Annotated in this window: 57 protein-coding genes (1 of these 57 running past the window's edge); 20 read left to right on the top strand and 37 right to left on the bottom strand. The window is 34.5% G+C overall.

Annotated elements, in window-relative coordinates:
- The 7 genes from C1X07_RS19565 to rpsO all read right to left on the bottom strand — a co-directional run.
- Positions 1 to 90 carry the 5' end (the start) of a YpdA family putative bacillithiol disulfide reductase gene (locus C1X07_RS19565; RefSeq protein WP_103071728.1) on the bottom strand. Its footprint begins 882 nt before the window's first position, so only the first 90 of its 972 coding nucleotides appear in the window; its start codon is at positions 88 to 90; the stop codon falls past the left edge of the window.
- Positions 91 to 209: 119 nt separating this feature from the next.
- Complete coding sequence (locus tag C1X07_RS25490; RefSeq protein WP_394335675.1) at positions 210 to 341, bottom strand: T9SS type A sorting domain-containing protein; 132 nt, start codon at positions 339 to 341, stop codon at positions 210 to 212.
- Between the two features lie 252 nt (positions 342 to 593).
- The gene (rpe, locus tag C1X07_RS19555; RefSeq protein ID WP_103071726.1) at positions 594 to 1256 is read right to left on the bottom strand and encodes a ribulose-phosphate 3-epimerase; all 663 of its coding nucleotides are present in this window, start codon (positions 1254 to 1256) and stop codon (positions 594 to 596) included.
- Positions 1257 to 1306: 50 nt separating this feature from the next.
- Positions 1307 to 1714 (bottom strand): BLUF domain-containing protein, encoded by a 408-nt coding sequence (locus C1X07_RS19550; protein WP_103071725.1) that lies wholly within the window; start codon positions 1712 to 1714, stop codon positions 1307 to 1309.
- Between the two features lie 472 nt (positions 1715 to 2186).
- The gene (locus tag C1X07_RS19545; RefSeq protein WP_024772554.1) at positions 2187 to 3050 is read right to left on the bottom strand and encodes a sigma-70 family RNA polymerase sigma factor; all 864 of its coding nucleotides are present in this window, start codon (positions 3048 to 3050) and stop codon (positions 2187 to 2189) included.
- A gap of 378 nt (positions 3051 to 3428) precedes the next feature.
- Positions 3429 to 5615 (bottom strand): polyribonucleotide nucleotidyltransferase, encoded by a 2187-nt coding sequence (locus C1X07_RS19540; RefSeq protein WP_103071724.1) that lies wholly within the window; start codon positions 5613 to 5615, stop codon positions 3429 to 3431.
- Positions 5616 to 5834: 219 nt separating this feature from the next.
- Positions 5835 to 6104, bottom strand: a complete 270-nt coding sequence (gene rpsO, locus C1X07_RS19535; protein WP_103071839.1) for a 30S ribosomal protein S15 — start codon at positions 6102 to 6104, stop codon at positions 5835 to 5837.
- 166 nt (positions 6105 to 6270) lie between these two features.
- Here rpsO and C1X07_RS19530 point away from each other — a divergent pair, with 166 nt between their 5' ends.
- Positions 6271 to 7095 (top strand): hypothetical protein, encoded by an 825-nt coding sequence (locus C1X07_RS19530; protein WP_103071723.1) that lies wholly within the window; start codon positions 6271 to 6273, stop codon positions 7093 to 7095.
- 75 nt (positions 7096 to 7170) lie between these two features.
- On the opposite strand, the gene accD is transcribed toward C1X07_RS19530, so the two are convergent.
- From accD to tamL, 3 genes are all read right to left on the bottom strand, one after another.
- Positions 7171 to 8028, bottom strand: a complete 858-nt coding sequence (gene accD / locus C1X07_RS19525) for an acetyl-CoA carboxylase, carboxyltransferase subunit beta (protein ID WP_103071722.1) — start codon at positions 8026 to 8028, stop codon at positions 7171 to 7173.
- Between the two features lie 65 nt (positions 8029 to 8093).
- A complete protein-coding gene (fbaA, locus tag C1X07_RS19520; protein WP_103071721.1) occupies positions 8094 to 9161 on the bottom strand; it encodes a class II fructose-bisphosphate aldolase in 1068 nt (355 codons plus the stop codon).
- A gap of 191 nt (positions 9162 to 9352) precedes the next feature.
- The gene (gene tamL / locus C1X07_RS19515; RefSeq protein ID WP_103071720.1) at positions 9353 to 11905 is read right to left on the bottom strand and encodes a translocation and assembly module lipoprotein TamL; all 2553 of its coding nucleotides are present in this window, start codon (positions 11903 to 11905) and stop codon (positions 9353 to 9355) included.
- A gap of 37 nt (positions 11906 to 11942) precedes the next feature.
- Between tamL and C1X07_RS19510 the strand changes: the two genes are divergently transcribed.
- On the top strand, positions 11943 to 12674 hold the full coding sequence (locus C1X07_RS19510) for a TrmH family RNA methyltransferase (RefSeq protein WP_103071719.1): 732 nt from the start codon (positions 11943 to 11945) through the stop codon (positions 12672 to 12674).
- Positions 12675 to 12678: 4 nt separating this feature from the next.
- On the opposite strand, the gene porT is transcribed toward C1X07_RS19510, so the two are convergent.
- Positions 12679 to 13386 (bottom strand): type IX secretion/gliding motility protein PorT/SprT, encoded by a 708-nt coding sequence (porT, locus tag C1X07_RS19505; protein ID WP_103071718.1) that lies wholly within the window; start codon positions 13384 to 13386, stop codon positions 12679 to 12681.
- Between the two features lies 1 nt (position 13387).
- The gene (ubiE, locus tag C1X07_RS19500; protein WP_103071717.1) at positions 13388 to 14116 is read right to left on the bottom strand and encodes a bifunctional demethylmenaquinone methyltransferase/2-methoxy-6-polyprenyl-1,4-benzoquinol methylase UbiE; all 729 of its coding nucleotides are present in this window, start codon (positions 14114 to 14116) and stop codon (positions 13388 to 13390) included.
- 372 nt (positions 14117 to 14488) lie between these two features.
- Between ubiE and trkA the strand changes: the two genes are divergently transcribed.
- Both trkA and C1X07_RS19490 read left to right on the top strand, forming a co-directional pair.
- Entirely contained in the window at positions 14489 to 15838 is a 1350-nt protein-coding gene (gene trkA, locus C1X07_RS19495; protein ID WP_103071716.1) for a Trk system potassium transporter TrkA, read from the top strand.
- Between the two features lies 1 nt (position 15839).
- Positions 15840 to 17336, top strand: coding sequence for a TrkH family potassium uptake protein (locus C1X07_RS19490; RefSeq protein WP_103071715.1), 1497 nt, complete (start codon positions 15840 to 15842; stop codon positions 17334 to 17336).
- A 7-nt stretch (positions 17337 to 17343) separates the two neighbouring features.
- Here C1X07_RS19490 and C1X07_RS19485 read toward each other — a convergent pair whose 3' ends face one another.
- The 3 genes from C1X07_RS19485 to C1X07_RS19475 all read right to left on the bottom strand — a co-directional run bounded on the left by C1X07_RS19485 (position 17344) and on the right by C1X07_RS19475 (position 20187).
- Entirely contained in the window at positions 17344 to 17634 is a 291-nt protein-coding gene (locus C1X07_RS19485; RefSeq protein ID WP_103071714.1) for a hypothetical protein, read from the bottom strand.
- Positions 17635 to 17853: 219 nt separating this feature from the next.
- Positions 17854 to 19041, bottom strand: coding sequence for a pyridoxal phosphate-dependent aminotransferase (locus C1X07_RS19480; protein WP_103071838.1), 1188 nt, complete (start codon positions 19039 to 19041; stop codon positions 17854 to 17856).
- A gap of 42 nt (positions 19042 to 19083) precedes the next feature.
- Positions 19084 to 20187: a fatty acid desaturase family protein gene (locus C1X07_RS19475; protein ID WP_103071713.1), complete on the bottom strand. Its 1104-nt coding sequence runs from the start codon at positions 20185 to 20187 to the stop codon at positions 19084 to 19086.
- 141 nt (positions 20188 to 20328) lie between these two features.
- Between C1X07_RS19475 and rsmG the strand changes: the two genes are divergently transcribed.
- Positions 20329 to 20958, top strand: a complete 630-nt coding sequence (gene rsmG / locus C1X07_RS19470) for a 16S rRNA (guanine(527)-N(7))-methyltransferase RsmG (RefSeq protein ID WP_103071712.1) — start codon at positions 20329 to 20331, stop codon at positions 20956 to 20958.
- 69 nt (positions 20959 to 21027) lie between these two features.
- Here rsmG and C1X07_RS19465 read toward each other — a convergent pair whose 3' ends face one another.
- Complete coding sequence (locus tag C1X07_RS19465) at positions 21028 to 22101, bottom strand: alkene reductase (RefSeq protein ID WP_103071711.1); 1074 nt, start codon at positions 22099 to 22101, stop codon at positions 21028 to 21030.
- A gap of 137 nt (positions 22102 to 22238) precedes the next feature.
- Between C1X07_RS19465 and C1X07_RS19460 the strand changes: the two genes are divergently transcribed.
- Entirely contained in the window at positions 22239 to 22604 is a 366-nt protein-coding gene (locus C1X07_RS19460; protein ID WP_103071837.1) for a winged helix-turn-helix transcriptional regulator, read from the top strand.
- A gap of 101 nt (positions 22605 to 22705) precedes the next feature.
- Here C1X07_RS19460 and C1X07_RS19455 read toward each other — a convergent pair whose 3' ends face one another.
- The 3 genes from C1X07_RS19455 to pruA all read right to left on the bottom strand — a co-directional run bounded on the left by C1X07_RS19455 (position 22706) and on the right by pruA (position 26079).
- Positions 22706 to 23164, bottom strand: coding sequence for a GNAT family N-acetyltransferase (locus C1X07_RS19455; protein WP_103071710.1), 459 nt, complete (start codon positions 23162 to 23164; stop codon positions 22706 to 22708).
- Between the two features lie 56 nt (positions 23165 to 23220).
- Positions 23221 to 24330 (bottom strand): FAD-dependent monooxygenase, encoded by a 1110-nt coding sequence (locus C1X07_RS19450; RefSeq protein WP_103071709.1) that lies wholly within the window; start codon positions 24328 to 24330, stop codon positions 23221 to 23223.
- A gap of 120 nt (positions 24331 to 24450) precedes the next feature.
- Positions 24451 to 26079 carry an L-glutamate gamma-semialdehyde dehydrogenase gene (gene pruA, locus C1X07_RS19445; RefSeq protein ID WP_103071708.1) on the bottom strand — a complete coding sequence of 543 codons (1629 nt, stop codon included), beginning with the start codon at positions 26077 to 26079 and terminating at the stop codon, positions 24451 to 24453.
- A gap of 289 nt (positions 26080 to 26368) precedes the next feature.
- On the opposite strand from pruA, the gene C1X07_RS19440 reads away from it, so the two are divergent.
- Both C1X07_RS19440 and C1X07_RS19435 read left to right on the top strand, forming a co-directional pair.
- Complete coding sequence (locus C1X07_RS19440) at positions 26369 to 27085, top strand: NRDE family protein (RefSeq protein WP_103071707.1); 717 nt, start codon at positions 26369 to 26371, stop codon at positions 27083 to 27085.
- Between the two features lie 26 nt (positions 27086 to 27111).
- Positions 27112 to 28101 carry a DUF6695 family protein gene (locus C1X07_RS19435; RefSeq protein WP_103071706.1) on the top strand — a complete coding sequence of 330 codons (990 nt, stop codon included), beginning with the start codon at positions 27112 to 27114 and terminating at the stop codon, positions 28099 to 28101.
- Here C1X07_RS19435 and apaG read toward each other — a convergent pair.
- From apaG to C1X07_RS19420, 3 genes are all read right to left on the bottom strand, one after another.
- Entirely contained in the window at positions 28098 to 28484 is a 387-nt protein-coding gene (apaG, locus tag C1X07_RS19430) for a Co2+/Mg2+ efflux protein ApaG (protein ID WP_025664977.1), read from the bottom strand. The genes C1X07_RS19435 and apaG overlap by 4 nt on opposite strands.
- Position 28485: 1 nt before the next feature.
- The gene (locus C1X07_RS19425; protein WP_103071705.1) at positions 28486 to 29640 is read right to left on the bottom strand and encodes a DUF3667 domain-containing protein; all 1155 of its coding nucleotides are present in this window, start codon (positions 29638 to 29640) and stop codon (positions 28486 to 28488) included.
- An 80-nt stretch (positions 29641 to 29720) separates the two neighbouring features.
- Positions 29721 to 30977: a type IX secretion system plug protein gene (locus C1X07_RS19420; RefSeq protein WP_103071704.1), complete on the bottom strand. Its 1257-nt coding sequence runs from the start codon at positions 30975 to 30977 to the stop codon at positions 29721 to 29723.
- A 265-nt stretch (positions 30978 to 31242) separates the two neighbouring features.
- On the opposite strand from C1X07_RS19420, the gene C1X07_RS19415 reads away from it, so the two are divergent.
- The 10 genes from C1X07_RS19415 (at position 31243) to C1X07_RS19370 (ending at position 40542) form a co-directional block, all read left to right on the top strand.
- The gene (locus C1X07_RS19415) at positions 31243 to 32598 is read left to right on the top strand and encodes a Na(+)-translocating NADH-quinone reductase subunit A (RefSeq protein ID WP_103071703.1); all 1356 of its coding nucleotides are present in this window, start codon (positions 31243 to 31245) and stop codon (positions 32596 to 32598) included.
- Positions 32599 to 32602: 4 nt separating this feature from the next.
- A complete protein-coding gene (locus C1X07_RS19410) occupies positions 32603 to 33829 on the top strand; it encodes an NADH:ubiquinone reductase (Na(+)-transporting) subunit B (RefSeq protein ID WP_103071702.1) in 1227 nt (408 codons plus the stop codon).
- Positions 33830 to 33832: 3 nt separating this feature from the next.
- A complete protein-coding gene (locus tag C1X07_RS19405; RefSeq protein WP_103071701.1) occupies positions 33833 to 34588 on the top strand; it encodes a Na(+)-translocating NADH-quinone reductase subunit C in 756 nt (251 codons plus the stop codon).
- Positions 34589 to 34591: 3 nt separating this feature from the next.
- The gene (locus C1X07_RS19400; RefSeq protein ID WP_103071700.1) at positions 34592 to 35284 is read left to right on the top strand and encodes an NADH:ubiquinone reductase (Na(+)-transporting) subunit D; all 693 of its coding nucleotides are present in this window, start codon (positions 34592 to 34594) and stop codon (positions 35282 to 35284) included.
- A gap of 78 nt (positions 35285 to 35362) precedes the next feature.
- Positions 35363 to 36079: an NADH:ubiquinone reductase (Na(+)-transporting) subunit E gene (nqrE, locus tag C1X07_RS19395; RefSeq protein WP_103071699.1), complete on the top strand. Its 717-nt coding sequence runs from the start codon at positions 35363 to 35365 to the stop codon at positions 36077 to 36079.
- Between the two features lies 1 nt (position 36080).
- Positions 36081 to 37388 carry an NADH:ubiquinone reductase (Na(+)-transporting) subunit F gene (nqrF, locus tag C1X07_RS19390; protein WP_103071698.1) on the top strand — a complete coding sequence of 436 codons (1308 nt, stop codon included), beginning with the start codon at positions 36081 to 36083 and terminating at the stop codon, positions 37386 to 37388.
- 117 nt (positions 37389 to 37505) lie between these two features.
- Positions 37506 to 38216, top strand: coding sequence for an NADase-type glycan-binding domain-containing protein (locus C1X07_RS19385; RefSeq protein WP_103071697.1), 711 nt, complete (start codon positions 37506 to 37508; stop codon positions 38214 to 38216).
- Between the two features lie 91 nt (positions 38217 to 38307).
- Positions 38308 to 39111: a DUF4846 domain-containing protein gene (locus C1X07_RS19380; RefSeq protein WP_241507294.1), complete on the top strand. Its 804-nt coding sequence runs from the start codon at positions 38308 to 38310 to the stop codon at positions 39109 to 39111.
- Between the two features lie 51 nt (positions 39112 to 39162).
- The gene (locus C1X07_RS19375) at positions 39163 to 39540 is read left to right on the top strand and encodes a Na(+)-translocating NADH-quinone reductase subunit F (protein ID WP_103071695.1); all 378 of its coding nucleotides are present in this window, start codon (positions 39163 to 39165) and stop codon (positions 39538 to 39540) included.
- 6 nt (positions 39541 to 39546) lie between these two features.
- The gene (locus C1X07_RS19370; RefSeq protein ID WP_103071694.1) at positions 39547 to 40542 is read left to right on the top strand and encodes an FAD:protein FMN transferase; all 996 of its coding nucleotides are present in this window, start codon (positions 39547 to 39549) and stop codon (positions 40540 to 40542) included.
- 24 nt (positions 40543 to 40566) lie between these two features.
- On the opposite strand, the gene C1X07_RS19365 is transcribed toward C1X07_RS19370, so the two are convergent.
- From C1X07_RS19365 to gpmI, 6 genes are all read right to left on the bottom strand, one after another.
- On the bottom strand, positions 40567 to 40761 hold the full coding sequence (locus C1X07_RS19365) for a hypothetical protein (RefSeq protein WP_128755329.1): 195 nt from the start codon (positions 40759 to 40761) through the stop codon (positions 40567 to 40569).
- A gap of 223 nt (positions 40762 to 40984) precedes the next feature.
- Complete coding sequence (locus C1X07_RS19360; protein ID WP_103071692.1) at positions 40985 to 41752, bottom strand: class I SAM-dependent methyltransferase; 768 nt, start codon at positions 41750 to 41752, stop codon at positions 40985 to 40987.
- A gap of 50 nt (positions 41753 to 41802) precedes the next feature.
- Entirely contained in the window at positions 41803 to 42621 is an 819-nt protein-coding gene (map, locus tag C1X07_RS19355; RefSeq protein WP_103071691.1) for a type I methionyl aminopeptidase, read from the bottom strand.
- Between the two features lie 116 nt (positions 42622 to 42737).
- Positions 42738 to 43202: a RidA family protein gene (locus C1X07_RS19350; protein ID WP_241507293.1), complete on the bottom strand. Its 465-nt coding sequence runs from the start codon at positions 43200 to 43202 to the stop codon at positions 42738 to 42740.
- A 3-nt stretch (positions 43203 to 43205) separates the two neighbouring features.
- Positions 43206 to 43754 (bottom strand): thioredoxin family protein, encoded by a 549-nt coding sequence (locus tag C1X07_RS19345; RefSeq protein WP_103071690.1) that lies wholly within the window; start codon positions 43752 to 43754, stop codon positions 43206 to 43208.
- Positions 43755 to 43814: 60 nt separating this feature from the next.
- Positions 43815 to 45338 carry a 2,3-bisphosphoglycerate-independent phosphoglycerate mutase gene (gene gpmI, locus C1X07_RS19340; protein WP_103071689.1) on the bottom strand — a complete coding sequence of 508 codons (1524 nt, stop codon included), beginning with the start codon at positions 45336 to 45338 and terminating at the stop codon, positions 43815 to 43817.
- A 312-nt stretch (positions 45339 to 45650) separates the two neighbouring features.
- Here gpmI and C1X07_RS19335 point away from each other — a divergent pair, with 312 nt between their 5' ends.
- Together C1X07_RS19335 and C1X07_RS19330 are read left to right on the top strand one after the other, a co-directional pair.
- Entirely contained in the window at positions 45651 to 46034 is a 384-nt protein-coding gene (locus tag C1X07_RS19335; RefSeq protein ID WP_103071688.1) for an ankyrin repeat domain-containing protein, read from the top strand.
- 211 nt (positions 46035 to 46245) lie between these two features.
- Complete coding sequence (locus tag C1X07_RS19330) at positions 46246 to 46629, top strand: ankyrin repeat domain-containing protein (protein ID WP_103071687.1); 384 nt, start codon at positions 46246 to 46248, stop codon at positions 46627 to 46629.
- A gap of 58 nt (positions 46630 to 46687) precedes the next feature.
- Here the strand turns inward: C1X07_RS19330 and C1X07_RS19325 are convergent, their stop codons facing one another.
- The 9 genes from C1X07_RS19325 to C1X07_RS19280 form a co-directional block, all read right to left on the bottom strand.
- Entirely contained in the window at positions 46688 to 47455 is a 768-nt protein-coding gene (locus C1X07_RS19325; RefSeq protein ID WP_103071686.1) for a M48 family metalloprotease, read from the bottom strand.
- Positions 47456 to 47729: 274 nt separating this feature from the next.
- Complete coding sequence (locus C1X07_RS19320; RefSeq protein ID WP_164914204.1) at positions 47730 to 48227, bottom strand: CAP domain-containing protein; 498 nt, start codon at positions 48225 to 48227, stop codon at positions 47730 to 47732.
- Positions 48228 to 48279: 52 nt separating this feature from the next.
- The gene (locus C1X07_RS19315; protein ID WP_103071684.1) at positions 48280 to 49005 is read right to left on the bottom strand and encodes a M15 family metallopeptidase; all 726 of its coding nucleotides are present in this window, start codon (positions 49003 to 49005) and stop codon (positions 48280 to 48282) included.
- Positions 49006 to 49049: 44 nt separating this feature from the next.
- A complete protein-coding gene (locus tag C1X07_RS19310; RefSeq protein ID WP_103071683.1) occupies positions 49050 to 49598 on the bottom strand; it encodes a ClpP family protease in 549 nt (182 codons plus the stop codon).
- 358 nt (positions 49599 to 49956) lie between these two features.
- Complete coding sequence (locus tag C1X07_RS19305; RefSeq protein ID WP_103071682.1) at positions 49957 to 51498, bottom strand: hypothetical protein; 1542 nt, start codon at positions 51496 to 51498, stop codon at positions 49957 to 49959.
- Between the two features lie 179 nt (positions 51499 to 51677).
- The gene (locus C1X07_RS19300; protein ID WP_103071681.1) at positions 51678 to 52823 is read right to left on the bottom strand and encodes a gliding motility-associated C-terminal domain-containing protein; all 1146 of its coding nucleotides are present in this window, start codon (positions 52821 to 52823) and stop codon (positions 51678 to 51680) included.
- Between the two features lie 718 nt (positions 52824 to 53541).
- The gene (locus C1X07_RS19290; protein WP_103071679.1) at positions 53542 to 55683 is read right to left on the bottom strand and encodes a DUF7933 domain-containing protein; all 2142 of its coding nucleotides are present in this window, start codon (positions 55681 to 55683) and stop codon (positions 53542 to 53544) included.
- Between the two features lie 19 nt (positions 55684 to 55702).
- Positions 55703 to 56359 (bottom strand): hypothetical protein, encoded by a 657-nt coding sequence (locus C1X07_RS19285; protein ID WP_241507292.1) that lies wholly within the window; start codon positions 56357 to 56359, stop codon positions 55703 to 55705.
- A 46-nt stretch (positions 56360 to 56405) separates the two neighbouring features.
- A partial coding sequence (locus C1X07_RS19280; RefSeq protein ID WP_206604256.1) for a hypothetical protein occupies positions 56406 to 57671 on the bottom strand: 1266 nt, incomplete at its 5' end.

The raw sequence follows: 57671 nt of genomic DNA, 5'->3' as shown, positions 1-57671 counted from the left end.
ACAATAGTCTATTCCTTTTTTTTGGGCTTCTAAGCCACAGGCAATACCAATAGGTCCCCCTCCTATAATAATTAAATCTATATGTTTCATTAAGAGATGATGTTGGAAAGATTTTATTGTTATCGTAAAACTACTAATTTTTGAGTAGCTAATACAATAAAAAGGCAGGCTTCTCTTTTCGAAGCCTGCTTTTTTAACGAAAAAACAGTTTATTTTATGATTATCTTTTTTGTAATAGTTTGTTGGTTAAATGTAACATCTAAAAAAAAATGTCCAGAAAGTAAATCGCTGGTGTTTATAGTCATTTTTTGATCAACATCATAAGTATTTTCTGAAACGATTAAGCCAGAAGAGAAGTATTATAATTTTAATAGAAGGAGGTGAAGTATTGATTTTTATCTTTATTGAGTTTTTGGTTGGATTAGGATAAATGAAAACCCTAGTATGTGTAAAGCAACAGGAAGGTTGTTGGACCTTCCTGTTTTATGAATACTTAAGATAATGCTTAAAAAGAATCCGAGTGAATTTATGATAAGGAAGATTGATGTCCATGTATCAAATGACGGTATAGGATTCTGTTCCATTTTTATGATCTAAGTTGTTATGATTTCTTTCAACTCTTTTATAGTCTGAGTAGGGTTTTCGCTCTTAAAAACAAAACTTCCAGCAACTAATACATCAGCTCCGGCATCTATGAGTTGTTTTGCATTCTTACTAGTTACACCTCCGTCAATTTCTATGATAGTGCTTGCATTCTTTTTAAGAATGATTTCACGAAGTTGTTTAACTTTGTTATATGTGTTTTCTATAAATGATTGCCCGCCAAATCCAGGATTAACGCTCATAATACATACCAGATCGATATCATTAATAACATCTTCTAGTAAGCTTACACTTGTGTGTGGATTTATGGCAACACCAGCTTTCATTCCTTCTGCTTTTATAGCTTGTAAAGTTCTATGGAGATGCGTGCAAGCCTCATAATGAACTGTGAGTATATTGCTTCCAAGGTCAGCAAAGGTTTTGATGTATCGATCAGGATCTACAATCATTAAGTGTACATCGATAGTTTTGGTAGCGTGTTTTGCGATATCTCTTAAAACAGGCATGCCAAAAGAAATATTAGGCACAAAGACACCATCCATGATGTCGATATGAAACCAATCTGCCTCACTTTTATTAATCATTTCTACATCACGTTGTAAATTAGCGAAATCCGCTGCTAATACTGAAGGGGCAATACGTTTTGAAGCCATAAAATTGTGTTATTTATGGCAAAAATACTATTTAAGTTTTAAATAGCGTTCTATGTGAGCTTCATAAATTTTTGGGTTAAATAAGAGATACTCTTAAAATGTTCTGGGTTGTTTGTTTTTTCTTTATACAAAAATCTATGTAGTTTGTTTTGATCATGCTGATCAGATATAACAATAAATGAAGAATGATATTCACTAAAAGCAGATTGCATTATTTCTTTATCTAGCATTTTAATTATATTATGATGTCTTGAGTCTTTTTTTATCCTTTCGAACATCATTTTAACAATTTCTTTTTCACCTTCAAGAATTTGGAAAAAATTTCCATCAGAATATATTAGTAGCCCCATAATGCCTATGACATTATTGTTATATTTGATAAAATCCATCAGCTTAATCAAATCAGAATTTGATGTGTTTGGGTTTGCAGTACTTACATAACTTATTACGTATCTCATAATAATTAGGTTAAAGAGCTTACTTAAAGATACAAATCTTGAGGTGGATAAACTAGGGTGTAAAGCTTTATGTTGTAGCGATTTATAGTGATAATGCCTTAAAAATTGATATTTTACGGGTTGCCGTAAATTTTGTTATGGGTTCCCGTAAAGAAAACCAGAAAATGGTGTTCCATTTTTATTTTATTTATAATTTTATCGTTGATTTTTAAGAGGTTATAATTTGTTGCTCTATTTTTTGTTTGATATGTTTAGACTAAAAACGTGGTTATTATATAGTCAATTGTCAGTAATTAGCGTTTTAGGAATATTTACCAATAAGAGGGACTTGATTTTTTGTAAAGTGTTTTTTTTAAATATGTAAAATACCATGTATAAATGAAAAAACCTCCGGTAATCAGCCGGAGGTCATTCATCAATCAAAAAACGAACAGTTATGTTATAAAACTGTTTGTAACCGCAATTTAGGAATTTATCCTAAATAAGTCTTTAATATTTTACTTCTAGATGTATGTTTCAATCTTCGAATTGCTTTTTCTTTAATTTGACGCACACGTTCGCGAGTTAAGTCAAAAGTTTCACCAATTTCCTCAAGTGTCATTGGGTGCTGATCTCCCAGACCAAAATACAATCGTATTACATCTGCCTCTCTAGGAGTAAGAGTTTCTAATGCACGTTCTATTTCTGTACGTAGAGATTCATGTAATAAGGTTCTATCTGGATTTGGAGATTCTCCAGAATTTAATACATCATAAAGGTTAGAATCTTCTCCTTCAACTAATGGTGCATCCATACTTACGTGACGCCCAGAGTTTTTCATAGATTCCTTAACATCATTAATCGTCATATCAAGTTCTTTTGCAATTTCTTCAGCACTTGGTGGGCGCTCATGTGATTGCTCTAAGAATGCATATGTCTTATTGATTTTATTAATCGAACCAATTTTGTTTAATGGTAAACGTACAATACGAGATTGTTCTGCTAGTGCTTGTAGGATGGATTGACGAATCCACCATACTGCATAGGATATAAATTTAAACCCACGAGTTTCGTCAAAACGTTTAGCAGCTTTAATTAGTCCAAGGTTACCTTCGTTAATTAAATCTGGAAGGGTAAGTCCTTGATTTTGATATTGTTTAGCAACAGATACTACGAATCTAAGGTTTGCCTTGGTTAATTTTTCAAGGGCTCTTTCATCACCAGCTTTTATTCTTTGAGCTAATTCCACTTCTTCATCAGCAGTAATAAGGTCTACTTTTCCTATTTCTTGCAAATACTTATCTAGCGATGCAGTTTCACGATTCGTTACCTGCTTCGTAATTTTAAGTTGTCTCATCTATTTTTCTCCTTGAAATTTAATTTGTGAATATTTAGGGCTTTTACCTATATATACGTAATATGTTATAAAAATGTTACAAAAATGTTTATTTATTTTGAAAAATACTTTTTTTGAGTACCGGTTTTTATATGGTTGATAGAGAGATTAATGGTTTTTTATAGATGTTATTTTGATTTTGGGAAGGAAGGTGTGAAGTTAATATTGCGGCAGAGAGTAATTGGTTTTTATAACTAAGAAGCAAAATAATAAAGTGGTTAAAAGGAGGTATAGTAGATGTAGGAATGAGCAGATATCTACTTAGTGTTGTAGAGTTAAAAATAAAAAAACACCATCAATATTTTATTGATGGTGTTTTCTTTTATTACTATAGAAAAATTAATTCTCTTTTTTGTCTCTGTGAGGTTTTCTATTGCCTTTTGATTTGTCTCCTTCTGGTCTAGGAGGTCTAGGTAATAATGCTTTTCTCGACACTTTTTCTTTGCGTGTTCTAGAGTCAATTCCAAAGTACTTCACGTCAAAAATATCACCCATATTAACAACATCACTAACATTTTCGGTTCGTTCCCATGCTAATTCCGAAACATGAAGCAAAACTTCATTACCAGGAGCTTCCATATATTCTACTACAGCACCAAAATCTAACATTTTGATTACTTTAACTTCGTATACACTACCAACAGCCGGTTTAAAGGTAATAGAGTCAATTTTAGCTAATACAGCGTCAATTCCTTCCTGGTTTGTACCAAGAATTTCTACATTTCCTTCTTCAGTAACAGGGTCTTCGTTAATTACAATAGTAGTACCAGTTTCTTTTTGCAATTCCTGAATCACCTTACCGCCAGGACCAATTAAAGCACCTATGTATTCTCCAGGTATTACGCGAGTCACCATTTTTGGAGCATGCGCTTTTACATCTACGTTAGGAGTAGATATGGTATCAGTTAGTTTTTCTAGAATATGTAAACGTCCGTCAGCAGCTTGTTTTAGTGCATTTACCAAAATCTCGTAAGAAAGCCCCTTTACTTTAATATCCATTTGGCAAGCGGTAATACCATCTGCCGTTCCTGTTACTTTAAAGTCCATATCTCCTAGATGATCCTCATCACCCAAAATATCAGATAAAACTGCATATTTACCCGTTTCACTATCAGAAATAAGTCCCATAGCAATACCAGAAACTGGCTTTTTAAGTTGCACACCGGCATCCATTAAGGCCATCGTTCCCGAACATACGGTTGCCATAGAAGAAGAACCGTTAGATTCTAGTACTTCTGATACCACACGCACGGTATAAGGACAATCTTCTGGGATCATTCCTTTTAAAGCTCGTTGAGCTAAATTTCCATGTCCTATTTCTCTACGAGAAGTTCCTCTAATAGGTCTTGCTTCACCGGTTGAGAAAGGAGGGAAGTTATAATGTAGATAGAATGTCTCTTCTCCTTCGTAAGATGGCATATCGATTTGATTAGCTTCTCTAGATGTTCCCAAAGTAACGGTAGCTAACGCTTGTGTCTCTCCTCTAGTAAATATAGAAGAACCATGTGTAGAAGGTAAATAATCTACTTCACACCAGATAGGTCTTATTTCAGTTGTTTTTCTTCCATCCAGACGAAGACCTTCGTTTAATGTTAAGTCGCGAACAGCTGCTTTTTCTGCTTTAGCGTAATACTTAGAAACTAAATCTCCAAAGTCCTCTAACTCTTCTTCAGAGTATGTAGCTACTATTTCTTCTTTTATTTCAGCAAATGCAGCACCTCTTTCTTTTTTAGAAGATCCACCCTTTGCCACAGCATATACTTTATCATATGCCATATCATGAATTTTCTTTGCCAGCTCTTCATCTTCTCTTTCTGGATCATATTCACGAGTTTCTTTTTTACCAAAGGCTTCTGCTAGTTTGATCTGAGCAGCACATTGAACTTTTATCGCTTCATGAGCAAATTTAATGGCTTCTACCATTTCTTCTTCAGAAATCTCGTCCATTTCTCCTTCTACCATCATTACAGAGTCTGCAGAAGCTCCAATCATCATGTCGATGTCTGATTCTTCTAATTGTGCTCTTGTTGGGTTGATGATAAATTCACCATTTACACGACCTACACGAGCCTCTGAAATAGCACATTCAAAAGGGAAGTCAGATAGCTGAATAGCTGCCGATGCTGCTAATCCCGCCATTGCATCTGGCATAACATTATCGTCATGAGACATTAATTGAATCATTACCTGAGTTTCTGCGTGGTAATCTTTTGGGAATAGTGGACGTAATACACGATCTACTAATCTCATTGTTAAGACCTCACCATCACTTGGTCTAGCTTCTCTTTTGAAGAAACCACCAGGATAACGACCAGATGCTGCAAATTTCTCTCTATAATCTACCGTTAATGGTAAGAAATCGACATCACTTTGTTTGTAATTAGAAACAACTGTACATAGTAACATACATTTGCCTGATTGCACAACAACAGAACCATGGGCCTGTTTTGCTAATTTTCCGGTTTCGATAGAGATTTCTCTACCATCCCCTAGGTCAATGACCTCTTTATAAACTTTTGGAATCATATTTTTTTTTGATTCTAACCTTTTGGCTTTACGAATAAATATAAAGCGACAGGTTTAATTAAACATTGGTTTCCGTCTAACTCGGACGGACAAGGTTGTGTTGTTGTAGTATAATTGCTCGACCAATGAAAAACTAAGGCATGCATTCATCCCTTTTACTGGTAATGAATGTTTTTTAATTTTAATTATATAAAAAAAGAGGCACAAGGCCTCTCTTTCTTATTTTCTTAATCCTAATTCTTTTACAATTGCACGATATCTCATGATATCCTTTTTTACAAGGTAATCTAATAGGTCTCTACGCTTACCTACTAGCTTTACCAAAGAACGCTCAGTGTTGTAGTCTTTACGATTCTTTTTTAAATGTTCGGTTAGGTGAGTTATTCTGTGAGTGAATAATGCAATTTGACCTTCTGCAGAACCACTGTCATTTTTTCCTTTACCGTGTTTTGCAAAAATTTCTTCTTTAACTTCTTTCGTTAAATACATTCCAATATTATTTAAATGATTTTTATGTATCGATAACGCTTTGTTATCAGCGTGCAAATATAGCACTTTTTAACTAAGAATTACCTTTTGAATAAAAAAAACACGGTGAAACTAAACGTTTTGGAAAAGATGGAGTCTTACTTGTGGTAACATAAAAATTAATATTATGAAAAGTAGCTTGTTGAAGTTTAGTTTATCTCTGTTTTTTTCTGTGATTCTAATAGGGTGTGATAATGAAGATTCTGAAAATCAATTAATAGAATTGGATAATACAGAAGAAGTAGAACTTGATGCTAAGGTGGATAATGCAACCGAGGTGATTAGTGATACCTTTTTACAGGTTTATGAGTATGAAGAAAGTCTAATCAAAGGCCCAATCCATCCATTTTTACCGGATTGCGTGACTGTAACCATTGAATTAAGCGATACTTCTAAAGAGATTATTGTAGATTTTGGTTCTGAAGGGTGTGAAGTACGAGGTCATATTGTAAATGGAAAGGTTATGATGTCATATGTCGCAGATGTAGACGCGATGACTTTAGTTATTAATTATGAGCTTGAAGACTTTTTTATAGATGATATTCAATTTTCGGGTTCAAAAACAATAACTAGGCAAAAATCTAATGATAATGGTAATCCTGAATATGCAATGAATCTTGATTTGACAATAACTTTTACAGATGGCACACAAGCAACGAGAATAGGAACAAAAACTCGAGAATGGATTGAAGGATCATTTAATGGTAATTGGGGAGATAATGTTTTCTTAATTACAGGTGCATGGGAGACTAGTTTTAAGAATGGAAATGTACATAGCACTACTATTATAACGCCAGTTCGACGTGAAGCTAGCTGTAAATTCTTAGTTAGTGGTGTTGTCGAATTGGTAAGAACTAGGTATAGTGGCTCTTTGGATTATGGAGGTGGAGAGTGTGATAATAAAGCTGTATTTACAAATACAGATGGAGAAGAAAAAGAAATATACCTGTAAATTATTATGTCCGATATATAAAAAGAGTCTTTACGATGGTAAAGACTCTTTTTATATATTGTTTTAAATGGTGCTTTACTTCGCTAAAGGACGATTTAGAATCAAGTTTAAGTATAAATTTACTTTTTGTTTTAATTCATGTCTTGGAGTAATGAAGTCAAGAAATCCATGTTCTTCTAAAAATTCGGCTGTTTGAAAGCCTTCTGGGAGCTCTTTACCTGTAGTGTCTCTAACTACACGAGGTCCGGCAAAACCTATTAAAGCTCCTGGTTCCGCAATATTAATATCACCCAACATAGCAAAAGAAGCTGTGGTACCACCCGTAGTAGGATCGGTACATAATGATATATATGGAAGTCCCGCATCTGCTAATTGTGCTAATCTTGCAGACGTTTTTGCTAATTGCATTAATGATAACGCAGCTTCCATCATACGAGCACCTCCAGATTTAGAAATAATCATAAGTGGTATTTTGTGCTTTAAGGAGTAATCTGCTGCTCTGGCAATTTTCTCACCAACAACACTACCCATAGAACCTCCAATAAAAGAAAAATCCATACAGGCGATAACTAATTCGTTTCCAGAAGATTTTCCTACGGCTGTTCGTACAGCATCTTTTAGATTTGTTTTGTCTTGTGCTTCTTTAAGACGATCTACATATTTCTTTTTGTCTTCAAATTTAAGAGGATCTTTAGAAGAAAGACCTTTGTCAAGTTCTTTGTATTTGTTGTCATCGAATAAGATCTCAAAATATTCTTTACTACCTATTCTTACGTGATATCCATCTTCTGGACTTACGTAGAAGTTTTTTTCAAGTTGCTCTGCATCTACAATTTTTCCTGTAGGAGATTTGTACCAAAGCCCTTTGGGGACATCTTTTTTGTCTTCGGTAGCTGTTTGTATACCTTTCTGTGTTCTCTTAAACCAAGCCATAAAGTTATATTAAATTAAAAAAAGCTGAAACTTGTTGAACAGGTTTCAGCTTTGGTTTTCAGTATCTATAATGTATTTACATTATTTAAATCCTCGAATGCCTTTTTAAGACGGTTTTTAAAGGTGATTTCTCCTTCTCGTAACCATTTTCTTGGATCGTAATATTTTTTATTTGGTTCTTCAGCTCCATCAGGGTTACCTATTTGAGTTTTTAGGTATTCAACCTTGTTTACCATATAGTCACGAATACCTTCGTTAAAAGCAAACTGGAGATCAGTATCAATATTCATTTTTATAACACCATACCCAATAGCTTCTCTAATTTCTTCTAGAGTAGAACCGCTACCTCCATGAAATACAAAATCAATGTGGTTATGTTCGACTTTATATTTTTCAGAAATAAATTCTTGAGAATTCTTAAGAATTTTTGGTGTTAATTTTACATTACCTGGTTTGTATACCCCATGTACATTACCAAAAGCTGCTGCTACAGTAAATTTGTCACTTACTTTGCTCAATTCTTCATAGGCATATGCAACTTCTTCTGGCTGGGTGTATAGTTTAGAATCATCTACATCACTATTGTCAACACCGTCTTCTTCTCCGCCAGTGATTCCAAGCTCAATTTCTAAAGTCATGCCCATTTTGCTCATACGGGACAGGTAATTTGCACAAATCTCAATGTTTTCTTCGATTGGCTCTTCAGACAAATCAATCATATGAGAACTGTACAATGGTTTTCCTGTTTCTTTATAAAATGCTTCTCCGGCATCTAATAATCCGTCTATCCAAGGAAGTAATTTTTTTGCGCAGTGGTCAGTATGCAAAATTACTGGAACTCCATAGGCTTCAGCCATTAAATGTACGTGTCGGGCACCAGCAGTAGCTCCTGCTATTGCGGCTTTTTGATCTTCATTAGAAAGACCTTTTCCTGCATTAAACTGTGCTCCCCCGTTAGAGAATTGAATAATTACAGGAGAGTTTAACTCAGCGGCGGTTTCTAAAACTGCATTAATCGAATTGGAACCAATTACATTAACTGCAGGTAATGCAAAAGCTTTTTCTTTTGCATATTTGAAAATTGCTTGCACCTCGTCTCCTGTAGCAACTCCCGGTTTGATGTTGTGACTCATAATTTAGTTTTGGTTTATAAGGCTACAAAAGTAGTAAAATTATACGGAAACCGATACGATATAAATAATCATTAGCGTATATAACGTTATAGTCGTTTTAGTAGATAGGTATTACTTACGAGCTTTAAAAACAGGAAACGAGATATTTATGTTTTTAAAATCAGAAGTAGTTTTAAGGCAAACAAGATTCATTAAAAAGGATAATTAATTCCAAAATTATATACAGCCTCAGAGAAGTTATATCCTTTAAACCATCTTTTGTCATCATCACTAGCAGGATTAAAAGTTTTAAAACCAATATCAAGCCTTAGGACAAAAAAGTTAAAATCGTATCTAAGACCTAAGCCAGTTCCTACTGCTATTTCTTGAATATCATCTAGTTTAGAGAAAATGGCATCCTCATCTTCTACATTGTCCAAAACATTCCAAATATTTCCTGCATCAATAAATAGTGCGCCATTAAGGGATCCAAGAATATTGTATCGGTATTCTGCATTTACAGCTAACTTCATATTGGCTTCATTGAATTCATTTCTTCCTCCTGTACTTCCTGGTCCTAGGTCGTATACGAGCCATGCTCGATTATCATTGGGACCTCCACCAAAGAAACTTCTGGCAAAAGGGATATTGTTAGAATTTCCATAAGGAAGTGCTATTCCTCCAAAAGCTCTAAATGCAATTACGTTTTTTCTGCCTAAATCCCAGTGTTTTATGTAATCCAACTCTGTTTTGGCGTATTGGGAGAATTCTACACCAAATATTTCAAAACGTTCGTTAGAGTTTTCTTTTAGACCCGAAACACTTGAGACGAGATTCAAAACATTACCTGCCAATTCAGCTTTTACCCTAAATCTAGAGTAACTTTCGTCATACAAATTTTCTCTGTTGTTTTTTGTGTATGTGTAACTTGATGCAAAAATTAAGTTGTCTTCTGTTAGTCTTACTTTTCTTTCGTTTATGTTTTTAATTTCCTGTAATTGATTTGATGTTAAATCCGGGTCAGGGCTTTCGCCTAGAGATTGCGCAATAAAACCGTTTGCTCCTCCAGGGATTTGTAGTACAGGATTCTCTGCAACGGGTTGAGAGAAAAAAACCGAAGTCGAATCCAGAACAGAAGTGGCAATATTGTTTAGTCTATTAAATGAGGTGTTGTAAATATTAAAGTAATTACTTGTGTTTAAGTTTCTTACATATTGGACATTGATAATATCTAACTGGTTGGTTACTATATTGCTAGGCTTCCATCGGTAATTAAAGACTCCTGTGGCATTTTGTTTGTCTAATCCTATATTTTGTTGAACATTTATCCCAAAAATAAGATTGGTAGTCGGGGACATACGTTTGGGAATTATTGTACTTGTTTTGAATGGGAATAGTATTTTAGGAAAGGATAATTTTACATCGGTTCCTATTTCTGATATGTTAAAAAATTTCTGCCCTCCATCTACGGCATCACTAGAGGAACCTATACTTCCTCGAGCTGAGATTTCTAAAATTTCTGCTCCGCCAAAAACATTTCGTATTAATAGAGAACCTCCAAAACCTATTCCAAATGCTTGGATATTTGAGGTAGAAACATCAAAATCTACACTAGTGCTATATTTTTTTTTGGGTGTTAATAGAATGTTGGCTACAAGATCTTTTCCATTGGGTGCAATATCATATCTGATATTAGGATATTTAAATGTTCTTAAGTTGTTGATTTGGTTGTATGTGAATGTTTTGTCGATGTCTCTGAAGATTTCACCAGGTGTAATGTGAACAGAGTTTGTAATTGCTTTCCGAGTAAATTTTATTTTCTCATAACCATAAATATTGTACCCTTTGTATGAAGTACTATCTTTAGGTTTTTTATTTCTATTTTGATATGAGTAATCAGTAAAAATATTTACTTCACTTATTTTATGAACAATAAAGGGGGTGTGAGTAATAGAATCACCATAGGATACAGAACGATCTTTTATTAGTAGATTTAGATTTACCTTATTACCTGTATTGATAGTGTCTGCATTAAATTTGATAAATTCTTTTTCAAAATGATAAAGCCCTGAATTTCGGTATAAAGAAGTCAATCTATCTCGTTCTTTCTCAATATCTAATGTTTTGTATTGTTTGCCAGAGATGATAGTGGATTTCTCAGAATTAAGTTTATAAATAGAATCAGCGGCTTTAGATTCTATTTTAGTATTTAACGAATCTATAAAATAGGGTTGGTGTGGTGTTATATGGTAATCGATCGTTGCAGTTTGATCATTTTTTTTGTTGATTTTATAATCAGCTTCAACGTTAAACCAGCCATTGTTCCAATAATATGCTTGTAATCGCTTTAATGATCGTTTTGTTTTTGATTCATTGATGATAGATGGGGGTTCTCCTGTACTTCTTAGCCAATCATTGATACGTGATATTCCTACTCCTAATCGATCTACTTGTTTTTTAGAGAGTAGTTTGGTAATTCGTTTTTCACGATTGGGTTTTCTTGTCAGCCAATCCTGATATAAAGAATCTTGATTTATTCTTGCAAGATTATGTATATGAAGTCTTATGGGAATACCTAATAGTTTAGCATTTGGTTTTTGATATAGTTGACTATAAAGCTTAGGATCTTTGCTTTTGATACTATCAACATAGATTTTGTTTTTTTCTAACAAGTAATCCGTTTCTGGCACTCTTTTTACCGTATTACATGAAAATAAAAACGTAGTTAGGGTAATTAATAATATTTTTGTGTGAAAATGTTTCAATCCGTATTCATTATTGATTCAAAAATACACTATTTGTATGGTTAGCAAAAACCAAAAGAAACTAATAAAGAGTTTATATCAAAAAAAATACCGAAAACAACATGGATTGTTTGTCGCCGAAGGAAAAAAAGTTATTAAAGAACTGTTGGAAGCAGGATTAAAGCTTCATTCTCTTTTTACTTCGGATTCAAATATTTTTGATGTAACAGAAAAAGTGATTTATAATGTTACTGAAGAACAGTTAAAACAAATCAGTTATTTGACCACTCCACAGGTTGCATTGGCTATATTTTATATTCCTGAGGCTAAAAAAGTGAGATCAGAAGGATTGATTTTGGCATTAGATGATATTAGAGATCCTGGCAATCTAGGGACTATAATCCGTTTGTGTGATTGGTTTGGGGTGCGGGATTTAGTTTGTTCTGTACAGACAGTAGACTGTTATAATCCGAAGGTGATTCAGGCTACAATGGGATCTATAACCAGGGTTACTATTACTTATTTAGATTTAAAAGAATTTTTGACTGAGAAAGCAGCGGATGTGAGGGTTTTTGGAACATTTATGAAAGGAAGCTCTGTTTATGGTGAAAACCTACCAGAACATGCGGTTGTTGTAATGGGGAATGAAGCAAATGGGATTTCAGAAAATATTGAGAGTCTTGTCAATGATAGAATAACTATTCCTCAATTTGGAGAAGAACAAAAAACAGAAAGCCTTAATGTGGCTACAGCTACAGCTATTATACTTAGTGAATTTAGACGATCTTAAAAAACTATTGAAAAGTAAAGTTTATAAAAATTCCTCTAGTAGACATTTTGTCGATGGTCGAAGTATGTGGGCTATCAGGATTATTGTCTGGTACTAACTCATCAGACATGGCAAAAACACCTCTTATAGATGGAGTAAACTTAAAATAATATAAGTATAAGTCTATACCGAAGCCTATTTCGTAATAATTAGTATTGGTTTTCATCCTAAACTGCCCAGCTTTGTTGTCATCAGGATTATCCTCATTACTGGATAAGTTAATAGAAGTAGAAACACCACCTACAATAAAAGGTTTAATGTTGTTAATTCTTTTGGTAGATATTTTTAGTAATAAAGGAATATGGACATAGGTAGATTTTACTTCTCTTAGAGACTCGAGTTCTGAAGTAAATTGAGGATTAGGGAATGTAAGGTTTCTTGAAGTAAAAGTAACCATCGGCTCTAGTCTAAGGTCGAAATAATCATTTATCCTCATATTTCCTAAAAGACCAACACTAAAACCAACTGTTTTATCTACTAAAATATCTCCATCTAAGGCATCAGCTTTGTAATCAAAATTAAAATCGTAGCTATTGAAACCAAGAATATAACCATAGCTAAACCTAGGCTTATCAAAGTTCTGAAGGTTTTGTACCTTTTCTTTAGAAAATAACTGTGCACTTGCGCTTTGAGCACATGCTAAAACAACAACGAAGATAAATAGTCTTTTCATATTATTTTGTAGCTGTATAAATTGTTGCAACCCCAAAAGTTTGAGGATTATCTATGACTTCTATAAACCCAATTTTTTTCAAAATATTGTTGAAGGCTTCTCCATAAGGAAAAGCTGCAGCACTTTCACTAAGGTATGAATAGGCAGATTTGTCTTTAGAAAAAAGCTTGCCAATAAGAGGTAAAATGGTTTTTGAATAAAACTTGTAGCCTTGTCTGTAAGGAGTTTTGGTTGGCATAGAGGTTTCTAGGATTACAAAAATACCACCAGGCTTAAGAACTCTATAAATCTCTGAAAGTCCCTTTTCTAGATGTTCAAAATTTCGTACACCAAAAGCGACGGTTATAGCATCAAAATAGTTTTCTTCGTAAGCCAAATTCTCACTATCGCCTTGAACCATGCTTATAATAGTGTCTAATTTTTTTTCGGCAATCTTTTCTTTACCTACTTCGAGCATTCCTGAAGAAATATCAAGTCCAATGATTTCTGAAGCTCCCGTTTTAGAAAGATTAATAGCTAGATCACCAGTACCGGTGGCAACATCCAAAATTCTTTTAGGTTTAGTTTTACTTACGAGACGTACAACTTTTTTACGCCACTTAATATCTATACCAAAAGAAATAACGCGGTTAAGTCCGTCATAATTCCCCGAAATAGTATCAAACATCTCAGCAACCTGCTCTTTTTTGGACCTGTTTTTGTCTTTGTACGGTGTTATCTTCTCTGACATTAAAAAAAATTTAGGCAAATATACATTTTTGATATTGAACTCATCTTCAGTTTTGTTGATTAACCGAAAAATAATATTTCTATAGATAAATTAAACCCTTTTGTAGTTTTAGGAGTTTGGGTATAAAATTTTAATTAAGTAAGGAATGAAATATCGAAATATTGATTTTTTGAAAGGTAAAAAGCAAATTAGTACTGTTAACTGCCAGAATAGCTTTGGATTAGGTTTTGAAGATCATCAGATTTTACCAGTTAGTCAATTTACGTTATCTTTGTAATCTTTTTATATTCTAAGACATCATTTTGTTTTAATAATAAAGTGATTGATCTTAGCTTGATTTTATCTATAGATGAAAAACAATAAACATAACCAATGAAAATCATTATTGCCGGTGCTGGTGAAGTAGGGTTTCATTTGGCGAAATTGCTCTCCTTTGAGTCTCAGGATATTACGCTTATTGATACAGATAAAGAGTGTCTTAATTATGCAGATACTCATCTCGATATTAGGGTTATTAAGGGAGATTCTACTTCTATTGCTATTTTAAAAGAAGCTAGAGTAGATAATGTTGATATGGTGATCAGCGTTACTTCGAGCGAAACGACTAATATTACTATCTGCGTTCTAGCTAAACAATTAGGAGCTAAAAGAACTATTGCAAGAATTTCGAATACTGAATTTATAGAGAATAAAGAAGAAGTAGGGTTTATAAAATTCGGTATTGATGAATTGATTTCTCCAGAAGCTCTTGCCGCAAGCGAGATAGAGCTACTACTTAATCGATCTGCATTTCATAATAGTTATGAATTTGAAGATGGCGCTTTGACAATGGTAGGAACTACTTTGTCTAAAGAGGCCCTGTTTGTTGGTAAATCCGTAAGAGAATCAGCAGATGTATTTCCGGAATTGCATTTTATGCCAATAGCAATTCAACGTTCGGGAACTCAGTATACATTAATTCCAAGAGGGGATACTACTTTTAAAGAAGGAGATCAGGTGTATTTTGTAACTTCTCAAGGAGGAGTTGAAGAGCTTTATAAGTTAACAGGAAAGGTTAAAGCGCAAATCAAAAATGTTATGATCCTTGGCGGGAGTAAGATTGGTTTTAAAACCTCTCGAGACCTTTGCGATCATAAATTTAGAGTTAAACTTATCGAAAAAGATAAAGATAAGTCATTTGATCTTGCAGATGAGTTGCCCAATGCTTTGATAATCAATGGGGATGGGCGTAATGTAGAATTGCTACAAGAAGAAGGTATTGATGGGATGGATGCTTTTATAGCCGTGACAGGAAATTCTGAAACTAATATCATGTCTTGTTTGGTGGCAAAATCCAAAGGGGTAAGAAAAACGATTGCTTTAGTAGAAAATATGGACTATTTTCAACTATCTCACTCTATAGGAATAGACACTTTAATAAATAAGAAGCTTTTAGCAGCTAATAATATTTTTAGGTTTATAAGAAAAGGAGAGGTGGTAGCTATGACTAAACTTAATAATATGAATGCTGAGTTGTTGGAGTTTGTTGTTAAACCGACATCAGAGGTAAGCGATAATCTGATTAAAGATTTGGATTTTCCGCGCTCCGCAATTATTGCTGGTGTTATTAGAGACGGTAAAGGGATGATTCCTCTGGGTGATTTCTATATTCATGCTGGGGATAGAGTAGTTGTGTGTTGTTTGCCTAAATCAATAAAAAAAATAGAAAAGCTTTTCCTTTAAAATGTATAGATTAAACTATAAGATTATCTCGCACATAATGGGGCTTTTATTGCTCTGCAACGGAGGTTTTATGTTGATTGCAGCGATCATTAGTTTTATCTATAAAGATGGAGTAACTGTAGAAATTATGATGGCTTCTTTAGCAACAATGTTTGTGGGGGTTGCCTTAATGTTTGTAACAAGAGAACATCAAAAAGAGCTTAATAAAAGAGATGGCTATATTGTAGTTACTTTTGGGTGGATATTTATGTCTCTTAGCGGAACTTTACCTTACTTGTTTTCTGGTGCTATCCCAACTTTTACCAATGCTTTCTTTGAAACTATGTCTGGGTATACTACAACAGGAGCTTCAATACTTAATGAAATAGAGATAATTCCAAAAGGAGTGTTGTTTTGGCGTAGTCTTACACATTGGATTGGAGGTATGGGGATCATTGTACTAGCTATTGCTATTCTACCTTTGCTAGGAATAGGAGGGATGCAGCTTTTTGCAGCAGAAGCACCAGGTCCTAGTGCAGATAAGTTACATCCAAGAATTACAGATACAGCAAAACGATTGTGGCTAATATATTTTGGCTATACTGTGGCAGAGACTATTTTGTTAAAGTTGGCAGGAATGAACTTTTTCGATGCTATAAACCATGCATTAAGTACACTCTCGACAGGAGGTTTTTCAACAAAAAATGCAAGTGTAGCATATTGGAATGATCAACCATTGATCCAGTATATCATCATACTATTTATGTTTTTAGCGGGGATGAATTTTGTTCTTAGCTATTTTGGGTTTAAAGGTAAGGTGCAAAAAATCATAAAAGATGAAGAGTTTAAGATATATGCGCTCTTTGTGCTTATATTCACGATAATAGCGGCTTTAGTAATCTATTTTAAAGCAGATGTGTCTATTTCTACTATCGATCATCCTATGGTGTGGGGAGAGGCAGAAAGTGCTTTTCGTCATTCATTGTTTCAAATTCTGGCTGTAATTACTACGACTGGATTTGTTACTGCGGATTTTACAATGTGGACACCATTTTTAACAGTTTTCTTTTTCGGGATAATGTTCTTAGGTGGGTCCGCGGGATCGACATCTGGAGGAATAAAAGTAGTAAGGCATTTGATAACCATTCGAAATGGGATTTTAGAATTTAAACGAACTTTACATCCTAGGGCGGTATTGCCTGTGCGTTATAATACCAGAGCCGTTTCTAAAGAGATCGTGTTTAATATATTGGCATTTTTTATATTGTACATGCTCGCTTTTATTATAGGCTCTGTGGTGTTAGGTGCCTTAGGATTGGATTTTGAAACAGCGATTGGAGGGGCAGCTTCCTCTTTAGGTAATATAGGACCTGCTTTCGGAAAATTAAGCCCAGTGAATAATTTTGATGTATTACCTGATTTTGGAAAATGGTGGTGCTGCTTCCTAATGCTTATAGGTAGACTAGAACTTTTTACAGTGCTCATACTTCTTACTCCGTTTTTCTGGAGAAATAGATAAGACCGTGTTATTGCATTTGCCACTCCCAGGTTGCAGATGAGTTTTTAGGTAATATAGCCCATAACTCAGCAACTCTCTTGATAGTGTCTTTTACTGTTCCTGCAATACTGTCTAGGTGCTCTTCTTCAATAAGAAAAATATCCAGTATTGATTCATAATATCCAATATAATTAGAGCTAAATTCTTTTTCTGGTTTTATATCTAGAATCTCATCATCCGTTTGGATAACATCAAAGTTTTCTTTGAATATTTCCAATACATTTTTTTTGACAATTCGTTCCTTTTCTAATGTGTCCATAATGTGGTTACGTTTAAGTTGGCTTTTTAATACTGGCTATATGTTTAGCTAGTATTTGGGATATAGAAAAAGTATAACTCTAATTTCGTGTATTTAGTGTTGAGGGCTGTGTTTTATAATTATAAAATAATGTTAAAACTTTCTTAATGACTGCTAAAAAAACCGACTATTCTTTTGTCGAATAATCGGTTCCTATGTGTTGTAAAAATTCTGGTATTACTAGCTTACCGCTTCTTTAATTCTTTTGGCAGCTTCTTTAATTTCTTCAGTGCTTGCTGCATAAGAAATTCTGATGCAATTACTATTGCCAAACGCAATACCCGTTACTGTTGCTACATTGGCTTTTTCTAATAAAAACATAGAAAAATCTGTAGCATTTTCGATAGAATGACCTTGTAGAGTTTTGCCAAAGTAATGCGAAATATCAGGGAAAACATAAAAAGCACCTTCTGGTACATTGCATTCAAATCCAGGAATCTCAGATAACAAGTTTAATATTAGTTTTCTTCGCTCTTTAAACTCATCTACCATATATTGAATTTTGCTTACAGGCGCTTCTAAGGCAGTAATTACAGCGCGTTGAGCAATACAGTTTGCTCCACTTGTTACCTGACCTTGAATCTTGTTACAAGCACGTGCTATTGTAGTTGGAGCACCAATATATCCTATTCTCCATCCAGTCATTGCGAAAGCTTTGGCAACACCATTAACAGTTACGGTTCTATTATGCATATCATCAAATTGTGCCATCGAAGCATGACTTCCAACATAATTAATATGTTCATAGATTTCATCACTTACCACAATAATATCAGGGTATTTCTGTAGTACGTCTGCTAGCGCTCTAAGCTCTTCTTTACTATAGATAGATCCACTTGGGTTGCAAGGAGAGCTGTACCATAGCATCTTGGTTTTTGGCGTAATTGCCTTTTCTAGTTGCTCAGCCGTCATTTTAAAATCAGTGTCTATAGAAGTTTTTACTTCTATGGGTACTCCACCAGCAAGTTTAATAATATCGCTATAGCTAACCCAGTATGGGCAAGGTAAAATAACTTCATCTCCTGGATTTATATATACCTGTGCAATATTGTAAAGAGATTGTTTTGCTCCTGTAGAAACAACGATTTGTGAGCGATCATAGGTTAGATTATTATCACGTTTAAATTTTGTGATGATAGCATCTTTTAATTCTACATACCCATCAACAGGAGTATAAGAATTATAATCGTCGTTCACTGCTTGTATTGCAGCTTCCTTGATAAAATCAGGAGTATTAAAATCGGGTTCTCCTAGACTAAGACCAATAATATCTTTTCCTTCGGCCTTTAATTCACGAGCTTTTGCTGCCATTGCTAATGTGGCAGAAGCTTTAAGTGCATTAATTTTGTCTGATAATTGAATGTTCATTTCTGATACTGGTGTACTCATTTTAATCTGGTAAAATAAAAGTTATGATTGTATAGCGATTGGTTTCATCCCCATTTCTTTAAGGTGTCTAAAGTGGGCAATTATTGCTTTTCTTGTGGTTTTGTATTCGTGATACGGCAGATTGCATTCTAAAGCAGTTTGTTTTACTATTTTAGAAATTTTTGTATAGTGTACATGGCTTATATGTGGGAAAATATGATGTTCTACTTGATGATTTAATCCACCAGTAAACCAATTGACTAATCTGTTTTTTGTCGAGAAATTAACTGTAGTAAACAATTGATGAATAGCCCAAGTGTTCTTCATTGTACCTGTTTTATCCGGTATAGGCATTTGTGCCTCTTCTACCATATGTGCTAATTGGAATACTACACTTAATATCAACCCTGCAACATAGTGCATTACAAAGAAACCAATCAAAATTTTCCACCATGCAATAGACATAATGATCATGGGGATTACAATCCAAATTGTTATATAGATGATTTTAGTAATAACAATGGTGCTCCATTGCTTTAAAGGGCTAGGTAGTTTTCCGTAAGATAATTTACGAGCAAGATAATTTTTAGTTTGCTTAAAATCTGTAGTCAAAGCCCAGTTAAAGGTCAATAAACCATAAAGAAATATAGAATAATAATGTTGGAATTTATGAAAACGTCTCCATTTAGAATGTTTGGTAAAACGGATAATTCTACCCGCGTCCATGTCTTCATCATGCCCATGTATATTGGTGTAGGTGTGATGTAAGACATTATGCTGTACTTGCCAATTATATACATTTCCAGCAAGAATGTACATGCTGCTCCCCATTAATTTATTAATCCACTTTTTGGATGAGTACGAATCATGATTACCGTCATGCATTACATTCATACCTACTCCAGCCATTCCTATTCCCATAATAATAGTGAGTAGTAGCATCCACCATTGCGAGATGTCAAGGGTGAGAATTAAAAAGTAAGGAGTTAAAAAAAGAGAAAACATAATAACTGTTTTCAGGTGTAAACGCCAGTTTCCTGTTCTTTTAATGTTATTTTCTTTAAAATAAAGGTTAACACGTTTGTTTAAGGTCTTAAAAAATTTAGCTGAATCTTCTCTGCTAAAACGTATGTTGGGTGTAGTCATGATGTTGAGGTTTATGGCAAAACGTTGTTTGGCATAATAATATTGGGTAAAGTTAGGTATTTAAATTTTTTTAAGTCCTTAAAAAGAAGTAAAATGTATCAGTTTAACATGTATTTTTGCACTATAATTTATTTTTACTAAATGGATATTCTACTAAAATACTTTCCAAACCTTACCGAAGAACAAAGATTACAGTTTTCAAAACTGGGAGACTTGTATACAGAATGGAACTCAAAGATTAACGTGATTTCTCGTAAAGATATTGAGTCTTTATATGAACGACATATTTTACACTCTCTCGGGATTGCCAAAATACAAGAGTTTAAACCACAAACACTTGTGTTGGATGTTGGTACTGGTGGTGGTTTTCCTGGAATTCCTCTAGCTATTCTATTTCCAGAAACTGATTTTTATCTTGTGGATGTAATTGCTAAAAAAATTAGGGTCGTAAATGAGGTGGCAGCGGCATTGGATTTAAAAAATGTAAAGGCAGAACAACGAAGAGCTGGTACTTTTGATGAACGTTTTGATTTTATAGTAAGTCGAGCAGTTACTAATATGCCAGATTTTGTAAAGTGGGTACGAAAAAACATTACAAAAAAAAGTGTGCATGAGTTGCAAAACGGGATTTTGTATCTTAAAGGGGGAGATTTGACCGAAGAATTATCCGCGTTTCCTAAAGCAGTTGAGCACAATTTGTCTGATTTTTTTGAAGAAGAATTTTATGATACCAAAAAAGTAGTATATCTTCCGTTGAAGTATAAAACCTAATGTAAAGAAAAAGGAGTTTTAGATTTGTTTAAAACTCCTTTTTCTTCAATCGGTGTTTTCTCTTATAGATTAAATACTTGCGTAATCGGTGTAGCCTACTTCCCCAGGAGTGTAGAAAGTATCCATTGTTGGTTGGGTCAGTGTGATGTTGTTTTTTAGTTTCGTGACAAGGTTTGGATTTGATATATAAGGTCTTCCTATGTAAGCCAGATCACTTCCCTTATCCAATATTGCTTGCGCTTCCTTTTCAGTATTTATATTGCCGCCCGTAATTATTGTTCCTTTAAAAATTTCCTTAATTGTTGTAACGATATCCGTTGGGAAATCTGGAGCACCCATACCGCGATGATCTACTATATGAATATAAGCTATGTTAAGTTTGGCTAACTCAGCTGCTAGATAGCTATACATTTCTATCAGGTCATCATATTCACCTTGCATATCATTAAAAACGCCATAAGGAGAAATTCGTACACCAACTCTGTTTGCGCCAATAGCGTCAATAGTTTTTTGTGTTAATTCTAATAAAAATCGAGTCCTGTTTTTGTAAGAGCCTCCATATTCGTCTTTACGAACATTAGAAGCGGGATTTAGAAACTGGTCCAAAAGGTAGCCATTTGCGCTATGAAGCTCCACACCATCGATTCCCGCTGCTACGAGATTAGTTGCCGATTCTATATACTCCTTTTGAGTGTTTTGTATTTCATCTTTGGACATAGCTTCAGGAATGACGTAAGGCTGAAGACCAGCTGTGTCAGTGTAGATTTCTCCGCTTAATTGAATGCTTGATGGAGCAATAACCTTGGCTCCTTCAGGTAGGTTTGGAGCTGCTGAAGCTCTGCCGCAGTGCATTAACTGTACAAAGATTTTACTGTCTTTATTGTGTACTTTTGAAGCAATATTTTTCCATCCTTCAATTTGAGTATCTGTAAAAGCCCCAGGAATTCTCGCGTATCCTAATCCGTTGGGCGACGGAGAGGTTCCTTCGGTGATAATCAAACCAGCATCAGATCGTTGTTCATAATATAATGCCATCATATCGTTTGGAGTATTTTTGATAGCTCTACTACGAGTCATAGGGGCCATTACAATATGATTTTTTAATGTGATTGAGCCTAAAGAATATGGTTGAAAAACTTTCATTTTATATGTTTTATGTATTAAAAGTTTTTAAAAGTAATTATTAATAGTTTCTAAAAGAAACATTTGTATTTTTGTACACTAAAAAAATGGTAACCTCTATGTAACTAATGGGGTTATTTAACGAAAAGTTAAGAGTTATGGCTAGGAAGTTAATTCACAACCCAAATCATTGTCCAATGATTCATGCGATGAATGTTATAGGAAATAAGTGGGCACCTATTATTATTTATGTTTTGGGAGATCGTAAGTTTAGGTTTGGCCAATTGGTTGTTTTTGTAGAAGGTATTAGTAGGAAGGTTTTGACAGAGCAACTCAAAGAATTAGAATTAAAAGAGGTGGTGAAACGCGAATCATTTGCAGAGATACCCCCAAGGGTTGAATATTCTCTAACCGAAAGAGGAAAGGAGTTATTACCTATATTAAGTCAATTATGTGTTTGGGGATCAGGAATTAATACTAGCTCGGAAAAAGAAAAAGTTGTAGAGGTAGAAAAGAGTATTTAATCAGTAGATGATTTTTTTATGCAGAAAAACTTATTGCAGTAGTAGTAACTGTAGTTGTGTAATAATATGCAATTGGTATTTTATGAAGTTACTAACGTAACTTACTCAATTGTGTTTATTCGCATTTCTACAAGATGTTTTTCAAAACCAGCTTTTTCATAGGCTCTTATTGCTCTAGGGTTTTTATCATATACTGTAAGTCTGATTTCTTCTATTTCTTTGGTTTTAAACCAATCAATCAGGTTTTGGAGAATTTTTTGACTTATTCCTTTGCCTCTAAAATCTTCTTTTACATATATAAAACCAATGTAACCTAGCTGTTTTTGTTTAAAATAATCTTTACAATCTCTTATTTGTCCATATCCACTTCCAACAGTTTCTCCGTCAACTTCTGCAACGACAACTTGGGTGTGATGAGCAGTTATGTAGGCTCCTATGTCATAATAGTTTATTTTTCCTGTTTTTAGTGTAGGATCCATAGGTCTTTCTGTCTCGATAATTTTTTGTTCAAATTCGAGTAGCGTAGGTAAATCTTCTATTTTGGCAGGTCGGATAATCATGATTGTTTAAAGTAGATTTTTTGTTTTTGGGAAAAAGATACGCTTATTATTTAATGTTACCAATCTGGAGTTTTAGAGAGAGGTTTGTAATCTTCTGTCCAGTTCTTTTCTCCTACTGCTTTTAAGCCTAATTTGGCAATCCAGTATGGTAATTTACTGAGTTTTTCACGCTTTTGGTTGCGAATTCTTGTCCAATCAATGCGATTGATTCTGTTTTTAGAAAAACTTGATGCTATAGTGCTCCATTCATAGTTTTTTAAAGAGTTAGCTAAAACCAAAGCGTCTTCAAGTGCTAGTGCTCCACCTTGAGCCATAAAAGGAGGCATCGCATGAGCGGCATCACCTATTAAAACCACTCTTCCATTTCCCATTACAGGGATATTGTCTAGTTCTTCGAGATCATTCCAATAAGCGTTGTCTGGAGACCAATTAGTAAGGATTTCCGGAATTGGAGAGGCAAATTTTTTAAAAGGATCCATATATTCATTTTTGCTGAATGTTTTAAAACCTTTTGCTTTTCTGTTTACGTAGCAGTATGCCCAGTTGTTATCCGTAGGAATGATAAGAAATTGCCCTGCAGAACTTATATATAGACTCCAGGCATTGATGTTTTTTGGTTTTTTAATCATAAAGCGACATACCTGGGCGGTTACTTTTCTTATAGAAATATCCCCCAAGATTAATTTTCGGGTTTTAGAATGTAGGCCATCTGCACCAATTACTAAGTCGTATTTTTCTTTGGCACCATTCGATAATTCTACGTTGACAAAATCAGTGTTGGTGTTTAAGCTGTTAATTGTGGTGTTAGGTAAGATGTCAAGGTTGCTTATTTGGTTGAAAAGGATTTCATGAAGTGTATTTCTCTTAATACCCAAACAAGGTTTTTCTCTTCCCCAAATTTTTTCTAGGTCGAGATCTAATATCATTTCTGACTTGGCATTCATGATATGGCGGGAACTTATGATAAAACCTTTCTCTCTGGCAATATTGCCTAGTCCAAGTTTATCTAGAGCGACGACTCCATTAGAGGGTAGATAGAGTCCTGTTCCTGATATTTGCCACTTGGGTTGTTTTTCTATTAATTTTATATTGTGCCCTTGATCATGAAGTAATTTGGCAATGGTAAGTCCGGCAATTCCTCCTCCAACAATTAGTATGTTCTTCATTTTGGTTGATGTGTGAGTTTGAGTGAAATTAAATGTTTATTCGATACAAGGTATAACCTATTCTATTCATAAAAAAAAGCGCCTAATCGGCGCTTCTTTTTTATGAATAGGTTATCTTGATTACTCTCCTAAGAAAGGGTATCTGTAATCTGACGGAGAAACAAACGTTTCTTTAATCATACGAGGAGATACCCAACGTAATAAGTTAAGGTAAGAACCTGCTTTATCATTAGTTCCAGAAGCTCTGGCTCCACCAAAAGGTTGTTGCCCAACTACTGCACCAGTACATTTGTCATTGATATAAAAGTTACCTGCACAGTTTTCTAATGCTTTGGTAGCCTCAGCTGCAGCATATCGATCTGTAGAGAAAATAGCACCAGTAAGAGCATATTCACTTGTTCCGTCAACTAGCTTTAGTGTTTCAGCCCATTGGTTGTCTTCATATACGTATATAGTTACTACAGGACCAAATAATTCTGTGCACATTGTAGTATATTTTGGATCTTTTGTTACTACCACAGTTGGCTCAATAAAATATCCTTTAGACTTGTCATATCCTCCACCAGCTATGATTTCTGCGTCAGAGTCATTTTTTACCTGATCAATATATTTAGCCAGTTTGTCAAAAGACCCTTCATGGATAACAGCAGTAATAAAATTACTCATATCCTCAGGGGATCCCATTTTAAAAGATTTAACATCTTCTTTGAGGTATTTCTCTACATCTGCCCACAGGCTTTTTGGGATATAAGCTCTTGAAGCAGCACTACATTTTTGTCCTTGAAACTCAAATGCCCCACGAGAGATTCCTGTAGCAACCTGTTTGGCATTAGCACTTGGATGTGCCATGATGAAATCTTTACCACCAGTCTCTCCAACAATTCTTGGGTATGTCTTATAATTATGAATGTTAGTTCCGATTTTTGCCCATATATCTTTAAACACATGAGTACTTCCTGTAAAGTGAATACCTGCAAAATCTGGACTTGCTAATACAGTATCTGTGATCATTACAGGATCTCCATACACTACATTAATAACCCCATCAGGGACTCCAGCTTCTTTGAAAATATCAACAATTACTTTGGCAGAATATATTTGGCTATCACTTGGTTTCCAAACGACAGTATTTCCCATTAGCGCAGCACTTGCAGGTAGATTCCCAGCAATTGCTGTAAAGTTAAATGGAGTTATAGCGTATACAAAACCTTCTAATGGACGATACTCTAATCTGTTCCAAGCTCCGGAAGTAGAGTCCGGCTGATCTTCATAAATCTGAGTCATAAACTCTACATTAAAGCGTAAGAAATCTATAAACTCACATGCCGCATCAATTTCTGCCTGAAAAATATTTTTGGATTGCGCTAGCATGGTAGCAGCATTAATCTTTGCACGGTATGGACCTGCTATTAATTCTGCAGCTCTCAAAAACACAGCAGCACGTTGTTCCCATGCTAAATCAGCCCATTGTTTACGCGCTTCAAGCGCAGTGTCAATCGCTTTTTGAATGTGTTGTTTTTCGGCTTTGTGGTACGTTCCTAAGATGTGTTGGTGATCGTGAGGAGGTGCCATTGTAGCTGTGTCTCCAGTTCTAATCTCTTCGCCATTAATATATAAAGGTACGTCTACAGTAGCGTTGTACATTGCTGCATATGCCGCTAGAACTTCTTCTCTCTCGGGTGTGCCAGGAGCATAAGACTTTACCGGCTCATTTAATGCAGTAGGAACTTGAAAAAAACCTTTTCCCATGATGTAATGTGTTAGTTTAAATTAGTAAGATGTATTTTGTTTGTCATTCTTGGGAGCAAAGATAGAAAATAATATAGCCTAAAATCTATTTTAACCTTTTATACCTCAAAAATATTCCAAATAACATATTCTGTTCTTTTGGAGCTTTGTTTTTTCTGTTTTTTTTGGACAGTTTTTGAACAAATGTTTATTATTTTACAAACAATCACTTTGCTGTTTGATATAGGTAAAAATGTAGAGTATGTATTTTTTTTTGTAAGTTGTAGCATATTTAGCCGACCCAAAATTTATGTGTACAGTTACAATAATCCCAACTCAAAAAAATAATTTTATACTAACCTCTAATCGCGATGAGGCAGTAAATCGAAAAACATTAACTCCCGAATTTTATCAGGTAAACAACACTAGGATGTTATTTCCTAAAGATGCCGTAGCAGGTGGTACTTGGATTGGTGTTAGTGATAAGAATACGATGATTTGCTTGCTCAATGGAGGGTTTGAGATCCATGAGAGATCTGGAGCTTATAGGCAAAGTAGAGGTGTGGTAGTTAAAGATTTACTGGAAGCAGAGCATTTGGAAAAGGCTATTATGTCGTATAATTATAAAGGTATTGAACCTTTTACTATTGTAGCAGCAAATTGGAAATCTAATCTTGTATTCTATGAATTAGTTTGGGATGGGGAACAAAGATATATCAGAGATTTAGAAAAAAAGACACATATATGGTCTTCGTCTACTTTGTATAATAGAAAAATGAAAGATATGCGTAAAGAATGGTTTGCTGCGTATGAAAATCAAAATGTACTAACTTCGGATTCACTATTAAATTTTCATAAAAATGCTGGAATTGGAGACAAGGATGTTGATCTCCAAATTGACAGAGGATTTTTGAAGACAAGGAGTATTACTCAAGTAGTTAAAAATGAAGAGGCGCTTTCTATGCGTTATGAAAATCTGCAAAGCAAAGAAGTAAGTACAGTTGTTTTTGAAGCAATAACTGTTTAAAATCTATTTTTAAATTAAAGAATAAATTGAATTACACAGGTAAAATAATTTCACTTGCTTTTCCTGATACATTTGTAAAACATTCTGATGAGTCTTCAACCAAAGTACTTTTGGCATTAGGATTAGGAAAGGATGATTATATTAAAGCGGGGCATGCAGCTTTTGTGCTAATTGAAAATAAAACTGGGCAGGCAGAGTACTTTGATTTTGGAAGATATATTACTCCACAAGGTTACGGTAGGGTACGAAGTGCAGTTACTGATGTTGAGCTGGAAATTCCGTTTAAAGCTAGGCTAACCCCAGAAGGGAAGCTTGATAATACTAAAGAATTTTTGCTTTGGCTTGAGGCAAATCCTCATAAAACTCATGGCGATGGGAGATTAGTGGCTTCAGTATGTGACTATATTTATTATGAAAAAGCCAAAAATTTTGTTTTGTCTGTTCAGCAAAAAGGGAGTATTTTGTATAAAGCCTTTGGTAAAGAGGGAAGCAACTGCTCTCGTATTGTTACAGATACTATTTTGGCAAGTACTGATCATTCTAAAATTAGAAAACCTTTATTGAGAAACAAGTTATTTACCCCAAGCCCTTTGGGTAATGTAGAAAAAGCATCGTTAGATAATCCGATTTATCAGATTTATAAGGGAGAGCTAAAAATGTATCCAGGATCTATTTTTAAAGAGAATTTAACTAATTATTTTGATAAAAACATTCCCGAAGTGAAGCACAAGACCTTTATAAAACCAAAGGTTTTTTTAAAAGACACTCATTTTCTTTCTGGTATTGGTAGCAGCGCATTTTTTTCGTTAAAGAAGTCATTAGAAAAGAATATGTATGAGATTAGAAGATATACAGAATATGGAGAGGAGGATTTCAAGGGGCTTTTTGTGGTAAAAGACGTTAGTTTTGATGAAGCAAAAGAATATTCTTTTGTCTATGATTCAAATTGTAACTATTGCCATGTAGAGCAAGAGGGTAAAAAGATTAGATTTGAACAGGTAAAAAGAATTTTTTAATTAAGAGCAAAAGGAGCACTTAATTTAAATCCTGGTATCATTACTTTAAACTTTCGCGTAGAGGTGAAATTAACCATGTTGTAGTGTCCTTTCATAGCTCCAAAAGGAGAGCTTAGTAAGCATCCGCTATTGTAAGTATGTGATTCTCCGGGCTTTAGAACAGGTTTCTTTCCGATTACACCTTCACCTTCTACTATTTCAGTATTGTTTAAGGCGTCTTTGATCTCCCAAAAACGAGAGGTGAGTTGCACTGAATCTTTGCTTTGATTCTCAATAGTGATGCGGTAACCAAAGGCAAAGTGAATCTTGTAATTCTTATAGAACGTACCTTCAAAGGTGGTATCCACCGAAATTTTTATGCCTCTGGTAATTTGCTGTACCATATCAAAATATAAAGACCGACCCTACAATAGTTAATATAGAGCCAATGCCTGCTAAGATAAAAAATAATATATTCACTAACAGAAATTTAACAATAGTTTTTCCTCTTCTTTGATTATAAAATTTTCGCATGGCCTTATATAGGTAAAATAAAAAGACAAGCATTGCAATCCAAAGTGTGCTACTTATGTTGGTGATTTTGGTAATCAAAATAGAAAAACCTATTACAATAAAGAACATGGTTTGAGTATGAAATGTGAATACAAGGTGCTCCATGTAATTAAAAGACCTTCTAGCATATAAGAGCCAAATACTTAAAGCAAAAAATGGAAGGAAGAAGAATATGATAAGGGGTAGTTTGTTGAATATAAACTCAAAAAATTCTTGACCGTAGTTTTCTTCTATTGATTTGGTTTTTAAAACTCTATGATAGACATATTTGTTGAATTGATTTCTATCATGTTTTAGTTCTGATAGGGCTCTATAGGTAGATGTTTCTTTTGTTTTGTCATAATAATCATTATACATAGACCATAATTTATAGCCTCTGTTGAAGAAGCTAATACTGTCTATTTGTTCTTGCGAATAATAAGGGACTTCTTCAGGTTCGGTTTCTTCGTCATTCAACATGGGGAGTCCTTCTATTTTTAGGATTCCATTGCTAATTGCTTCTTTGTCAGATGCAGGAATTCCTTTAGTAGTCAATATTTGATTGCTGATTTTTTGCTTTAGCGAATCATCCATTGCAATGTTTTCTTTGATCGCACTAACGGCATCTTTTCCAACATTGACTTGACCTTCAATTTCTGTTCTGAAACCATCAAAATCAATGAATAAACCATTAATGATAAAAAAGATAATAGAAACACTAAGGTAGAACCGAAAAGGATTAGCATACTTTATTCTCTTACCTTGTATATATTCTTTAGAGATTTTTCCAGGTTTAAAAAGTAATGCTACAATGGTGTGTCTTAAACGAGAATCATAAGAAAATATACTGGCAAAAAATTCATTAAAAAAATCTTTAAGAGATAGCCTTTTATTGGTGTTAATTTGACCACAATGATGACAATATCGATCAATAAGATCTAATGGAACCCCGCAATTAAGGCATTCATTGCCTCTGTATTCTTTTAAGAATCTCCCCGTTTCTTTCATTGTTATTGGCTGATGATGTTTTCTAAAGAGGCTAAAAGTAATAGTATTTTATTACAATCTAAAAAATGGAGATAATATTCCTAGTTCGTAATGGTGGAAGAGTTTCCTTTTCCCATTCCTATGGCTCTGTCATATCTTGCTCCCGGAGCTCTGTAGTACGGTATTACTGTATATTCATTTTCTGTTTCATCAAAATTACCGCTAATGAATCCTGGGTCAATAGTGCCATCTGGTCTTAAAAGAACATATTTATAGTTGTAAAACCCTTGTTTAAAAAGCCTTTTTGTGTAGTATAGTCCATTTTCCTTGTTGTAGTGTAGGAGGGTGGAGTCGTCTAGAGTATAGTTGTTAAAGTTGCCGTATAGATGAATTTCTCCTCCTTCTAAAGGCTCGTAGCACTCTAATAAAAAATGCATCCAAACATAATCAGCTTCAACATCATTACTTTCAGCGTTTAGATTGCGAATAACAAAATTGCCATTTATATCAGGGTTGTACGTGTATCTTCGGTTTGCTCTCACTACATTAGGATATAGGTAGTTGTGATAAATATCCTTGAGTTCAGTGCTTCGAATACTTACGTTAGAGGCTCTAATATCTTTACTGTCAAAAGATAAAAACTCATTTCCTCCCCAAAAGCCAGATTCCTGATCGTATTTGTATATTAGACTATTTGCGATTGTATATTGAGGGACAAGATTTGTGATAGCATTCTTTATGTCATTATTTTGTATCACCAGAGTCTTGACAGTTTGTTTAGGGTTTCTTAGGATTTCATTAGGGGAATTTATCTCAAATTGAACAGATTGTTTAGAGTCAATATAATCTAAGTTTCTGGATCTTTTTGCGTATACCTTAATTGAAGAGAGCGGTTCATAAACTATAAATCTTCTTGAGAATACAACAGTATCATCATCGTTGTAAATCTCAATTTTGTAGTTTCCACTTACCTTAAGCCTTTTTGTATCTTCATTAGGTATTTTTAGCCTATAATGACTATACATTTGTAGTGTGTTAAAAGAATTTTCATAATCGACAATTCTAATCTCATCAAAGCCATCTAGGTATTCGTTTTTGTATAAAGAAGAAGGTGTCCAGTCAAAATTATAATGACTTATTCTATAATAATAGTCAGATTCATCACCAATAATATCATCGAAAGTTATTTTAAAATGCTCTCCTAGTTTTAGAATAGGTATTCCAGAGAATTCAGCGTCAGAATGTAGTTGGATTGTCTTGATGTAATCAACGGCTTCATCTGTAGTGGATTGGGTAAAGCATATTTGAGAAATAGCAATAAAAAATACAAATGATATCTGTTGTAGCTGTCTTGACATTATGTGAAAATTATCAGGTGTAAATATAGGTAAAATGAATTTATATTGGATTTTTAAGTATATTTTAATGAATTGTGCAAAAAGTAGAAGTTTTTAACAGATTTTGGTAATAGCTTGATTTGTTTTTTGACTTTATAATTTTAGTGCGGCTTTCTTATTTAGAAAGAATATAAATAAAAATCTTATAACAAAACCAGCTTTCACTTACGTGTTTTAATTAGTAAATTTGCACGATTTTTTTAGTTAATTAACATAGACTACAAATATGTCAAAAGACATTCGTATCAGAAAAGGCTTAGACATTAAGCTTGTTGGCAAAGCAGAAAAAGTTACTGCAAACGCTACCAAAAGTAATGTATACGCAATTAAGCCTGACGATTTTCACGGTATAGTACCAAAAGTTATCGCAAAACAAGGTACAGAAGTTAAAGCCGGCGAACCACTTTTTCACTCTAAATCTAATGAAAAAATGCTTTTTCCATCTCCTGTTAGTGGAGAGATAGTGGAAATTGTACGTGGTGCCAAAAGAAAGATTTTAGCTTTCAAAATACTTGGAGATAAAGAGCAAAAATATGCAGACTTTGGCGCAAAGGATGTAAACGCAATGAGCCGTGATGAAATAAAAGTTCATCTTTTGTCATCTGGTTGTTGGCCCTTTATTAAACAACGCCCTTATGATGTAATTGCTAATCCTGATGTAGCTCCAAAAGCTATTTTTGTTTCAGGGTATACAACTGCTCCTTTGGCAGCCGATAGTGATTATGTGTTAGAGGGAAAAGAAAATGAACTTCAGGCTGCAGTTACTGCTTTAAGCAAGTTGACAGAAGGAGAAGTGCATGTTTCTGTTGGTAAAAAAGGGAGTTCACCTCTGTCTGGCTTGAACAATATTACAACTCATACTGTTTCAGGACCGCATCCGGCAGGAAATGTGAGTGTGCAAATTGCAAAAATTAATCCTATTAATAAAGGGGAAGTAGTCTGGGTAGTAACTCCGCAAGACCTAGTGGTTATCGGAGAATTGCTGCTGACTGGGAAATTTAATGCAGAAAGAACAGTAGCTCTGGCGGGCTCTTCTGTTAAAAACCCGAAGTATTTTAAAACTAAGATAGGTGCAGAAGTATCATCTGTGGTCTATGATTCTGGAGTTAAAGACGAAGGAAATATTAGAGTAATTAGTGGAGATGTGCTTACAGGTCAAAATGTAAAACCAGATGGTCACTTGGGATATTATCATAATACAATAACGGTTATTCCTGAAGGAGATGATTATGAATTATTTGGGTGGAATAAACCAATTTTTAATAAGATCTCTCCATCTAGAGCACTTACCTTCTCATGGTTATTGCCAAACAAGAAATATGATCTTAATACCAATACAAATGGAGAACACAGAGCTTTTGTAGTAACCGGAAGCTATGAAGATGTTTTTCCTTTTGATATTTATCCATTGCAATTGTTAAAAGCATGTGCAGTAAATGATCTGGATGCTATGGAGCAATTAGGGATGTATGAGGTGGCTCCGGAAGATTTTGCTCTTACAGAGTTTATATGTGTTTCTAAACAACCACATCAACAGATTATAAGAGAAGGGTTAGACCTAATGTTAAAAGAAATAGGATAGTGCTATGGGATTAAAAGATAAATTACATAAACTAAAGCTAAAATATAAAGACAAAAAGATGGCTCCTGCATTTAATGCAATCCATACGTTTTTGTATTTACCTAATGAAACGACACATTCTGGAGCTCATGTTCGTGCTGCAGATGATTTAAAGCGTACTATGAACACTGTAATCATGGCTTTGGTGCCATGTTTGATTTTCGGAATGTTCAATGCAGGGTATCAACATCATTTGGCAGCAGGAGAAATCAAAGCTGTAACCGATGGCTTTTTTAGTTCAGGATTCTGGTCTCTTGATAATTTTAAGGTTGGACTATGGAAAGTGTTGCCATTGGTAATTGTTTCCTATGGAGTAGGATTAGCTGTAGAGATTTTATTTGCAGTAATTAAAAAACACGAAGTAGAAGAAGGATACTTGGTAACAGGAATGTTAGTGCCATTAATTGTACCGATAGATACTCCATTATGGATGTTGGCTGTAGCAGTTATTTTTGGTGTGGTGATTGGTAAAGAAGTATTTGGTGGTACAGGAATGAATATTCTTAACCCAGCCCTAACTATAAGAGCATTTTTATTCTTTGCATATCCTACTTGGATGTCTGGAGATAAGGTATGGGTGCATGGCGCTGTAGAAAGAGCAAATGAAATTGCTGGTGGAGCACAGTTGGATGCCATGTCAGGAGAAACTGTTTTAGGAAGTTTAGCACAAGGAAAAGAGCTTACATATTCTGTTTCAGATATGTTTTTAGGATTTATCCCTGGTTCTGTAGGAGAGACATCTGCTGTATTAATTTTATTGGCTGGGCTATTCCTAATTTTTACAAAAATCGGAAGTTGGAGAATAATGCTAAGTGCAGTATTAGGAGCTTTAGCAATGGGACTAATTTTTAATGGAGTTGTAAATGCAGGTTGGATTAGTGAAGGAAGTAAGTTTTATAGTTTGATGAGCACAGAGTTCTGGCATCATTTAATTATTGGAGGTTTTGCTTTTGGAGTTGTATTTATGGCAACAGATCCTGTTACAGCATCACAAACCAATAAAGGGAAGTGGTATTATGGATTTTTGATTGGATTTATCTCAATATTGATTAGAGTATTTAATCCTGCATACCCAGAAGGAGTAATGCTTGCAATTCTATTAATGAATGTATTTGCTCCAACAATTGATCATTATGTGGTTCAAGGAAATATTAAGAAGAGAATGAAACGTTTAAAACTAAAAACGACGTAAATCATGGCAATTAATACAGATAAGAATTCGTATACAATAATATTTGCCGTGGCAATGGTGGTAGTTGTTGGCTCATTGTTGGCATTTACAGCATCTTCATTGAAAGGTAGAATTGATGCGAATAAGCGTACAGAGAAGCAGCAAAATATTTTATTTGCGATGGGAGTAACTGATGTTGAAGATCCTAATGAATTTGTGCCTGCAGAAAAAGCTCAAGAATTGTTTGATAAGTATGTTGGTGATGAGCAGTATATCATTACAGGAAACACAGCAGAGAAAACGGCTGATGCTTTTGGTATAGAAGTGAAAAAGGAAAATGACAAGGTAAAACAAGATGCTAATTACGTTAGAAAATTACCATTGTTTATTGGTAATAAAGATGGAGAAGAGTTCTACGTAGTACCTATGAGAGGAAATGGTTTATGGGATGCGATTTGGGGATATGTTTCTTTAGACAAGGAATTTAAAACTGTGAAAGGAGCATTTTTTGACCATAAAGGAGAAACACCTGGATTGGGAGCAAATATTAAAGAAGCATATTTTAGAGACGATTTTATAGGAGAAAGTATATTAGACGGATCAGGAAACTATAAAGGTATTACCGTTAAAAAAGGAAATGCAGATCCTAAAAATGTAGATAAAAGTGATAATGAGGTAGATGCTATGGCTGGAGCAACCATTACTGGTGATGGTGTAACAGCAATGGTAAAGAAAGGAATAAAAATGTATCAACCTTATTTCGAAACTTTAAAAAAATAACAGATGGCTGAAGTAACAGAAGAAAAAGTTAAAGCAAAAGAGCCTAAAGAACCTTTGTTTTCTAAGAAAAATAAGAAACTATTATCAGATCCGCTAGCAGATAATAATCCAATTACTATCCAAGTATTAGGTATTTGTTCTGCATTAGCAATAACAGCACAATTAAAGCCATCTATCGTTATGGCGATTTCTGTAATTTTTGTTTTAGGAATAGGAAATGTGGTGATTTCTCTAATGAGAAATATCATCCCTTCTAAAATTAGAATTATTGTTCAGTTGGTAGTAGTAGCGGCTTTAGTAATTGTAGTTGATCAAGTATTAAAAGCCTTTGCTTATACATTAAGTAAAGAACTTTCTGTATTTATCGGATTGATTATTACCAATTGTATTATCATGGGACGTTTTGAAGCTTTTGCTTTGGGTAATGGTCCGTGGAAATCATTTCTTGATGGCGTTGGTAATGCAGCTGGATATGGAGTTCTATTGATTATTGTAGCTTTCTTTAGAGAATTATTAGGATCAGGAACATTATTTGGAGCGAAAGTATTAGGAGATCCAATTGAAAAAACTGGACTATATGCTTTAGGCTATGAAAATAATGGTTTTATGGTATTAGCCCCTATGGCATTAATTACTGTGGGTATCATTATCTGGATCCAAAGAAGTAAAAATAAAGCATTAATAGAAGATCACTAGAGAGTTCACAGTTGATATTAGATAGTTGACAGTATTAAAACTATCAACGATCAACCATCGACTAAAAACTGATAAAAAATGGAATATTTAGAATTATTTTTAAAATCAATCTTCATAGATAATATGGTATTTGCATTCTTTTTAGGAATGTGTTCATACCTGGCAGTATCCAAAAAAGTATCTACTGCCGTAGGACTTGGAGCTGCAGTAATATTTGTTTTAGCAATTACAGTACCATTAAACTTCTTATTGGATAAATATATCCTTAGAGAAGGGGCTTTGGTATGGTTAGGACCAGAATATGCAGACTATGATTTAAGCTTCTTAACCTTTATATTATTTATTGCAACCATAGCAACTATGGTTCAACTGGTAGAAATTATAGTAGAAAAATTTTCGCCATCACTATATAACTCTTTAGGGATATTTTTGCCTTTGATAGCGGTAAACTGTGCGATTCTTGGTGGATCTTTATTTATGCAACAAAAAGAATTTGCAACAATATCTCATGCGGCTGTGTATGGTATAGGATCGGGGATAGGATGGTTTTTAGCAATTCTGGCAATTGCAGCGATTCGCGAAAAAATCAGATATTCTAATGTGCCAGCGCCTTTAAGAGGGTTAGGGATTACATTTATCCTTACTGGGCTAATGGCAATTGGTTTTATGAGTTTTGGAGGAATGTTAACAGGAGGAGATGAAGAAGAGGTAAAAGAAACCAAAGCAGCTCAAATAGAAAATGAAGAGACTACAAAAGAAGTAGCCGAAAATACTAACGTTATAATACTTAAATAATATGATATTTTTAGCATCTACCGCTGGAACAATAGCGATAACCATTATTTCGTTTTTGGTGCTGATTCTTGTTTTAGTAGGAATCCTAATATTTGCAAAAGATAAATTACTGCCATCTGGACCTGTAAAGATCAAAATTAATGGCGAAAAAGAAATTGAAGTTGCTTCTGGAGGTACGTTATTGTCTACTTTAGGGAATCAAAAAATATTTTTACCATCAGCCTGTGGAGGTGGTGGTACTTGTATCCAATGTGAGTGTCACGTATTAGAAGGAGGAGGAGAAGCATTGCCAACAGAAACCCCTCATTTCTCCCGTAAAGAATTGCAACATGGAGCTCGTTTGGCGTGTCAGGTAAAGGTAAAGCAAGACATGAATATCGAGATTCCAGAAGAAGTATTTGGGATTAAGAAATGGGAAGCAGAAGTAGTACGTAACTATAATGTAGCCTCTTTTATAAAAGAATTCGTAGTTCGAATTCCTGAAGATATGGGTTATAAAGCTGGAGGGTACATACAGATTGAAATTCCTCAATGTGAGATTAAGTATGCAGATATTGATATAACTGCACACCCAGAAGAACACGAGACTCCTGATAAATTTCAGGCAGAATGGGATAAGTTTGGGCTTTGGCCATTAGTGATGAAAAATACAGAAACAGTAGAGCGAGCCTACTCAATGGCTTCTTATCCTGCTGAAGGAAGAGAGATAATGCTTAATGTTCGTATCGCTACTCCACCATGGGATAGATCCAAAAATGGATGGATGGATGTAAATCCTGGTGTAGCATCATCATATATTTTTGCTCAGAAGCCAGGAGATAAGGTAGTTATTTCTGGACCTTATGGAGAATTCTTTATCAATGATTCTGAGGCAGAAATGCTTTATGTTGGAGGTGGAGCAGGTATGGCTCCAATGCGTTCTCATTTGTATCATTTATTTAAGACTTTAAAAACAGGGCGTAAAGTGACATATTGGTATGGTGGTCGTTCTAAACGAGAATTATTTTATTTAGATCACTTCTACGATTTAGAGAAAAACTTCCCTAATTTTAAGTTTTATCTAGCATTATCAGAACCAATGGAAGAGGATAACTGGAAAGTTAAAAGCGATATTGATGCAGAAGGTGATGGATTTGTTGGGTTTATACATAATTGTGTAATTGATAATTACTTAAACCATCATGAATCTCCAGAAGATATTGAATTATATTTCTGTGGACCACCATTAATGAATAAAGCAGTTCAGAAAATGGGAGAAGATTTTGGTATCCCAGATGAAAACATAAGATTCGATGATTTTGGTGGATAATATTTGATTCAACAGTATTTACACTAAAGATGTAAATATTTCACTATAAACCGGTATAAGTAATTATACCGGTTTTTTTATTTTTGAACCCCTAAGCTTTTTATATAGCGATAAATTATGGATAGATTAAAAAACGAATTTTTATCAGCACTCAGCTCTTTTGTAATCATTATGATCGGTCAGTCTTTGTTTTCGCAAAACATAAAAATAACTAAGGACTCTTTGAATAGTATAGTTGAATTTGATGGTGCTTTTTATAATAAATACACATTAAAGGGGTTAAAAGTTGATACGAGCGAGACTTCTAGTGTTTTACGAAGTAAAAACCAAAATTATTCTGAAAGTAATCTTGTAGATGGTAATGATCATACCGCTTGGGTAGAAGGTCGTTCGGATGCTGGTATAGGAGAAAAAATCAAAATTACTTTTAAAGATAAGAATGCTTTGCCTTATGTAATTAGAATAGTTCCAGGATATTTGAAATCTAAACAAACTTGGTATAGGAATAATAGAGTTGCTAATATTACTATCAGAACTATAGGCGTAGAGATGAATTCAGAATATGTGATTGATGAATGGAAAGGTGTAAGGTTCAGAAAAGATTCTTTATCAAAAGTCCCGATTTCTCCACAATATATTGATATCAGTCAAAACTATATTCAGAATATGGCATATAATGATTTTGTGGCTATCGAATTTGAAATTACAGAAGTTGATAATATTGGAGCACTGTATAATGATACCTGTGTTTCAGAAATAAGTTTTTATGAAATCGATAAGCTCATAAAAGCCTATTCTCCTGAAGAATATGAAAAAGTAAAGAATTAATGCTAAGTATAATTTTATGAAAAGGTATCTGTTAATTCTTGTTGGGGTGATTATTTTACTTTTTATAGTAATCAATACAAAAAAAGGTAAGATGGTTACCAATCACGTAAAAGGAGTTGTAACCAATATGGTTGTTGATCCTAATTATATAAATGCAGTTGGGGATTCAGTATCTACCAGAGTGCTTGTTCCTGAAGGATTTTCTAGAGTAAAGTATAAAGAAAATTCTTTTCAGGAATACCTTCGAAACTATAAACTGAAACCATACGGAAGTAAGATAATAAACTATGACAATAGTGAATACTTTGCTCAAGATTGGCATGACGCAATTTTAGAAGTTCCTGTGCCTGCCAATGGGTTGCAACAGTGTGCAGATGCATTAATGAGAATGAGATCTGAGTATTTATGGGAGCATAATCGAAAGGATAAAATCGGATTTAACTTTACATCAGGGCATTATTGCTCCTGGAAAAAATATGCAGAAGGATATAGACCCAAAATAAAGGGGAATAAGGTTACTTTTCATAAAACTGCGTCACCTGATAATTCAAAACGCAACTTCTATAAATATCTCAATCTTATATATACCTATGCAGGTACGTCATCTATGTTTAGTGAGTTGAAAAAAGTTTCGGTCAAAGATTTACGAATTGGTGATATGTTGGTTAAGCCTGGTTTTCCAGGACATATCGAGATTATTATTGATGAAGTTGTAAATAACACAGGAGACAAGATGTTTCTTTTGGCTCAAGGAAATACACCGGCTCAAAATGTGTGTTTACTCAAAAATTTTGAAGATACTTCGATCTCTCCCTGGTATAAATTTGATGAAACCCAGCCCGTCTATACGCCTAGTTATTATTTTGATAAAGCGCTGTTTATAAGGTTTAAATAATCGAACATTCTTAATTCTGATTTTATCATTTGATTGTATCTTTGCAGCGCTATGATAAGAACACTTACCAAACAAGAATTACATAACCTGGCTATGAACATAGTTGGGAAAGAATTAGAAGAAAAAGGTTTCGAGTTTATTGCTATTAATAGCACTTTAGGCAAACACCCACAATTTGTATGTATAGATAAATCTAATCAAAGATATTTTGTGTTGGTTAAGGCGATTTCTTACCCGGATAATCCACATAATTATGATGTAATCTGGATGGAAGCTTTTAAAAAACATGCTAGAGAACAGGAAGCAAAAATATTCTTTGCTGGAGTTGGCTTGCAAAACCCTGTAGATCCAGGTAAACCTTTGTTGTTAAACGAAGAATATATTCTTGAGTATGCCGGATTACAGGTTATAGAAACGCATTTGAATTAGATAATTATGATAAAGAGAATTGTTGTATTGATTGCAATAGGATTGCTGATTTCTTGTAAAGAAAATCCAAAATTGCATCTTAACTATACCAACGGGAAGGCTTTTGGAACTACTTTTTCTGTTCAATTTATTGATAACTCAGAACAGGATTTTTCTAGCTCCTATGATAGTATAATTAAGGTTATTAATATGTCGATGTCTACGTATATCCCTAATTCTGATATTTCAAGAATTAACCAAGGGGATAGTGCAATTATTGTAGATGAACATTTTAGAAAGGTATTTACAACTTCAAAACAGATATATAAAGAGACAAACGGAGCTTTTGATCCAACTATAGGTATTTTGGTGAATGCATGGGATTTTGGTCCAAAAGGAAAAATAGTCTCTTTAGATAGCCTTAAAATTGATAGTTTGTTATGGTCAGTTGGTTTGCCAAAAGTAATACTTAAAGAAAATAAGATATTAAAGAATGATCCAAAAACATATTTAGATTTTAATGCTTTGGCAAAAGGATACGGTGTAGATGTTTTTGCAGAATTTCTTGAAAGTAAAGGCTTTGAGAATTATTTAGTTGAAATTGGCGGTGAGATTAGAGGTAAAGGGAGTAACCTTGTCAAACAAAAGCCTTGGAGGATAGGAGTAGAAGACCCTAATTTTGATGGAACACAATCATACAGTAAAATAGTCTCATTACGGGAGGGAGCTATGGCAACGTCAGGTGGATATCGAAAGTATAAAACAGACGAGAATGGAGAACGGTATATTCATATTTTAAATGCTAAAACCGGATATCCTTTAAAATCCAATCTTTTAGCTGTCTCCGTTATCACAAATACCTGTATGAAAGCAGATGCCTACGCTACAGCGTTAATGTCTATGGGGTTAGAACGATCAAAAATATTCTTAAAAACCCACCCAGAACTAAAAGTATATTTTATTTATGAAGATAAAGATACCCAGTTGAAAACACTTTCATTAAATGGTTTTCCTGGGGATTGAAATATCTCGCCTTAGCGCAAGTTTTTATCTTTTAGAATTATACTTTTCTTTCTTTTTCTTCTGATAAATAAGTATTCCAAGAAAAATAATGTTTAATAATCCTAGTCCCATTACCCAATACAATCTATGATCATGATTAAGTACGGGAGATGAATCCTCACTAGAAGTACCTTTAATATAGCTCTGGTGCGATAAGATTATATTAAAAATTGAGGGCATGATTTGAAGTATATTCGAGAACATAAGAGGGTTTATATTCGGGTTGTTATAAAGAGCGCAAAAATGTTGTTTTAATGATTAATCTAGTATATAACTTCTTTTTGAAGAGAATATTTTACTTTTATTTTTGAATTTAGAAATATTCAGTTAAATCAAATAATCACTTTATAAAGGTTAGGAATCAAATTTCTAAATACGGAGGGGAGAGAAGTATTTGTAAGCATTATGGTTTGTAGCAAACAGGAAGTATTTCTCCTTGAGCCAGACAATACCTATTTACCTCTTCTTTCATGAGGATATTAGTATAATCTATTTCTTCTACCTTAAAACCAATAATTCTTAATTTTTCAAAATAATCTCTGCCATATACTCTTACATGATCATATTGCCCGAATATAGCAGCACGTTGTTTGGGATCCGTAATCGTATCGTCTTCAAAAGTAATATCTCTATTTAGGTCTTGAGGGATTTGTAGAATTGCCATCCCGCCAGGTTTTAGAATTCTAAAAAGCTCTTGCATAGCCTTAGTGTCATCAGGTATATGTTCTAAAACATGATTGCAAAAAATGATGTCGTATTGATTATTTTTAAAAGGAAGGTTGCATATATCAGCTTTTATATCTGCCAAAGGCGAATTAAGATCGGTTGTGGTGTATTCTAAATGTTTTAGCTTTCTAAATCTTTTATAAAAAGCTTGTTCAGGAGCAAAATGCAATACTTTAGCAGGTGCGGTAAAAAAGTTAGTTTCTTTTTTTAAATACAACCAAAGTAGCCTATGTCGTTCCAAAGATAGCGTAGAAGGAGATAGAACATTGTCCCTTTGTTTTCCATACCCATAGGGTAAAAAGCGAGAAAAACTTTTGTTGTCTATTGGATCCGTATAAGTTTTTCCTTTTAAAAGGAAGGAAATTATAGGACGCGCTACATAACTCAATCTAATTAAGATTGGTCTAGGGATGGTGTTTAGTATAAGTTTAAAAAGTTTTTTCATCTTCAAAAGCTATATGCATAATGAATTAAGAAAATAGCTAGCAAAATTGACTAAACTGTTAGTAATTCCTGTCTAAAAGCATCCTCTTCATCTGATTCGATCCCCAGGGCTTGATAGATATATTTGAAGGTTGACAAAATTTCAGGTTTACCGTCAATAATAGCAACATCATGCTCAAAATGAGCACTGGGCTTACCATCTGCAGTAAGAATAGTCCACCCATCACGTAATTGCTTAATACGATGAGTTCCCATATTGGTCATTGGTTCTATGGCTACGACCATGCCTTCAATAAATTTTTTACCTCTACCTCGTCGACCGTAATTAGGCATCTCGGGATCTTCATGCATTTTTCTACCAAGACCATGACCTACTAATTCTCTTACCACTCCGTACCCGGCTTCTTCGGTAAATTTTTGGATAGCGTATCCTACATCACCAACTCGATTGCCAAGTCTAAATTGTTCGATACCGATATATAAAGATTCTTTAGTGATCCGAAGTAATCGTTCTATGTCTTCAGAGATTTCTCCTACAGGAAATGTATAGGCGTGATCACCATAAAAGTCGTTTTTAATTGCGCCACAGTCTATGGATATAATATCACCTTCTTCAAGAGGAGTATTGTTTGGAATCCCATGAACTACCTGAGCATTAGGACTCATACATAAAGTGTTAGGGAAATCATACAATCCTAAAAAACCAGGGATAGCACCGTGATCTCTAATAAACTCTTCTGCAAGTTTATCTAACTGCAGGGTGGTTACGCCTGGCTTAACTTCTGAAGCTAACATTCCTAATGTCTTAGATACAATTAACGCGCTTTCGCGCATTAATTCTATTTCTTCACGTGTTTTGGTAATAATCATAAGTTTCTAAATCCGCATTAAAAGAAGGCAAATTTACAAAGAATAATACTTGTTCTGCCCAACTGAAGGTTCCTATTTTAAGATTTGATCTTTATCATGAAATATTAATACTCGTTTTAATTCGTTTTTAGAGTAAATGTGCATGTTAATCCAACGCAAAAATCACGAGGAAGTTTATCTACTCCAAAAATTGCCCGGGAGTGTGTTCCTTTTTCTCCTAGTATCATTAAGAACAGATCAGATGCTCCATTGACTATTATAGGAGAGTCATCCCAATTTTCAATAGATCGATAATAGGCATCGATATGATTAAGACCTTCGATATTGTCGAACCCTACTTTTTTGTCTATCTGTGCTAATACATTTAAAGCACATAATTTCATAGCCTCATAGCCTTGATCTGTAGTGACGGTATTTCCTAGTTTGCCTTGGTACAAAGATTCATCATTAAGAATAGGAAACTGGATAGCTACATAGGCAATATTCCCTCTAATATTTACAGAGGCATAAGACCCTCCCGGAACAGAAGGAGAGGGGAGTTTGATTCCTAGCTCTTTTAGTTTTTCTTTGGGAGATATCATGGGTTAATCTTCATAAGAATGTTTATATGATTTATCCGAAATGATTGCCAGAATATCCTTTTCTAATGTCTCTCGGGCAAATTCTACATATCTACCCATTTCCTTTTCGTCTTTATAAAAGATAAAGGTAGGAACCCTCATAATATTTAGATCTTTTTCAAAACCTTCTGGAGTATCTTTTTCTCTAGATACTGTTATTAATTCCAGATTTTTATAGTCAAAATCGGTATTGTCCAGTATTTTGTAAAAAGTAGGGGTCTCTCTTTTGCTATCTCCGCACCATGTTCCCATAAATATTTTTATAGTCACACCTTTTAAATAAGGAGATAATTGTTTGATGGTGTTAGTATCTATAGTGTAATTCTCATAATTTTTATTAAACCAACTTTTGTATGGTTCTTGCTCAAGCGTACCACGACCTTGTTTTCCTACTAAAATTTCTGGTTTAGACACATCTTTTGTTTGTTGGGTAGAGCTGTTTTTTACGACTGTAGAAGTACTATTACATGATAGGGCAAGTACCGCAAGAGTTAATAAAAGTGTTTTTCTCATGTGTTTTAAATTGAATCAGTAATATATTACATATATAGAATAGAGATCAAACTTTATTATTTATGTACTTTTTAATAATGAGTTTTGGGTCATGGCATCCGGCTTTTTGATTCCCATAAGATCTAAAATAGTAGGAGCGATATCTCCTAAAACACCATCGTTTACTTCAATTTTATCAGTGTCAACCAAGATAAAAGGGACTGGATTAGTCGTATGTGCAGTATGAGGCGTGCCATCTGGGTTGATCATAGTTTCACAATTACCGTGATCTGCAATAAGAATAGTTGAGTATTGATTTTCTAACGCTGTAGTAAGAACATCATTTACACATTGATCTACCGCTTCGCAAGCTTCAATAGCTGCTTGCATTACTCCTGTATGACCCACCATATCGCCATTAGCAAAGTTTAAACAAACAAAATCTACATCACCCTTTTTTAGTTCGGGTATAAGTGCATCTCTAAGTTCATATGCACTCATCTCAGGTTTTAGATCATAAGTAGCCACTTTTGGAGAGTTTCTTAATATTCTGGACTCTCCTTTAAAAGGTTCTTCTTGTCCGCCAGAAAAGAAGAAGGTGACATGTGGGTATTTTTCTGTTTCCGCAATTCTAATTTGTGTTTTACCAGCTTCAGAAATAATCTCACCTAAAGTTTCAGTAATATTATCTTTATTATAAATAACATCAATACCCTCAAAATTCTCATCATAGTTAGTCATTGTAACATAATGAAGAGGGAGTTTGTGGGTGTTGTATTCGTGCATATCTTGTTGAGAAAGCATTTCTGTTAACTCACGTCCTCTATCGGTTCTGAAATTAAAAAAGATGACAACATCGTCATTGTTTATAGTGGCTACAGAAGCTCCTTTTTCCTGAATAGCTATTGGTTTTATAAACTCATCTGTAATATCATTGTCGTAACTTGTTTGAATAGTATCAATTACATTTGTACTTGGCTCCCCAATACCATTTACAATCAAGTCATATGCTAATTTAACACGCTCCCATCTCTTGTCTCTATCCATGGCATAATACCGTCCTATTACCGAGGCTAATTTACCTGTAGTTTTTGACATGTGATTTTGAATATCTTGGATATGTCCTTTTCCAGATTTTGGATCTACATCCCGACCATCAGTAAATGCATGAAGAAAAACATTTTCTAGATCATAAGTATTCGCAGCATCTAGCAAGCCTTTAATATGATTAATATGTGAGTGTACACCACCGTCACTTACCAATCCTAGTAAATGAATGTTTTTGCTTTTTTCTTTAGCATATTGAAAAGCTTTTTTTAAAACAGGCTCATCTTTTATCGTATTGTTTTTGACAGCGATATTGATTTTAGCCAAATCCTGATAAACTATTCGTCCTGCACCCAGATTCATATGTCCAACTTCACTATTTCCCATTTGACCATCTGGCAATCCTACATGAAGACCATCAGTACGTAATGAAGCGTTAGGGTATTTTGTATACAAACTGTCGATATACGAAGTATTTGCATGGTCAATTGCTGATACTTTAGGATCGGGAGATGTACCCCATCCATCTAAGATCATAAGGATTACTTTTTTATTCATAATGTTTTCTTAATAAAAGTTTTTGGTTGGTTGTAATGTTTAATCCGAAGTCTCAAAAAAAGAGACAAGGCGCAAAGTTACAATTTCGTTGATAAGCATACAAAAAGTGAGGGTTATTCAATCGTAATTTGTTCTTTATATAAACATCATTTGAATCTCCATTTTTATGAAACCATTAACGAATTTGTGTAGGGAAGGTTAAAAATGAGTTATTCTTATAATTCAGTCATTCATTATAAGAATAATGTAATTCATTTGCAGCGTCAAAAATTGACATTACGTAAACCAACATGAATTTATAAAAAGCAAAAAATGAAAAAATTATCAATTTTAGTAGCGTGTATGGCAATTAGCCTTGTATTTGCAAATGAGCCTGTTAAAAACCTAAAAAACTATAAGGTTGTAAAGACAGAGATTGTTAATGTCTCCCCTTTTTGTATTTCTATTGCTAAGGGAGACTATGAAATGGTGAAAAAAATGGTCGAGTTAGGTACTGAGATCAATAAAATATCTGAAGGGATGACTCCTTTGATGTATGCTGCACGTTATAATAGAGTAGAAATTATTAAACTTTTAATCGCTAATGGTGCAAAAATTAATATGAAAAATAGTAAAGGTTATAATGCAATCAAGTATGCTGAATTATCGGGTGCTAAAGAAGCTAAAGCATTGTTAATAGAACTTAAAGGAAAATAATTTTTTTGAATTTATCTTAAAAAGTGTTTAAGCCCACTATCCCTTGTGAATAGTGGGTTTGTTGTTTTTTGGTCTTGCTTTTTAAGTCTTTTTTTTACTTATTAGAAAGGTTAAAATTCTGTTATTTTCTTAGAGTAGGTGTAACAAAAAGAGATGTAGGGAAGTCATATAAGATATAAGTCAATCAAATAACGTAAAAATCAAATTTATTATGAAAAAATTAATTTTAGCTACCCTAGCGATCGTATGCATTAGCTCAATGAGTTTTGCAACAGAAGTAGAAATGACAACTAATAATAGTCATGATTATGATCTTGCCATTTATAAAACAAGTCCTTTTTGTATGGCTATTGTAAAAGGAGATATCGAAACAGTAAAAAAGCTTATTGATTTAGGTAGTGATGTTAATCAAAAATCTGATGGAATGACACCACTTATGTATGCTGCGCGATATAATCGTACAGAAATCATGAAAATGTTAATAGAAAAAGGAGCAAATATTAAAACGAAGGATAGTAAAGGGTATACGGCAATGAAATTTGCAAAATTATCTAATGCAAAAGACGCCGTAGCACTTCTAGAGGAACTGTCGTAGTTCTTTTGGATTAGGAATCAAATTTAAAAAGCTGCTTGTTTTTACAGGTAGCTTTTTTTTATTGTTTTTTGTATTCTTGTATTGCTTCTTTTATTTTTTCAATACGGTTCTCTGGATCAGGGTGCGTACTTTGAAACTCAGGAGTGCGATTAGGTCCCGCAGCTGCTTTTAATACTTTCATTACTCCGATCATTTCTTCTGGATTATACCCAGAATTGATCATAAATAAAACTCCTAGTTTGTCACTTTCCAATTCATCGCCACGTCCATTTCCTAATAGTACATTTGATCCAATACTGTTTACAATCCCCCCTGCGTCTGCACCAACAGAAGCGCCTGTTGATATCGTTTTCCAGAACTCATGCTCTGCTATCCTTTCTGCCGAGTGCCTACCCAGAACATGACCAATTTCATGACCTAATACACCAGCAACTTGATCTTCATTTTCTAATTTCGACAATAAGGCATAGGTGATAAATATCTGACCTCCGGGTAAAGCAAATGCATTAATGGTATTTGGGTCTGCTAACAAATGAAATTCATACTTGTAGGGAGTCTGTTTTGCCATGCTAGAATTGACTAATTTATTGCCAATCATGTCAATATAACTCTGTAGTTTTTGATCCGGATATAATCCGCCATGTTGCTGTGCCATTTCGGGAGCACTTTGTAGACCGATGGCAATCTCTTGATCACTTGTCATATTAATATTTTGAACCCTATTTGTGTAGGGATTTAGAGTCTTATTATTGCATTTCTTAAAAAAGGCAAAAGCTACAATTGCCAGACCTACAAGTATTCGGATTTTTAAACCACCGCGTCTCATTTAGAAAGTAATTTTAATATCAACTTTAAAGTTAACAAAATAAATAACAATAAGCACTAAATGAAGCCTGAGGAGTGGAGAAAAACGCTGATTTTAGAGTAGATAAGTGATAGATACTGAGATCAAGATTATTCTCATCGTTTTGTTACTACAAAAGCTTATTGCTAATGTAATGCATAACAATCCGTTAGTTAAAAAAGGATAGAAGCACCTCTAGGGATTAGGGTAGCTAAGAAAAATAATAACGAATGAAGTAATCGTATTAATGTGGTGTTTAGCGGTAAAACAATTGAGTATAATAATACTTTCCGTTTTCATCTTTTATCGCTGCAATACCAGTATGGGTAAAGTTTCCTTCAATATTTTCTCTATGTCCATCACTTTCAATCCAGCCTGCTACTACACTTTGAGCATCTGGATAGAAACTTGCTACATTTTCTGCAGAGGCGATAGCATTTTCTTTTTCATGTAAAGTGTCACCTCTGGTATCAAAATTATCATGGTTTATATTTTTTTTAGAAATCATATATCGCGTATGGTCAATAGCCAATTGTTCCGCAGTTTCATTTTTAATCAAAGCAGTTAAGCCTTTCACAGAGCGATATTCATTTACTAATTTTAATATTTCATCTGTAATAGAAACCTCGCTAGGTGTCTCCTCTACAGGGGTTTCTTCTGAGTTTTCGTCTATAGGATTATCATCATTAGAGCAAGATAGTGCGCTAGATAAAATAACAAAAGCGAATAAACACTTTATTAGGGAGGTTTTCATGTACATGGGGTTTTATTAAATAACTAGGGTTATCCAGTTTTAGTATATGACTCTATAATAATTCTGGATTGATATCAGATATATTTTCTGTTATATATTGTTCGATAAAGTCTTCAGTAAAAAAATCACTACCAAGCAAATTAGCTTTTTTTAATTCTGAATTGATATCAAGTTTTTGATATTCTTTTAGCATTGGTATAGAAAGAGGTGCGTAAGAATAATGCCATGGTTCATATTTAAATCCTTTTCTGTCTACTTTGTCGGTATACACAAGGTAGAAACCAAAGGAGTTTGCATATTTGTCCATCCATTCTTTAAACTTACAAAAAGGACCATTACCTTCAAAATTTTTTGCAAGAAGCAATCCTTTGGGTTGAGGAGCATTACCATCCACAATATCTAAATCGGTCCCCCAATGATGTCTTGAAGTTCCCGGAATTGTCGAATATTCAACAATTTTTCTAATAGCACTAATAGGGGATAATCCGCCACTTGTGAATTTTTTGTATTTACGCTCCCAAATACGATTTTGATGGGCATAATTTCTATAACTAGAAACTACTTTTATTTTAAATCCATTTTTTGATGCTTCCTCCTTCATTTTCACAAAAGCCTCATAAGCTTCTTTTTGAAGGCTGTATCCATTACCAAATAAAGCGGGGTCACTTTTTCCCATTAAATCATCTTTAGAAAATTTTGATTGAAGCATAGAAAATGAAGATAGCGAAATCCCCAATACTCCTAACGCGCTAGCGCCTATAAAATTTCTTCTCTTCATAAGTTCCCTCTTGGATTAATTAATCATGATCGTTTATAAATGAATTATTCCAGAATACCGTCTACAATTCCGTATTCCAGTGATTCTTTTGCATCCATCCAATAATCACGATTAAAATCTTTCAGTACTTTGTCAAAATCTTGTCCACAATTATCGGCTAGAATTTTGGCACTTAATTCTTTGGTTTTTAAGATTTCAGCAGCTTGAATTTCAATATTAGAAGCTTGCCCTCTTGCCCCTCCGCTAGGTTGGTGAATCATCACTTTTGCATGAGGTTGAATAAATCTACGCCCTTTTTCGCCTACACTTAATAGGATTGATCCCATTGATGCGGCTAATCCTGTGCAGATAGTAGATACCGGACTTTTTAAACTCTTAATTGTGTCATACATAGCAAACCCAGAGGTAACATACCCTCCAGGGCTATTGATGTATAATTTTATCTCTTTATCACTTACCATATCCAAATACATAAGCCGATCAATGACATGTTTGGCAGATTTATCATCTACTTGCCCCCAAAGGAATACGCTGCGCTCTTCAAGAAATTTTTTATCAATCAGATCCTGTGTTTTTCCTGATTTTTCTTTCATCTTTATAGTTTTTTATTCTTTTATATTTGTTCGTAATGGTTCTAAGTATTCTTATAATCGTAAGTTAGAACGGTATAAGTTGGTATGTTTTTTTATTTTAAGAATTGTTCACATCCGTTGAGATAAATGTATAATTATTTTTGCAGAAAAACATCATATCGATTTGGCATTTCACAAAATTTTAAATTAAGCTTTTTTAAAAGAAGTATATCTAGCTAGAATCTAATCTTGTATTTAATGAAGAATTAATCTTTTAGAGAAGTAGGGATTGGGTTCTTAACATGTTTTTAAAAAACTTTGGAATCTATACGACTATTCTAAAATTATGATATCTGTCTTTTTTATGATAATATGCTTGTTAGTTTGATTGAGAGACCGTTACTTTTTGAATGGCAACCAAAGAAACAGGAGAGAGACTAGGAGTTGTGGCATTGTTCATTGTACGACTATCATCCTCTAATGTAGTAAATGTATAGACTGGATTTGTTCCTGGGTTTTGGTCAATCATACTTATAACCGTAGTCGTTCTACCAGAGTAGGTACCACTATCATCCATATGTAGACCACTACCTTCACCTATTTGAGTTCCATTCCTAAACACTCTTATATGAGGATGTGCCCAATGATTTCCAGTATTATTGGCAACGGCCATAAGATCTATTCTTACATGATCAGGGCTTCCTGTATAACTTATTGTACTAGGGTTAGCAAAACTCCACCCAGTATCAGCTCTAGTTTGATTTACCTGTAAAGTCCCATTACTGTGTATGTCATTATCATTTACTTGACCTGCCCATACAAAAGATTGGTCAACTGATACTGTAGAAGAGCCTGATCCATTACTATTAATCTGCTGCCAGAGTGTGCCGTCACTTTTTATCCACAACACAGATTCACTTAAGATGGTAGTTTGATTTGAATTGGTCAGATCCCTGTAAGTACTTATTGTTCTATTAGCATTAGTGCTATTCTTTAAAATATAGGTTCTGCCTTGGCAAGTGTTAGCGTTTGGTAATGTGATATTATGTGCACCAGTAATGTGTATTGTATGGTGGTTTTCGGTTAATGTTAGATTTCCGGTAGTACTAAGTATTGAAGTCGAAAAAGAACCTTCTAGTTGTAAAGTTGAATTTGCAACATTATAACCTGTTGTAGGATCGTCATAATCACTATCTACTGGAACTTCCTGAGGATTAAGATTGATTCCAAATCTAGTTGTAGCATCAGCAGTACCATTACTTCCTTGTACTCTAAAAAATTCTCGATGAAATTGCCCACGCCTGTAATCATATCTTTTAAAAACAATAGGTTCAGGACCATCATCACCAATTATAAATTCTAGTTTTCCATCATTAGCAGGTCCAGCAGAACCTATTTCAAATAAATCTGTTCCCCCAGTACTTCCCTTTAGTCTAAAACTTCCGTTTGTTGTTGTAAAAAACATTGGTTTATAAAATGAAGCTCCTGATGCAGCAAATTGAATAGCGGATGTATTACCATCTCCGTTAACATGTACCATCGGTTGGTCGTTATCCGTATAATCAGGGAATCCTTGTGTTAGCCCTAAAGTTTGTCTTCTACCAAACTGTAATAAGGGTAAATTATTAGATCGAATTTCCATTTTGACATCATCTATATGTCCTAAGAAAGAAGAAGTTGGTAATCCTGTATTTCCATTTACTAACCAGTTATCATTTGTAGTAGCGACCCAGTTTGTGCCATCAAAAACAAATATTTTACTTTCTTCGAGGTTATATAAAATTGATCCAGTAGTTGCACCCGTTACACCATTCATTTCTACATTGGTAGCAGCAGTAGGTAATCCCATTACAGAATATTGATCAAGCTGAGAAAAAATAATTCCAGGGAAGATAAATAGGAAGAGTACTATTTTTTTCATTTAATTAATAGTTTAGATTAGTGCTATCCATTATATAAAATGATTTAACATAATTCGAAAGTTAACTATTTATTATTTTGTTTGCTCTATAATTTGTTTTTAAAATTGTGAGTAAAAAGAATATTGAAGTTAATCGTAACTAATGATCCTGATAGGGTAGGAGATTACTATACAGAGGATTACATGTTTATATATAAATATCCAGAGCGATCTTTTTCTCCCTTAATTTTTAAGATATAGAAGTAGGTTCCTACTGGTAGTTTCTCATCTTTGGCGATTGTAGCTCTACCTTCAGAAATACCACCCCAGGAGTTGTCGTATCCTTTTTTGTTATATACTTCGACACCCCATCTGTTAAAAATGGTTAGTTCGTTGTCAGGAAATTGGGCAATACCCTGTATAATAAAAGTGTCATTAATCCCATCGCCGTTAGGAGACAATGCTGTGTAAACTTCGATATCTCCATCCAATAAAATATCTGATGTACCAAAAGTAAGGATAGTATAGTTGTCAGGTAGCATTAGTTCAGAAGTGATTTCTCCACTATTTAAATCTCCAGATACTTCGGCATTCCCTAGGCTAACCCACTGATTTAAGTTTTTATCCCATCCTACAACCCTAAGATTTTGTAAATCATCAACAAGAGTTGGTATATTGCTGTTATCGTCCCACGTAAGTGTTACTCTGGTTTCAATATCACCGTCCAAATCCCAAAACTCAAAAGTGCTTACACCAAATAATACATTGCTAAAATTGTTAGTATCAAAATTTTCAGTAAAAAAATTGGGTGAATTAGGATCTTCAAAGAAGTAGGCACCGCGTGCAGTATTAGTTGCAGCCTGATTTTCAATACGCATTGGGCGTAATCTGAAGTCATCACCTACAGGGAAAGTGAAATCTAATAAACCGGTAATAGAAGCATATCCATCTACATATCTATCATCATTTTCACCTAAATAAGGAGCATCGCTTATATAATCTAAAGAAATTGTGTTTTGATCTCTAGGTGTCTGAACTCGTCCATTTACAAATTCTTGAAAATTGTTTACACCAACTGCTACATCTAGAAATAAATCATCAACTACATCAATTTCCATGTTATGAAAAACAGGGCGTGAATCTCCGGATACATTAAGATCTCCAGAAGCATTATAAAAGCCTGCAAGACCTAGGTTTTGGTCGAAAGTTCCATCATTGATCAAATCAGTATGAAAACCAATTTCTCCTTGATCGTGAATCTGGATATTTCCATAGTTGTGAAAAGCTTGCTGGGCTATTGCAATGTTAGCAAGAAAGAAGGCGGTAATAAGAGTTAATTTTTCCATAATTATATTAGGGGTATACTGTTGTTATGGTTTTACAGTAAATATGTTATGGCAAATATATTATTTTTTGAGACAAAATCAAGTTTACTTACGATAAATTGCATGAAAATATCGATAAAATGCATTTTTTTATGGTTAAAGTGCATTTGTTTCGTAAAAGATGATTTTACTTACTAGTAAAAAATAAACATTTTGACGTACAAACATATGAAAATAAATTAAATGCTTTTAAAATTATGTTAATTTTATTCTTGTTATTGAAGAAATCGTACATGTTTTTATGGTTTATGAGTCGAATTACAACTGTATAACTTACAGTATTTTATGGTTTTCGCCTCTTTTGGAAATTTCAACTTTATCTTTGTAGGTTTTTTACTACAATATTTTTGAAATATGTATTGGTGTATAAATTGAAACAGTTTTGGCATACTAAACTGCTTAACTTCACTAAAATTTCTATCCAAATTGGGTATGAAGTCCTTTTTTATATTCTTGTTAAGATTTTGAGTAATAGTTGTTTTGCAGTTAATGTTTGGGTTGAAACGCAAATAGAAAATGTTGTGTTAATTTGTGTTTTAGAATTTAAAGGGGAGGGGGGATGTTTGTATGCTGTTGTACCAAATTGTTTAAATCAATTTAAGGTTTAGAATAATATGATTTTACATTATAGATATAAGAGTAATATTATGATACGTAATTCAAAATATTTTTGAGTTACTTAGTTGGTAACTCGATAAGTTATTCGTCTATTGGTAATCATTGTTCTTATAATTACGTTTAGTATTCCAGTTGTTGTGCCAGCAAGAGGGATGTTTTGGTCATTAGAAATATCAGCAGATGAAACTGTGTTCATTAGATTTCCTATTTCTGTTCCTATTACATCAAAAGTAAAAGTACAAGAGTTACCCGCAAGTAAATTTACATTTGAGATAGTAAAATTATCAGAGCCCGATATAGCGTTTATTGTTCCTCCACAAGAGGTACCGGCATCAGGAGATGTCGAAATTCTCATTCCCGAAGGGAGATTATCTGTAAGCGACAGGTTAGTGAGATCTACACCGGTTGATGGGTTGTCTAATACAATAGTGACTGTAGACTCTTCACCATAACCTATAGTAGTAGGAGAAAAATTCTTACTGGCAACGGCTGGGAATGCTACTTCTGTAGAAACTGCAAAAACTCCTCCCCATATTCCTTCATTTGCACTCCCTAAGCCAACATTTAAGGTAGTAGCATTGTTAGGTACAAGACCAGTGGCATCAAACATATCTATGTCCATTCCCCAGTTAAAACTTAGATTAGGGCTTCTTCCTCCAATATCGACTCCAAATTTGGATATCGTACTATTTAGGGTGTTATTTGCTGGGTTTAGCGCATTTGAAAGAGCTGTTCCATTTATAGAGACAAAATCTCCAATTTGATTTGCTTCACCATCAAAGCCAAAATACCCTGCATCTGTATCAAACGCCCCTGTAGAGGGAGTTAGGAGTCCAGTGACAGTAAATGCATCATTAGCTCCAAATCCAAAAAAATCAAAACCATCCCAGATACTTACACTTCGAGTTATGTCTGCGGGATCCTCAAAAATTATTACCATAGTCCATCCTCCATATGGTCCAGTGAAAGAACTACCTGTCATTAATGGTATATCTGCAACCGTATATGTTCCAGAACCTGAACTTTGGACAATAGAAGTTACATCTGCATAGGACATAAATGTATTCCATCCTGCAAAAGTAGTAGTTTCTATATTAGTGATACTAGCATCAATAGTAGTGTATCCGCCAGCACCAGGTTCTCTAAATTGTACTTGTTGTAAGCTCAACGAGGGGTCTGGGTTTGTTATTCCTCCGAATGTAGAGTTGTAAGTACCCCCCCAGTATAAACCAGCCCAAGTTACAGTTGCGCTTGCAGGTAGGGTAAAATTAGCGCTACTAGAGTTTATAGTGGTTCCATCTACACTTGCGTAACCCATTACAACCGTAGGGTTATTAGATGTTGGAGTTCCCGGACAATTAGCGGTACAGATAAGATTAGTATTACCAATCATATCAAAATTACCTCGTACATTAACAGCAAAACGTTCCTCATATGGTCTAGGGTTTTCGATCTCAATATCCACTATAGTACCTGTGCCTTGATCGCTAATATCTACAGAAAGATCACTTACATTAGAAAAATTGATAAAAAATGTTTCATCACCTTCTATACTAATGTCATCCAAAATAGAAACGATTATAGTTTCTGTATCTCCAATAGTTCCAGAAAAAGATAATGTTCCACTTGTAGTGGTGTAGTCAGTACCCGAATTTGCTGTATTGTCAGCTGTGGTATAATCAAGAGTAAAGCCACCAGCAGTACCTACACCAGTATGTGTTACTGTAAAAGTAGCAGTTCCTGCGTTTTCATCGACTGAAATATCATTAATATCTACTCTCGGTGTTGGTTGAATAATATCGAATGATATAGTAGTACTTGTGAAAAAATTAGGGAATGACTCTAGAATTAGAACACCATCCTGATATACTCGAACATAACTTCCCGCACCATTCCAGCCGTCACCATAAGTGTCTTCTAATAGTAACGAATATCCTGTGCCATAAGGAACACTTGCATATGCCTGCGGAGTTCCTATGTTGTTATATGAAGTGTTTGAAGAGCCATTGAAACAATCAAAAGGATTACAGATAGTTGGGCTAATTGTTACATTTGAAGGATTTCTAAAAGTAACTCGGTTTTCAGAAGACCATGATTGCCAGTTAACTTCAATTTCAATCAACGCTTGACCATAAGTGCTAAAATTACTAGCCGCAATAGTGATAATTGTAATAAGAAATCTAATATGTAGGTATTTGCCCATCAATTTTTATAATATTAATTTATTTCACCACAAACACAACATTAATTAATGAATTAAAATCTAAAGGTTGATCAATTACTGTGTATGTTAAAACTCCATTAGCATCAATGCTCATTGTTCCTGTGTTAAAAACCAAAGGATCTGCATAAGTAACATAATAATATAATTCATTTGCAGCATATACTGGTATCGAAGGCGCACTTGGACTTGATGCAGTAGGTGATGAAAATTGAGCTGTATATTGAGCATATAAGTCCAAAGTAAAAGTGCCGTTAGTTGCTACAGAAACTTCAATGGATGGAGGGTAGAATACTCTTGCAGCTGCCGAAGTAATAGGAGCGATAGCCTGTATTACTTCTTGAACAGTTGTTTCATTAGTTGGAGTAGTTTCTCCAGCCTGATCAACATCAATTGGTGTTGTCAAATTTACTTCAGAATCTTCCTGGTCATCTGAAGCTGTTTGCCATCCATTGGTAACTCCAGTGTAACGATACATTTTTTCATCTGCCAAGTTGTAAACTACTGAACCTATTTGCGGGCTTACAATAGCATTTATTTCGGCTAAGTTAGTGGCTGATGGTAGTCCCATCAATGCATTAGCATCTCCTGTTCCAATTTGGGAGTATACACCAATAGGTAGGATAAAGAGTAAAACTATAATAATTTTTTTTTCCATTTAATGCTTTTTCGTACTTGTTTTTTTAATGACTAATAAGTAGGTTTTAAAAGTCTAATACTGTAAACATAAACTCTAAGTCAATATCGTCTTTTTGGTTAGCCCCATTGTCACTGTCTCCAATGTTAATTTTAAATCCAGTAGTAAACTGGTCATAGTATGTAATACCTGGGTCATCATAATCTGCCCCCGTATTACCAGGACAATCACCTCCACAATCAAGTGTTGCAAGTTGGATAATATAATTATCATCTGGCATTGGGGATGTGAACGTTATTTGATAGTCACCTTCATTAATCCTAGTGACTGTTGCATTTAATATTTTAAAAGCAGTACCATTACCGGCTACTTTACCCATTGCTTTAATAGGACTAGCAAAGAAGGCTCCACCATCTGTTCCAATAGTAATTTCATTACCTGTATTTCCACTTACAACATTAGCTGTTTGTACATCTGCAGTAGGAGTGTTTTCATTAGTGTATGTTATTACTCCTGTTGTTGTATTCTGCGTTAAGTTAGTAACAATGTTTGTTGCTGGGTCGCCTGTTGCTCCGGTAGGACCTGTAGCACCCGTTGCTCCAGTCGCACCATCTGTTCCATTAGTTCCTGCTGCTCCGGTTGCACCTGTAGCACCTGCTGCTCCAGTAGCACCTGTTGCTCCGGTAGGGCCTGTTGCTCCGGTTGCACCTGTTGCTCCTATAGAACCTGTTGCTCCAGTCGCACCATCTGTTCCGTTAGTTCCTGCTGCTCCGGTTGCACCTGTAGCACCCGTTGCTCCGGTCGCACCATCTGTTCCGTTAGTTCCTGCTGCTCCGGTTGCACCTGTAGCACCCGTTGCTCCGGTCGCACCATCTGTTCCGTTGGTTCCTGCTGCTCCGGTTGCACCTGTAGCACCTGTAGCACCCGTTGCTCCGGTCGCACCATCAGCACCGTCTGTTCCGTTAGTTCCTGCTGCTCCGGTTGCACCTGTAGCACCCGTTGCTCCGGTCGCACCCGTTGCTCCGGTCGCACCATCAGCACCATCTGTTCCGTTAGTTCCTGCTGCTCCGGTTGCACCTGTAGCACCCGTTGCTCCAGTCGCACCATCTGTTCCGTTAGTTCCTGCTGCTCCGGTTGCACCTGTAGCACCCGTTGCTCCGGTCGCACCATCAGCACCATCTGTTCCGTTAGTTCCTGCTGCTCCGGTTGCACCTGTAGCACCCGTTGCTCCAGTCGCACCATCAGCACCGTCTGTTCCGTTAGTTCCTGCTGCTCCGGTTGCACCTGTAGCACCCGTTGCTCCAGTCGCACCATCTGTTCCGTTAGTTCCTGC

Origin of the sequence: Aquimarina sediminis, from assembly GCF_002895435.1 — a bacterium.
In the GTDB taxonomy this organism is placed as follows: domain Bacteria; phylum Bacteroidota; class Bacteroidia; order Flavobacteriales; family Flavobacteriaceae; genus Aquimarina; species Aquimarina sediminis.
This window is presented reverse-complemented; position numbering and strand designations above follow the sequence as displayed.

What these genes read in the sequence shown, in the direction of transcription:
- rpe (WP_103071726.1), bottom strand. Translation starts at nt 1,256, where the DNA reads ATGGCTTCAAAACGTATTGCCCCTTCAGTATTAGCAGCGGATTTCGCT.
- C1X07_RS19550 (WP_103071725.1), bottom strand. Translation starts at nt 1,714, where the DNA reads ATGAGATACGTAATAAGTTATGTAAGTACTGCAAACCCAAACACATCA.
- C1X07_RS19545 (WP_024772554.1), bottom strand. Translation starts at nt 3,050, where the DNA reads ATGAGACAACTTAAAATTACGAAGCAGGTAACGAATCGTGAAACTGCA.
- C1X07_RS19540 (WP_103071724.1), bottom strand. Translation starts at nt 5,615, where the DNA reads ATGATTCCAAAAGTTTATAAAGAGGTCATTGACCTAGGGGATGGTAGA.
- rpsO (WP_103071839.1), bottom strand. Translation starts at nt 6,104, where the DNA reads ATGTATTTAACGAAAGAAGTTAAAGAAGAAATTTTTGCAAAACACGGT.
- C1X07_RS19530 (WP_103071723.1), top strand. Translation starts at nt 6,271, where the DNA reads ATGAAAAGTAGCTTGTTGAAGTTTAGTTTATCTCTGTTTTTTTCTGTG.
- accD (WP_103071722.1), bottom strand. Translation starts at nt 8,028, where the DNA reads ATGGCTTGGTTTAAGAGAACACAGAAAGGTATACAAACAGCTACCGAA.
- fbaA (WP_103071721.1), bottom strand. Translation starts at nt 9,161, where the DNA reads ATGAGTCACAACATCAAACCGGGAGTTGCTACAGGAGACGAGGTGCAA.
- C1X07_RS19510 (WP_103071719.1), top strand. Translation starts at nt 11,943, where the DNA reads ATGGTTAGCAAAAACCAAAAGAAACTAATAAAGAGTTTATATCAAAAA.
- porT (WP_103071718.1), bottom strand. Translation starts at nt 13,386, where the DNA reads ATGAAAAGACTATTTATCTTCGTTGTTGTTTTAGCATGTGCTCAAAGC.
- ubiE (WP_103071717.1), bottom strand. Translation starts at nt 14,116, where the DNA reads ATGTCAGAGAAGATAACACCGTACAAAGACAAAAACAGGTCCAAAAAA.
- trkA (WP_103071716.1), top strand. Translation starts at nt 14,489, where the DNA reads ATGAAAATCATTATTGCCGGTGCTGGTGAAGTAGGGTTTCATTTGGCG.
- C1X07_RS19490 (WP_103071715.1), top strand. Translation starts at nt 15,840, where the DNA reads ATGTATAGATTAAACTATAAGATTATCTCGCACATAATGGGGCTTTTA.
- C1X07_RS19485 (WP_103071714.1), bottom strand. Translation starts at nt 17,634, where the DNA reads ATGGACACATTAGAAAAGGAACGAATTGTCAAAAAAAATGTATTGGAA.
- C1X07_RS19480 (WP_103071838.1), bottom strand. Translation starts at nt 19,041, where the DNA reads ATGAACATTCAATTATCAGACAAAATTAATGCACTTAAAGCTTCTGCC.
- C1X07_RS19475 (WP_103071713.1), bottom strand. Translation starts at nt 20,187, where the DNA reads ATGACTACACCCAACATACGTTTTAGCAGAGAAGATTCAGCTAAATTT.
- rsmG (WP_103071712.1), top strand. Translation starts at nt 20,329, where the DNA reads ATGGATATTCTACTAAAATACTTTCCAAACCTTACCGAAGAACAAAGA.
- C1X07_RS19465 (WP_103071711.1), bottom strand. Translation starts at nt 22,101, where the DNA reads ATGAAAGTTTTTCAACCATATTCTTTAGGCTCAATCACATTAAAAAAT.
- C1X07_RS19460 (WP_103071837.1), top strand. Translation starts at nt 22,239, where the DNA reads ATGGCTAGGAAGTTAATTCACAACCCAAATCATTGTCCAATGATTCAT.
- C1X07_RS19455 (WP_103071710.1), bottom strand. Translation starts at nt 23,164, where the DNA reads ATGATTATCCGACCTGCCAAAATAGAAGATTTACCTACGCTACTCGAA.
- C1X07_RS19450 (WP_103071709.1), bottom strand. Translation starts at nt 24,330, where the DNA reads ATGAAGAACATACTAATTGTTGGAGGAGGAATTGCCGGACTTACCATT.
- pruA (WP_103071708.1), bottom strand. Translation starts at nt 26,079, where the DNA reads ATGGGAAAAGGTTTTTTTCAAGTTCCTACTGCATTAAATGAGCCGGTA.
- C1X07_RS19440 (WP_103071707.1), top strand. Translation starts at nt 26,369, where the DNA reads ATGTGTACAGTTACAATAATCCCAACTCAAAAAAATAATTTTATACTA.
- apaG (WP_025664977.1), bottom strand. Translation starts at nt 28,484, where the DNA reads ATGGTACAGCAAATTACCAGAGGCATAAAAATTTCGGTGGATACCACC.
- C1X07_RS19425 (WP_103071705.1), bottom strand. Translation starts at nt 29,640, where the DNA reads ATGAAAGAAACGGGGAGATTCTTAAAAGAATACAGAGGCAATGAATGC.
- C1X07_RS19420 (WP_103071704.1), bottom strand. Translation starts at nt 30,977, where the DNA reads ATGTCAAGACAGCTACAACAGATATCATTTGTATTTTTTATTGCTATT.
- C1X07_RS19415 (WP_103071703.1), top strand. Translation starts at nt 31,243, where the DNA reads ATGTCAAAAGACATTCGTATCAGAAAAGGCTTAGACATTAAGCTTGTT.
- C1X07_RS19410 (WP_103071702.1), top strand. Translation starts at nt 32,603, where the DNA reads ATGGGATTAAAAGATAAATTACATAAACTAAAGCTAAAATATAAAGAC.
- C1X07_RS19405 (WP_103071701.1), top strand. Translation starts at nt 33,833, where the DNA reads ATGGCAATTAATACAGATAAGAATTCGTATACAATAATATTTGCCGTG.
- C1X07_RS19400 (WP_103071700.1), top strand. Translation starts at nt 34,592, where the DNA reads ATGGCTGAAGTAACAGAAGAAAAAGTTAAAGCAAAAGAGCCTAAAGAA.
- nqrE (WP_103071699.1), top strand. Translation starts at nt 35,363, where the DNA reads ATGGAATATTTAGAATTATTTTTAAAATCAATCTTCATAGATAATATG.
- nqrF (WP_103071698.1), top strand. Translation starts at nt 36,081, where the DNA reads ATGATATTTTTAGCATCTACCGCTGGAACAATAGCGATAACCATTATT.
- C1X07_RS19385 (WP_103071697.1), top strand. Translation starts at nt 37,506, where the DNA reads ATGGATAGATTAAAAAACGAATTTTTATCAGCACTCAGCTCTTTTGTA.
- C1X07_RS19380 (WP_241507294.1), top strand. Translation starts at nt 38,308, where the DNA reads ATGGTTACCAATCACGTAAAAGGAGTTGTAACCAATATGGTTGTTGAT.
- C1X07_RS19375 (WP_103071695.1), top strand. Translation starts at nt 39,163, where the DNA reads ATGATAAGAACACTTACCAAACAAGAATTACATAACCTGGCTATGAAC.
- C1X07_RS19370 (WP_103071694.1), top strand. Translation starts at nt 39,547, where the DNA reads ATGATAAAGAGAATTGTTGTATTGATTGCAATAGGATTGCTGATTTCT.
- C1X07_RS19365 (WP_128755329.1), bottom strand. Translation starts at nt 40,761, where the DNA reads ATGCCCTCAATTTTTAATATAATCTTATCGCACCAGAGCTATATTAAA.
- C1X07_RS19360 (WP_103071692.1), bottom strand. Translation starts at nt 41,752, where the DNA reads ATGAAAAAACTTTTTAAACTTATACTAAACACCATCCCTAGACCAATC.
- map (WP_103071691.1), bottom strand. Translation starts at nt 42,621, where the DNA reads ATGATTATTACCAAAACACGTGAAGAAATAGAATTAATGCGCGAAAGC.
- C1X07_RS19350 (WP_241507293.1), bottom strand. Translation starts at nt 43,202, where the DNA reads ATGATATCTCCCAAAGAAAAACTAAAAGAGCTAGGAATCAAACTCCCC.
- C1X07_RS19345 (WP_103071690.1), bottom strand. Translation starts at nt 43,754, where the DNA reads ATGAGAAAAACACTTTTATTAACTCTTGCGGTACTTGCCCTATCATGT.
- gpmI (WP_103071689.1), bottom strand. Translation starts at nt 45,338, where the DNA reads ATGAATAAAAAAGTAATCCTTATGATCTTAGATGGATGGGGTACATCT.
- C1X07_RS19335 (WP_103071688.1), top strand. Translation starts at nt 45,651, where the DNA reads ATGAAAAAATTATCAATTTTAGTAGCGTGTATGGCAATTAGCCTTGTA.
- C1X07_RS19330 (WP_103071687.1), top strand. Translation starts at nt 46,246, where the DNA reads ATGAAAAAATTAATTTTAGCTACCCTAGCGATCGTATGCATTAGCTCA.
- C1X07_RS19325 (WP_103071686.1), bottom strand. Translation starts at nt 47,455, where the DNA reads ATGAGACGCGGTGGTTTAAAAATCCGAATACTTGTAGGTCTGGCAATT.
- C1X07_RS19320 (WP_164914204.1), bottom strand. Translation starts at nt 48,227, where the DNA reads ATGAAAACCTCCCTAATAAAGTGTTTATTCGCTTTTGTTATTTTATCT.
- C1X07_RS19315 (WP_103071684.1), bottom strand. Translation starts at nt 49,005, where the DNA reads ATGAAGAGAAGAAATTTTATAGGCGCTAGCGCGTTAGGAGTATTGGGG.
- C1X07_RS19310 (WP_103071683.1), bottom strand. Translation starts at nt 49,598, where the DNA reads ATGAAAGAAAAATCAGGAAAAACACAGGATCTGATTGATAAAAAATTT.
- C1X07_RS19305 (WP_103071682.1), bottom strand. Translation starts at nt 51,498, where the DNA reads ATGAAAAAAATAGTACTCTTCCTATTTATCTTCCCTGGAATTATTTTT.
- C1X07_RS19300 (WP_103071681.1), bottom strand. Translation starts at nt 52,823, where the DNA reads ATGGAAAAATTAACTCTTATTACCGCCTTCTTTCTTGCTAACATTGCA.
- C1X07_RS19290 (WP_103071679.1), bottom strand. Translation starts at nt 55,683, where the DNA reads ATGGGCAAATACCTACATATTAGATTTCTTATTACAATTATCACTATT.
- C1X07_RS19285 (WP_241507292.1), bottom strand. Translation starts at nt 56,359, where the DNA reads ATGGAAAAAAAAATTATTATAGTTTTACTCTTTATCCTACCTATTGGT.